Consider the following 57671-nt stretch of genomic DNA (forward strand, 5'->3'; position numbering starts at 1 on the left):
TCAAGCGCAACCTTTTTTTATTCAAAGCACAAATATGACTGAATACTCTACTTTATGCAGGAGTTAACATAAAAGACATTGCTCTTGTGTGGGCAGGCAGGGATCATAACCTTCCTTATTCGCTTAACTGAAAGGACAGTGGTGTGAGAGGACTGTTGAATCGTTTAGCACCTTTCTTTGTATTGCCTCTGGCTTTAGTAGGCATCGCGCTACTATTGCTGCAATGGCAACAGTGGCCGCAAGCGCTATTAGACATCATCAGTTTCTTACCCTGGCTGATAGGCTTAGCAGGCAGTGTGTTGAGTCTTGTTTATGACCGCATCAGGAACTTGTTTCTGATTGGAGTACTACTTTCAATTTATGCGCTGCTGATGCCCCACGTTGACTTTATCCTTTATCATAAAGGCATCAAGCCCAGCACTCAGCTTGTCTTTGTTCTACTCAGCTTATTAATGCCCGTGACCTTTTTGCTTTTTGCCATTTGGCGAGAACGCTTCCATGCCATACAAGATATTATCCTGCGACTGACCGCTGCTGGGTTATTGGTCTTAGTGATTTATGCTTTAGCGAGCAAGTATCCAGAACCTTTGCTCAATTTACTCACGGCCAACCTTTGGTCTCTTTCCCAATCCCCTTGGCTACCCCTGCCCCAACTCAGCATGCTCGCGTTTATGATCGCGTTCATTGGGCTAATGGTACAGTGCATCACGCACAATCAGCCGCACTATGCAGCACAGCTTGTAGCGATGACGGCTTTATTCTGGACGCTCCCTCATATTTTCAGTCAACCCGAAGCGCTTCCGCTAATGACGACGGCAGCCTTGACGATGCTCAGCACCGCGATCGTACACGAGTCTTTTCATATGGCTTTTTTAGATGAATTGACAGGGTTGCCTGGGCGTCGGGCACTTAATGAAAAGTTACAGCGTTTGGGACGCCGTTACACCTTGGCAATGACCGACGTGGATCACTTTAAAAAATTTAATGATACTTATGGTCATGATGTTGGCGATCAAGTCCTTCGCATGGTGGCCTCTCGCCTTAGTAGAGTCACCGGTGGGGGCAAGGCTTATCGCTATGGAGGGGAAGAGTTCACATTAGTATTTCCCGGCAAAACAGTAGAGCAATGCCTACCCCATCTAGAATCTGTCCGAGAGTCCATTGAACACTATGCCATGCGCCTTCGTGACAAAAAGCAACGCCCAGAGGATGATAAGGCCGGAAAAGAAAAACGTACCCAGCAGAAAAAAGCGAACTCATCCGGCACAGTATCGGTCACGATCAGTATTGGCGTATCAGAGCGCACAGAACGACTGAAAACACCTGAGGAAGTCATCAAGTCAGCTGACGAAGCTTTGTACGATGCCAAAGGCGCAGGTCGAAACTGCGTTGTGGCTTATAATCAGCCCTCTTCACATCGGCGATCGACAAAGTCCAAAAAACCTCCCAATACAACGGCCTAATCTGATGAGTGGACGTTTAATCATCACACCGTTTAACCCTGAGCAACTTTTTGGGCAAACCGTCAAACAGATGGCCTCGCTCAAGACCGGCTTCAACCTTCCACCACGTCAAATGCTCAGCTTAATTCGGCAAGGCCCCTCCCACTTGGTGATGGATGATGCTTTTTGGGCCTACTCACCGGCTTGGTTACGCCCTTTAAATAAAGCACCCTATACTGTCCCAATAGAGAACCTAGACACAAAACCGATGTATCGAGAAAGCTGGCCCTCACGTCCAGCGCTCCTACCGGTGACCGGCTACTACCAATGGCAACAATTGAGTCGACACAAGCTGCCTTATGCCGTGCGTATTCAACATAACCGCCCCTTTCTTTTAGCCGCAATATGGACTCGCTATCCAGTGGCGCCAGGCCGACATTACGACTCTTTTGCAATCATTAGTAAACCGGCACCTGACGCATTGAGCCACTTAAATTTACGTGCTCCGGCCTGTATTCATTCAGATCAAGCGTTAGCCTGGCTCTCGGAGCAAAGCGCGGAACAACGCCACCAGTTGCTTAAAGAAGCCGCAGTTGATCTCGAATACTACCCGGTTTCACCTTTGGTGAATGATCCCCACAATCAATCCGCTCGGGTGGCCATGCCTGTCGGTGAGCGCCATGCGATTAATCCGGCGTAACTTACTGACAGTGAACCCTAATCACAGATCAAGGTCAGACTGCACATTAACAAATCAGATGCATCAGGAGCTGACATGATCAAACATCACTGGCGTCACGGGCTGACTGCACTGGCGGCCACTCTCGGCCTTGCGGCTTGCAGCCTGACGCCATCGAATACTCAAACACAAGAGGCATCCATGCCATCAACGCAGGCGCCCGTCACAAGCCCGAATGATCAACGCCAGTATCAAAGCCTCATGCTTGATAATGGGCTTTCGGTTTTATTGATCAATGATCCTAATGCAGATAAAGCCGCTGCTGCCATGAATGTGAGTGCAGGCAGCCAGGATGAATCCGACCAGTTTCCAGGATTAGCCCACTATCTTGAACATATGCTGTTTTTAGGCACGGAAACTTATCCTGATGCCGATGCTTATCAACAGTTTGTGGCGGAAAACGGCGGCTCTCGCAATGCTTTTACCGCCAGTACGGATACCAACTATTATTTTGATATCGACCCACGAGCACTTGAGGGTGGGCTTGACCGTTTCTCACACTTTTTTATTGACCCACTTTTCACGCCCGACTACATGGCTCGGGAAGTCAACGCCGTCAACTCAGAGTATAGCTCTAAGCTACGCAATGACGGACGCCGACAACTGGCGGCCATCCGACAAGCGGTCAACCCCGCACATCCCTTTTCAAGATTCAGTGCCGGTAATAATGAAACCTTGCCAGTGAAGGATCCCAAACTTCGGGAAGCCATGCTGGATTTTTATCAAACACATTACCGCGCAGGGGCCATGCATCTTGTCGTTTATGGGCCCCAGTCAATAGATCAGTTGCAGCAGTGGGTCAAACAAGACTTCGCCGATATTCCTTCGGGGCAAGGGCAGCAAGCCAGCACGCCGACACTTTTCCGCGACCAAGATCTGCCCGCTGAACTCAGTATCAAACCGCTGAAACAGCTGTATCAACTCCAACTGTTATTTCCTATCCCAGACCCCATTCAGGATTATGCCACTCAACCTGTCAGCTACTTAGCGAACCTCATTGGTCATGAAGGGGAAGGCAGTATTCTAGCGTGGCTCAAACAAAAAGGATGGGCATCATCGCTCTCTGCAGGTAGCCAGTTTTCGACCCGTGACGAATCCATGTTTGGGATCAATATTGAGCTGACAGCTGAAGGCGATCAGCATATTGATGAGATAACAGCGGCGGTCTTTAAATATATTCAACTAATCCGTCAGCAGGGCATTGAGCAATGGCGCTATGAAGAGCAGGCCCAACTTGCCGCCCAGTCATTCCGTTTCATGGAACCCAGCGAACCCATTCAGGCGGTCAGCCAGCTCGCCATGCAGATGGCCCGGGTACCGATGAAAGACGTCGTACAAGCACCCTATATGTTCACCCAGTATCAGCCCGAGCGGATTCGCACCTACCTGAATCAGCTCACCCCTGAAAAACTGCTGCGGGTACATGTCAGCCCGAATGTTAAAACCGACGATATTGCGCCTTGGTTCCCTGCCGACTATCGCTTAACGCATGACACACTTGATCTACCCACGAGTCATGCCAACCTTGCCTTGCCGAAAGCCAACCCCTATGTCGCCGACGACTTATCACTAGTCGAACCAGGCACAGCCATGGCACCGAAGCAACTGAATGAAAAGCCTGGATTATCACTATGGCATGCCACTGATACCAGCTTTGCAGTCCCTAGAGCCCAAGTCTTTGTGAGCCTACAAAGCCCAGTGGCTTCAGAGAATTTAAAAAGCCGCGTGCTCTCCAACCTGTTGGCAGACTGGGTTATGGATGAGTTCAATGCCCCTGGCTACCCAGCACGCCTGGCCGGACTAGGCTACGATGCTTACCCGCACGCACGCGGCATCACGTTAACATTACGCGGATACAACCAGCGCCAGCCCATCTTGCTCAAGAATCTCTTAGAAGTACTCACACAAGATGAGATTAAGCCTGATCAGTTCGAGCGTATTAAACAACGTCAACTCCGCCAGCTCCGCAATGCGGCACAAGATCCACTGGCTCGCCAGATGATGCGTGCTTTAACCCCTGAGCTCATTGATCCTGCCTGGTCAGAAGCCGACAAGTACCATGCCCTTGAAGCGATTACTTTAGAGGACTTGAAAACTTATCGCCCTCAATTACTGGCCCAACTTCATATTCAAATGCTGGCCATGGGCAACCTTTCAACAGAGGATGCGCAACAACTGGCAACCCAAGTACGCCAATCGCTCAACCCAGCGTTAGCACAGTCCGATATCGAACCCCTAAAGCTCCGCCAAATTCCGACAGGCGCATGGCATCAAGCTGAACAACTTGATCATAATGACAAAGCGGTTTTACTGCACATTCAGGGACGCAACAACGCTCCGGCGGAAACTGCTCGTATGCTAATGTTGACTCACCTCCAGCAGGCTGACTTCTTCAACAGTTTACGTACTGAGCAACAACTAGGCTACGTCGTATTTGCTTCACCCTTCCCCGTATTGGATACCGCAGGCGCGCTTTACCTGGTTCAATCGCCGAGCACCGATGCCGCTGAAATTGCACGTAGAATCAGTGCCTTTATGGTCGAAGACCAAGTGCGGATTAATCAGCTCAATGAAGCAACCTTCAAGCGCTATAAAGAGAGCCTGCTAAATAACTTACTCAGAGAAGATCAACGCTTATCGGAAAGAGGGCAGCGCATGTGGCGGGCTGTCGCCATGGGCGATACGCACTTTGATCGGCGTGAGCGCATTGCCCAAGCACTTGAAGATCTGACATTATCTCAATTCCAGGCTTTTTATACTGATGTTCTGGCTAATCAACGCGGTAAACTCTGGCTCGGCACCCCCGTTAAAGATGTCGAAGGCTTACCAGGGCAACCCGCCACCCCCAAACTCTGGCCCATTCATAGCATTGACTCACCATGATGATGTGATGAGCTAACATCAATCCCTCCACCGCACTGATATAAGCGGTGGGGGGATAAACATAAAAGAGAAAGAGATAGGGCCAACAGAGAAACAAGAAACGGCGCATCAGAAAGCACCGTATCAGCCATTCAAACCTCAGATATTCAGACCTCAGCTAAAAAACCTCAGTAAAAACTGGGCGTCATTAAAACAAGCCTCAGTAAAACAGATGTGTCGGCACAATCGATTCAACATAAGCCTGCAGTTCCTGCATTAAAAAGAACTGTGACTCATCTAATTCGCCACTATGACCCAACTGCATTAAACGATTCTGTAAGCCCTCAAGGGTTAAGCTCGACAGTTGATCATCGTTCATACGCTGCCAACGCCACTCATCCCAGCGCTCACGCTCGTCACTCTCTAAAAACTCAGGCCAATTGCGCGCACGAAAGCGAAATAACATTTCTTCTAGGCGCTGATCTTGAAAGGGTAAAGCCAAAGTCGATAACAGTGCAGGATCACAGGCCCGAATCGCTGACATCTGCTGCCGATCATGTGATGAGAAGAAGCCGCCACCATAAATCATTAAGTCCGGGTCACCTTGATGGTCTTCCGCCGGGGGCTCGCTGAAAACAGCCTGAACACGCTCGACGAGATCAGGGACCGAGCGCAGTTGCTGCCAATGCTGCTCACAACGCGCACGATCAAGGCTCAGGCGTTCGGCCACATCGTCATCAACCGCTTTAACCGGCAAGAGTATGGGACAGCGGTTCACATGCACAACTTTCAGCGGCAATCGCTCCAGACCTTGCGCTTGCAATGAAGCATTATCGCTGAAAACTCGCTGACGCAACGCACTTTCATCCAAGTCTAACCATTGCTCCGGGGACTGAGCCAGATCATAGACAATGACCCCATTAGGGTTCGTTGGGTGCATCGCCAAAGGCATTACTAAGGTGGCACACCCCCGCCTAGCAGGCAGCATCCCCGAGACATGCAACAAGGGTTTATGCTGATCTAAATCGATCAGGCGTTTCACTGCTTGCTTGGATCGCAGCCCCAGCAAATGTTCAAACAAACGAGGCTGCCGAGCCTTTAACAACCGAGCAAGGGCGATTGTTGCCCGGACATCAGCCAAAGCATCGTGGGCTTGGCCATGTTCAATGCCATTCGCTTCAGTTAACTTTTCCAAACGGAAAGAAGGTGTACCATCTTCAGATTTTGGCCACACGATACCTTCTGGACGCAATGCATGAGTAGCCCTGACAATATCAATCAAATCCCAGCGGGAGTTACCATTTTGCCACTCACGCGCATAAGGATCGATGAAATTCCGATAGAAGAGATTGCGAGAAAACTCATCATCAAAACGAAGCGAGTTATAACCTAAAGTGCAAGTTCCTGGCTCCGCCATCGCCTGCTGGATACGTTCAGCAAACTCACTTTCACATAGACCTTGGCGATTAGCGTCTTGAGGTGTAATGCCCGTAACCAAAAGGGCTTCAGGGTGGGGAATATAGTCGTCAGCCTGACGACAGTAGAGCATGATCGGATCGCCAACTTCATTAAAGTTCGCATCCGTGCGAATTGCTGCGAACTGAACCGGCCGGTCACGACGCGGATCGGTTCCAAATGTTTCATAATCATGCCATAAAAAAGTACCCTGCACAGATGCACCCTCATCAATTCAATCGACGACTTTAACCTTCAACAGGCGAAGACTTCACATTGTAAAGGGCAACGTTTTTAAAGGGCAAAGTACATTGCGTAAGAGCCACCAAGATCAAGGCTCATCACGCTCAGGCAAAGTGACATTCAACTCTAATACTGAACAGGTATCTCGAGACTCAAGATGGACCTGCACCTGATCCTGCTCAACTTCAACATAGCGTCGAACAACGTCTAACAGCTCCTGCTGTAAGCGAGGTAAGAAGTCGGGCTGATCACGAAAACTGCGCTCATGTGCCAGAATAATTTTAAGGCGGTCACGTGCGACAGACGCAGTACTTTTGGGCTCTCGCTGAAAAAAATCCATGAACTTCATCACCTATCGGCCTCCGAACATACGGCTCAAGAAGCCCCGTTTCTCCATTTCCTTAAAACGCAGAGGCACCTCTTCTCCTTTTAAACGGCGCACTGCATCCATATACGCCTGCCCAGCATCAGATTGGTCATCATGCACCACGGGGACCCCTTGGTTAGATGCTTTCAGCACCGCTTCTGATTCAGGGATCAGTCCCAACAAAGGAACCGCTAATATATCCTGAACATCTTCCAAAGAAAGCATTTCACCAATATCAACTCGACGCGGGTCATAGCGCGTCACCAAAAGGTGTTCTGGAATTTTACGGCCTTCCTCTGCAGCACGAGTACGCGCCTGTAGCAACCCAATAATACGGTCAGAATCCCGAACAGAGGACACCTCAGGATTAGTCACGATCACAGCCGCATCAGCAAAATACATCGCCAATTGAGCACCACGCTCAATGCCCGCAGGAGAGTCACAAATAATAAAGTCGAACTCATCCTGCATCTCTGAAAGCACCTGTTCAACACCTTCAAGCGTCAGGGCTTCTTTGTCTCGAGTCTGAGAAGCGGGCAACACAAAGAGATTGTCACTTCGCTTATCACGGATCAGCGCTTGCTGGAGACTCGCCTCACCTTGAATGACATTGATCAGATCATAAACAACTCGTCGCTCGCACCCCATCACCAGATCAAGGTTGCGTAAGCCAACATCAAAGTCAATCAAAGCCGTTTTATGCCCTTGCAGCGCCAAGCCTGCACCGATGGAGGCACATGTAGTGGTCTTGCCAACGCCCCCCTTACCGGACGTAATGACGATAACAGTCGCCAAAATTTTGATCCTTATGTCAAACGTGATAAAAAAGCGGCCAATTGAGCCTCACAAGACTCATGCACACTCATCATATTAGATTTAACAGCATCCGCCATTTTATAGCGTGCTATACACCTAACGGATCAAGGCGCAAGCGGTCATCCTCAAGCCAAACTTGACACGCTTGCCCCAGTATATCTTCTGCAATCGCATCACTCGGGCGATAACGCCCCGCAATCGAGACCAGCTCGGCATGCAACGCCTGGCAAAAAATTCGCACAGAAGCATCGCCGCCAATACCGGCCAACGCGCGCCCCCGCAGAGCACCATAAATATGGATATTCCCGCTCGCTAACACTTCACTGCCGGCATTCACTGAACCGATAATCACCAGATCGCCAGATTCATGAACAAGTTGCTGGCCGCCTCGAACAGTACCAACATGCACTTTGGCACGATATTGCCGATCATCATTAGCTGCCGGCTTAGGACGTGAATCTCCAAGACATACCAGACCTAGACGACGAGCTTCTTTCTGTTGATGCTCACAGCCTCCACGAATCCCCATCAAGTGCAACGATAATTTTTCACACACTTGCTGCAAAGGCGCAAGCGGAGCGCTTTCAGGCAACTGACTGACTTCCAGAACAATCGGCGCTTGAGTCAACAGAGGGGCCTCAGACTCCAACCGGTGAGTTAACGCTTCTTCAATACGCACAGGATCTTCATCCGAAAGCTCAAGCAATGTGGCCGGAATGAAGGTACCTTTAACTTTCAACGGAATACTCACCAGCTTGAGTCTCGATTTATCTGACAGGTATGCCACAGTGGTCCCCCCTTAGTCTTATTAAGCACGCCCAACAAGACCAACAATATCGCGCCTAGTGGATACTGGAACACATCATCGCACAAGCCTATCCGAGAGTGCATTAAGCGCTTGTTAATCAGATGTAACTTTTTCAGTTTGGCAAAGCCTTGGACTTGCGGCAATGATGACACCAATCCGCCCCTTATGATCAAAGCGAATAATGCAATAGAACTCTAGCGCGGGCCTCATAAAACACGGATGTCAAAACACCGACGACATAGCGCTTAGTTCATTATCTGCTTATTCACGACCTTGGCGCCATCACAACAGTGTGGCACGATAAAAAGATGCTCCATCAAAATAAATACCCTGGCTGCCCACCTTGCGACTCAACACCTCAATTAATTGAAAACAGTACGCGATCAGATGAGATCATCCACACACGAGGTGTTAAGATAGGCAGCACAAACCGAAGCACTTGCCCTTGTGCGACTATTTGTAATGAAGAGAATTCCATATCCACTGCTTCAAAGCCCGGACTTCAAGGCCTCTGCAACATGACCTCGCTGCTGATTCGTTTAGCCCCGCGCTTGTTTAAACCTAGTTTAAGACATTCTGACCCCCGCATCCGCGAACTTGCGCTGATGCGTCTCAATCCAGAGCAAGAAAGTGAGCGGCGCCAACTGATTGAGTTTGTGACTCATGATGATAGTGTCGAACTGAAGCAGCGTGCGCTTCAACTGTTGCAAGATATCGACAGTCTCACTGAGCTATTAAACCTCTCGCTTGCAGAACCTCTGCACACAGCCTGTCGCAGCGCGCTGGTCGCTCAGTTGAGTGGCCAAACTGAGGACAGCCTCAAGCTTGAACAGCGACTCGATTATTTAGCCACACTCAAGGATGCACAAATCCTTAAGCAGCTAGTGCAAGAAGGTGATAATCAACGGCTCCGATTACAAGCTCTCGCCCAGCTGCCCGATGACGAAAACCTTCTGCTCGAAATCGCCATCCAAAATCGCATTGCAAAAGTGCGCCAAAGCGCCGCTCACCGCATCACCTCTGAAGCGGGTCTTGAGACACTGTTACAGCAAACCCGTAATGACAAACAAGTCCAGCGCCACGCTCGTGAACGCTTACAACGTTTACGCAGCGATGCTCAACAAAGAGAAGCCCACTATCAACGTGCCCAGTCTTTAATTGAGCAATTGGAACGCCATTTGCGCATTCCAATGGACAACTTATTCGCGCCGAAGTTGGAGCACCTGGAGCAAAGCTGGTCAGCCCTTAAAGCGGGTGTCACCGAAGCACAACACACTCAATTTCAACAGCTTTTACAGCAAGGCCAAAAACGCTGGGCTGATTACCAAACACAGCAACAAGCATTGGCCGCTCAGGCACGCCTTAAAGCTGAAACGTATCAACAGCAAAAAGACTTGGTTGAAGGCCTAGAGAACTCACTGAAAGCCTTTGCCATTGAGCTTCCTTTTCCCGAGATCAGCTTAGGTAACCTGACCAGCCAGCTTGATATTAGCCATCGACACTGGGAAACCCTGTGTGAACAGCAAGCCCCGGAACCTAAGACACAGAAGCGTTTTGACCTGGTTCAAAACCAACTGATGCAGCTAATAGAGGCCTGGCACCGTTATCATCAATGGAACACTCAATGGCAAGCACTACTTGAGCGCACAGACGACCAGCGCGCTGAGGACATTCAGACCCTCTTAAAAGAAATTCAATGGCCCTCTCATCTCGTCGCGCCCGAACCGTTACAGCGATTACAGGCAGACTATAGAGAACTTCGCTACCCGTTTGACCAATCGCAGCCTTCAAGCGCCGCGCTGGATGACGCTTTACCGGATCCCTTACCTGTTAGCCACTACGAGGCTCAGCTAGATTTACTTGAACAGCAACTTAACCAAGGACATATCAAGCCTGCCGGTAAGCTTTATCAACGACTTCAATCTCAGCTAGAAGAGCTACATTCTGCTCAGCGTCCTTCACAAGGTGCTCGACTGAGGCAACTCGGCGCTTTATTAGCTGAATATAAAGACTGGCAAGGCTTTGTCGCCGAACCACGCCGCGAAGCACTCTGTGAACATATGGAGCAACTGGCTGACGATGAGGCGATGGAGCCCCGAGCCAAGGCAGAAAAAATCAAACAACTCCAGAAAGAGTGGCGGGAGCTGGGTCAGGCCGCCAATAATAAATCGCTGTGGGATCGTTTCCACCAAGCCAGCGAGCGAGCTTACGCACCTTGCCAAGCACTATTTGCTGAAGAAGCCGCATTGCGACGGCATAATGAAGCTCAACGCGAAATCATTTGTGCTGAGTTAGAAGTACTGTCAGACGATGCCATTACACAGCTTCCTCACGAAGCGATTGAGCAACTGATTCAAGAAGCGCAAAAAGAATGGCGCCGCTTCAGTCCCATCAATCGTAATCAACGTAAAACTCTGGAGCAACGCTTTGAAGCCGCGCTTCAGCCCCTTAAAGCGCAGCAACGCCATACTCAAAACGAACGCTTAGCACAAAAAGAAGCACTCATTGAAGCGGCAGAAGCCTTGACCCAGGTCGAACGCTCGTTAGACGCGGCACAAGAAGCCAAGTCACTGCAACAACAATGGAAAACCATTGGGCTACTGCCTCGTCACGAAGAGCAACCATTATGGCAACGTTTTCGTAAAGCCTGTGACATCATTTTCGAGCGACGAGACCAAGCAAGAACGCAAAGAAAAGTGCAAGGCGAAGCTCAGTGGCAGCAGCTTCAAAAGCACTTAGTCGATGCTGAAGCAGCGCTGAACGATGGGCAGCTTCAACAAGCGCAACAATTGATCAGCAAAATTCAAATTGGCCGACATGTTCCCCAAGGGGAACGCAAAGCTTTTGAGCAACGACTAGACAAACTAAAGCAGCAGTGTCAGGCACAAGCCCTCGGACAGCAACGCCAGGCGCTTTGGCAACAATGGCAAGCCATGGCGGCAGAGCCACATACTGAAGCGGCTGAGGCGACAACTCAGGTCCAGGAAGAAGCAATTGATCAGCTGTGTCTTCACATGGCGATACTGGCCGAGCTCCCCCCTCGTGATGAGAGTGAAGCGAAAAAACGTCTGGCACTACAGGTCTCACGGTTGGCAGATAGTCAACAAGGCGACTTGCGTTCAGCGGATGAAGAGGCCCAGGATCTGCTTAATCAATGGCACGCACTGAAGCATCAGGCTAACCCAACACAGCGCCAGCACTTTGAGCAAGCGCTACAAGCATTCTGCCAAAACTCATAACATCATCACTCGTCATAGCAACAGAACCTCAAAAAACGGCAGCCCTTAGGCTGCCGTTTTTTTGACCAATTTAGAGTTAATGCTAAAACATCCAGTCAATGCTGAAACATCCGCATAAATACTGGAAGAGAGGTTAATGCATAAACTGTCCACCATTGATCGAGAGATTGCTCCCTGTAATGAAGCTAGCCTCTTCACCGGCTAAAAATACAACCGCTCGCGCGATATCTTCCGGCGTGCCAAAACGACCCACCGGAATTTGTTCACGGATTTGCTCACGAATGGGCTCGTCAATTTTCATAATCATATCGGTGGCGACGTAGCCAGGCGAAATACTATTGACCGTAATCCCTTTGCGTGCGACCTCCTGAGCTAAAGCTTTAGTAAAGCCATACATGCCCGCTTTAGCCGCCGAGTAGTTGGTCTGACCAAACTGGCCTTTTTCACCATTAATAGAGGAAATATTGATGATCCGCCCGTACCCCTCAGCCAACATACCGTCAAGACAAGCCTTCGACGTATTAAAGACTGAATCTAGGTTTGTCGATAGCACGTCATGCCACTGATCAACCCCCATTCGTTTTAAAGTACCATCGCGTGTAATGCCTGCATTATTCACTAACACCGCAACAGGCCCGAAACGTTCAACGATATCGGCATAGCTCTCACGAACAGAATCAAAATCACTGACATTAGCCTGGCTAATACCGAAATCGTAACCTTCCGCTTTTTGCTGTCCTTGCCAATCTCGCGCCTTGGATTCATTACTATAGCCAGCCACGACCTGAAACCCCTGGTCGTGAAGCGCCCGGCAAATACCTGTTCCAATGCCCCCGGTGCCACCGGTAACCCAAGCCACTTTACTCATATCCATATACTCCCTCTGCCTATTACGATACGTACAGATCGCACTACGATTGTTTAACGCGCCCGTACCCACTTGGATGAAAACCACCCAAAACCAAAAAAGTGTTTGACACCCCATCGTTCGACGCATAATATATGCGCCATCTGATGCGGGGTGGAGCAGCCTGGTAGCTCGTCGGGCTCATAACCCGAAGGTCGTCGGTTCAAATCCGGCCCCCGCTACCAAATTTCTAACGCCAGCTGAGTTTCTCAGCTGGCGTTTTTTTATGTCTTGTGACCAACCCAATTGCGCCCAACATAACAACAGGTGGCACATACACAGACAACTCATGAGCATGCCTCGTACATTCACCCAATAGGCCCTACCCATAACCGAATGATTGCCAATCGCTAAACAACCCACCACGACTGACACACCCGCAATCATTAAAATGCCCACCGATTGAGCTTCTTGGGCTTCAACACTCATGCTATTTTGATCTATCCCTGACATCCATTTATGCCTTTCATCCTTGATGGTGGCGCTGATTCAGCGAGGACAATGCTATTGGTGAAACCTAGCCTTAGTCTTAATGCCCGGAGCCTTGAGGCCCTCTTTCACACCCGACTCAAACTCACTTAATTCGAAACGCTTGCATACACACTAACGTTTGAACCTTCACCAACGTTTACGACACAAAGCCAACGCTCAGCCCTTCAATCATTGCAGCACCAATACCTAATATAAACATTAGTCGACAACAATCTAATATGCACTCTCGAATGAAAAGTTTTTTATCCGCCACAAGGGGATCACTCATAAAAGGAGAACTTAATTCTTACTCCGATCAGTTGTTTGATCCAAGCACCCAGCATTCTGAGATCTCTATCGCTGAACGCTCAAAGCGTTAAAATCTAATCCCCCCTTGATTCCCGGTTAAGCTACCCTCATCTCAAAGCAACAAGAGAGGACACCGTAGTATGCCGGTTACACTGTCCATGACCTTCTCCTGATGGCTAAGCACTTCTATAGAAGATAGTTAAAAGGTAGGAAACCAGGAAGGTAGACAGTTCAACAGGCATGAACGAGGATGAATAAGTCGAACTCGACCAGATAAACAGAGACTATTGATTCGATTTAATCAATCAAATTGAACTAACCAAAAAGATTCACTAGTCTTAACAGCGTCAAAGGTTAGTTCTCAATGCCTCACGGCACGATTTAACGCGCGGCTCTTGGCCTGATGTTTGAGAGCACCGCATCACCTACTGAGCAAATGGAGATCAACATGAGCGTATTGGTTACTCGTAAAGCACCGGATTTTGAAGCAGCCGCAGTATTAGGCGATGGCAGCATCGTCGACAACTTCAAACTGTCCGATACCAATGGTAAATATCGAGTCGTGTTCTTCTGGCCCATGGACTTCACTTTCGTATGTCCGTCAGAAATCATTGCTCACGACAACCGTATGGCTAAGTTCGAAGAACTCGGCGTAGAAGTGATTGGGGTCTCAGTTGATAACCAGTTCACTCACCATGCATGGCGTAAAACTGCCCGTGACGAAGGTGGTATTGGTGAAGTGAAATTCACTATGGTTGCTGACGTCAAACACGAGATCACTCGTGCATACGGTATTGAGCATCCTGATGCCGGCGTTGCCCTGCGCGCATCTTTCCTGATCGATAAAGACGGTGTCGTTCAGCATCAGCTCGTAAACAACCTGCCGCTGGGCCGTAATGTTGACGAAATGATTCGTCTGGTTGAAGCACTGCAATTCCACGAAGAGCACGGTGAAGTATGCCCAGCAGGTTGGGAAAAAGGCCAGAAAGGCATGCAGGCGAACCCAGAAGGTGTTGCCAGCTACTTAGCCGAATCTTCTGACAAGCTTTAATAGCGGGTTACCTTTGGTCTAGTGGAGCCTTATAGATCTAGCAAGAGACTTAGCTCTAGCAAAACACTTAAGTCTAGCGGGATACTTAAGCCACCACAGATCAAGACTAAGGGACTTCAAAGGGGTCGGCTCTGCCGGCCCCTTTGCTATATGGATCGTTTCGAGATGGCTCACAGTCATTGATCGCGCCCATGGCACTACTCATAAAGGCGCCATAGAACGATTTAATAATCCCTTATGGCGAAAAAAATGCTTAGCACACTCCAGGCCCACAGCATCAGGCGGTAAACTAAGCACTATCAAGCATCAGTAACGGATCACTGAGGTTACTGATCAACCGTAAAGCTGCCGAGGCCTCAGATAACGATTGACTGATCGCTCACCCCGGCTTAAGACACGCAAGAGGATGCACCATGAGTGAAACACGACATAGCCCGCTGATTATTCTGGGATCTGGTCCTGCAGGTTACAGCGCCGCTGTCTATGCTGCTCGCGCTAACCTCAAACCCTTACTGATCACCGGGATGCAAATGGGAGGCCAGCTCACCACCACCACAGAAGTGGATAATTGGCCAGGAGACCAGAATGGAGTGCAGGGGCCAGACCTCATGGAACGCATGCGTCAACATGCGGAACGTTTTGAAACTGAAATCCAGTTTGATCATATTCACACAGTCGACTTGAAAGCTCGCCCCTATATTCTCAAAGGAGATTCAGGCACCTATACCTGTGATGCGTTAATTATCGCGACCGGTGCTAGCGCCCAATACCTTGGACTGCCCAGTGAGGAGCAGTTTATGGGGAAAGGGGTTTCAGCCTGTGCAACTTGTGATGGTTTCTTCTATCGCAATCAAGACGTTGCTGTGATTGGCGGGGGGAATACTGCGGTTGAAGAGGCCCTCTACCTATCGAACATAGCCCGAAAAGTCACGTTGATCCACCGCCGTGACAGCCTCCGTGCTGAAAAGATTATGCAGGACAAACTGTTCGAAAAAGCCGAGAACGGCAATGTTGAAATCATTTGGAACCATACACTGTCAGAAGTCCTTGGTGATAATAGCGGTGTCACCGGGCTGCGCCTGAAAGCAACCCATTCGGACGAAACCCGTGACATTGCCACGATGGGCGTCTTTATTGCGATTGGGCATAAACCGAATACGGAGCTTTTCGAAGGCCAGCTTGAGATGGAAAATGGCTATATTGTGGTCAACTCCGGCTTACAAGGTAATGCAACTGCCACAAGTGCACCTGGGGTCTTTGCTGCTGGCGATGTGGCCGACCATGTTTATCGACAGGCTGTAACTTCGGCAGGAACCGGCTGTATGGCCGCGCTAGATGCGGAGCGCTATCTCGATAGCTTATCCAGTGACTGATTGCGTCGTGGGGCCCCTTGGGGCCCTCATCAGCGTTAAAGCTCGCCTCTATTATTTGACACCTTAAAATCCCAACCTTTAAGAATCAGATCTTAAACGGTTCAAGTTTTAAAACGAAAAACACGTTCATTTAATTGCATCGAGAGTACTTGCAACTGTTCCGCTGAAGCCGCCACTTCTTCAACACGTGTCATCGTCATACGGCTGTCTTTTTCAACCGTGTCCAAGCGTTCATTCAAGGCCTGGGCATGTAGATTTTGCTGCTCAGTCAGGTCAGCGCTATTTTGGGCAACGCCATAAAGATCTTCCACTGCAAGATCAATCTGCTGAAGCTGCTCATCTGAGCGACGAATCATTCCAATCCCATCTTCAGCGATAGTCCGGGCCTCCCCCATAGTCTGAGCAACATCATGGACAGACTGTCGCAGGACATCAATCTGCTGTTCAATATCCTGTGTCGCGGCACTCGTTCGTCCCGCTAGCGCTCTCACCTCATCAGCGACGACGGCAAAGCCACGCCCACTTTCGCCCGCCCGAGCAGCTTCAATCGCAGCATTCAATGCCAACAAATTTGTTTGCTCTGCCACGCCTTGGATCATATCGAGAATTTCGCCGATGTTATGTGCTTGATTCACCAACTGCTGTACTTGATCAGTGGCCTCGCTCACTTTCACCACCATTTGCGCCATGTCCTGGTGAACATGGCTCGACAACTCGGTTGTCGAGGCTGCGCTTTGCCGAATATCACCCACTCGGTGCAACGCATCGTGCATATGTCCTTGCATCTGAGACAACGCCACCATCATCACTTCATACACCTCATGGCTCGCCTGTAATGTATGGAGCTGTCGATCAGAGGCTTCGCGAGAAGCTTCACCCAAATGGGATAAGCGCTCTCCCGTCTGCCGAGTTTGCGATACAACCCCCTGCACATCCTGTATCAAGGCTTGCAAAGTGGCCAGAAAGCGATTGACATCACAAGCCATCATACCGAGCTCATGACGTTGATGCTCTGGTAACCGTTGGGTCAGATCACCTTCCCCCTCTGCTAACGTGGCTAAAGCGCCCCCTAAATGACGAATCGGTATCAGAACCCTCATGACAACAATCAGCATGAGCAATAACATCAACCCAAGACCACTGGCGATTTGAACCCAACTCAGACGCTGCAGCAGTAGAGCCACAGCATTTTCTGCATGCCTGGAGAGCACACCCGTTTGCGCCTGAGTTTGCTGATCCAGAATTTGAATACGTTGCTCAAGTAAGGCCAGTGTGTCATGACGATTATCATTGAGGCGCCGAGTGATCATGTGCGTCATATCATGTTCGAACCCTGCCAGTTCGGCTTTGAGCTGTTGATGCTGAATCAGCAGCTGGGCACGAGAAACCGCCATAATAAAAGTGCCAATCTGTGTACCCATAGGGCTAATAGGGGACTGAATGAGCAAGACATCATCACGATGTGATGCCGCGTTCATTACTCGATCAAATGAAGAGCGCCCTTCGCCTGAATCTAACATGGCTTTAATTTCAGGCTGGGTTCTATCCAGATAACGAGTCAGACGTTTCCCTTGTGCATCCAGAAAGAAAGCAAACAGGATACGTGGATTGGCTTGATGGGCCTGCTCCACTAACTTGGTTAAAGCTGGCGTATCACGATCCCAGATGGCTTTGGGTGATACTGACGCCAGCAAGCGAGCCTGTGATTCAGCCCCACTCACTAAGGCTTCCTCCAAAGCTTCAAGGCTGGAAGCATTCGCTTGATCAAGCCGCTGACCCAACCCCTGACCAAGGCGTTGCTGTAACCCCGCAGCAAGCGACTGCAGTTTATCGGTGATGTCTTGGGTTGTTTGATTCAAGGCTTGGCTGGATACCTGATGAAGCTGGGTGAGGCCGGCTAAAACGTCATCCGTGAGCACTCGGGTGCCGTGACGGACAACCCCCATAACGCTCAGCGTTTGAATCATAATAAGCCCAACCAACCCGACTAAAAGAGGCCTGAGTAAACGGCTCGAAAGCATTGATGACAACAGCATAAAAAAGTCCTCATCAGGAAGATGATGACTTAACGTTGCATCTTATATGCCAGCTTATCGTCAAACGGGTTAATTAGATTTATGTTGAGGTATTGTTTTGCCGATAATCAAGCAACCACCGCATAGGCGCGGCTAAGCCAGGCGCTTGATGTCGCCGAGCGGCAGCATAATGAAGATTGAAGACGTCAAAGTAATGACTGAGCACCTCGGAGGCCTGATGGTCACCACTGAGCATCAGTAAGCTCATCGCAGCTTCAGCTGTACACAAATGCGCTTCAGATGCAGGCTTTCTCAAGGCATAACGTATTTTCATTTCATGATGCAGAGGCAGTACAGGAATATCCGCTAAATAAGGGCTTTTACGGAAGATACGCCGCGCCTGACGCCAGGTGCCATCGAGTAAAATAAACACAGGAATGCGCTCACCGAGCGTGTTCAAATCCAATTCACGGACACGCGGTTTCACATCCTCTTGATCATCCGGAAAGATGATAAAAGGTTGATAACGGGGATCTTGTAAGAGCGCTAAAAGTTCAGCATCGGGAGCGGTGCGATACCAACCAAAGTAACGAGTGTCAGGCAATACATCGCCAATCAAACGCGCCGTATTGGTCGGCTTATAAGCCTCTTCAGGGTGCATAATGACCCAGAATTGGGCGTAACTCTGTGTCTCCACTCGATAAGCACAAATACATTGAGCCGCAGGTAAGCGACAAGCAGAACAGCGTATCGCAGCACTCCCGCGAGCCAGAAATGGCCGCGAATGAGCTTGAGCTCGTTTAGCTTCTTGGTCGGCCAATGCAATCGCACGAATCTGATGCTCAGCCGAAGATAGTTTCTGGTCAAACTCTTGAGAGGGTATCGCTGAATCGCACATATCAGGCTCACGCAAAAACGGGAGCCGCAGTCTACTGTGCTCAACGATAAACAGCCAGTCTCAGCATTGGCGTCGTGGTCGCCGCGCCCCCAATGCTGAACACCCGTTAGTCAATTTCAGACAATTGACGCTTCATCTGCTGACGGCGCCCCCAATAACCGGCCAAGAGACTCCCCGAAATATTATGCCAAACACTAAACAACACTCCTGGCAGGGCTGAACCAACGCCAAAAAGCTTAGCGGAAAGTGCTGCGGCCAAACCTGAGTTTTGCATGCCGACTTCAATGGCGATCGCCCGTGCATCATAAGGGGCCATCCCTAATAACCGAGACAACCGATATCCCAAAAATAATCCGATACTGTTATGTAGCATCACCGCAAGGATCAATGCGGAGCCCATCACCGCTAAACGTTGCTGGTTTAAGGCCACAACAATCCCAATAATCAAAACAATCGCCAACATGGACACGCACGCCAATACCACCTCATTTTCACTTACCCAACGATTAAATAAGCGGTTAAAAAGCATACCGAGCACAATCGGACCCAACACAATAGAGGCAATCGTCGTCATCATGCTCAGAAGCGGCACATCAACCGTATGCCCCACATATAAAGCCGTCAGGAGTGGTGTTGCCACGATAGAAGCCAACGTCGAGGTGAGTGTCATTGTCACGGACAAAGCGACATTAGCACCGGCCAACCACGCCATCACATTAGAGGCCGTTCCGCCTGCTGTCGCCCCGACAACGACCATGCCAATCAAGAGGTCATCCGGTAGATTCAACAACAATGCAACACCCCAAGCCGCCAAAGGCATAATCAAAAACTGTAGCCCAACCCCAACGGCAACACACATCGGTCGGCGTGCAACACGGACAAAATCTGCAGGGGTTAATGTTAACCCCATGCAAAACATGATCAATGATAACAGAGGAACAATCATATCCTTAGGGGCCAACAGCCATAACTGACTGCTCTCACCCTGCCAATGTCCCCAGCCAAGAAAAGACAGTACAGACTGAACGCTCCCCGATGTAATCAATAGCGGAGTCGTTAACAAGTGGGGTAGACCATAAGCTAAAGAGGCAAAGACAATTGCGAGCACAGGGAACCAGAGATGGAGTTTTTTCAGCATATTCATGGGCTGTTTTTATCCTTAACGATAGGGCGACCCCCTGCGGCTGATGACCCATATGAGATCACCGGGCTTGATGATCTCATTCCGTATCACATGGTCACCGCTTAAGTCTGTAAGACGTACGCTATAGTGTTCAGTTAAAAAGCGCTCAGTCAAAAAGCGTTCAACTAAAAAACCTTCATCGCCACAGTTCATCATGGTGCGCTGTCGCATGAAGCCCTAATGGAGGCATCACAAGCTGATCGCGCGTCAACCAGTAATCGGCCAAGTAAGTGACACCTTGAGTCGCGCTTTCCTGAAGATGCAAAATGCCCGCACTCGGCGTGATATCAGCAGGATCAACCCACAAGCGAGGCACTGAGGCAGGGGGGACTTCAACGAGCCAAGACGCCGGCTGAACCTGTAGAGAGGTCCCCACAACCAGTAAAAAATCAGCGTCTTTTACAACCGATTCCGCCACCTCATACATCGGCACGCTCTCGCCGAACCAAACAATATCGGGCCGTAATTGATGCCCGTCACTACACTGATCACCCCATTGAAGATCCTGACCATTCAGCTGATAAACCCGCTCAGGAGCCCCCGTTGACCGAGCTTTATCCAGCTCGCCATGCAAGTGAATCACCCGTGTTGATCCCGCCCGCTCATGTAAATCATCTACATTCTGAGTGACGATGCTGACTTGAAACGTCGACTCCAACGCGGCTAATGCACGATGAGCAGCATTGGGCTGGGCCTGATGGGCTTGGCGGCGGCGCTCATTATAAAAACGAAGTACAGTCTTAGGGTCACGCGCCCAAGCCTCAGGCGTGGCCACATCCTGAATCCGGTGATTCTCCCAAAGGCCATCTTCAGCACGAAACGTTTTCAGCCCACTCTCAGCGCTGATCCCGGCGCCGGTCAATACAACCAGATGGCGCCCCTTCATTGCCTCTGATGATGGCATCCATGATGTTTTGGACATGCCCTTCTCCCGTCAAATGAGCAGGCCCTGATTCTACTGTGCCCAATGGTGAAGTCATACCATCTAACGCCCATCTGATGATCTAAGGCAGGCGTCATATCACGCAATTTTAGACATTTCATCAAAGCGCCTTTTACGACGATAAGGGTAAACATCTAGAACCTGCCCTTGGCTTAAGCGTGATTGCATGACTTGCCAATATTCTGCATCGAATAAATTCCCATGAAGTTCAGTAAACAATTGACGCATGGCGATATCGCTGAATAAAAAAACCGGGAACTCTTCTGGAAAAACATCGTGCGGGCCTACCGAATACCAAGGCTCGCTCGCCATTTCATCTTCAGGGAAGCGCGGAGGGGGAATTTTTCTAAAGTTCATATCAGTGAGATAACTGATTTCATCATAATCATAAAAGACAACTCGGCCATGGCGTGTTACACCAAAGTTCTTAAGCAACATATCGCCAGGAAAGATGTTAGCCGCCGCCATTTGTTTAATGGCATTGCCATAATCATTGATGACTGCTCGGGACTCCTCTTCATCTGCAGAATCCAAGTATAGGTTCAAGGGCGTCATTCGCCGTTCGGTCCAGACATGCCGAATAATGACAAAGTCCTCAACAACCGAAACACAAGAAGGGGCCACTTCCAGTAATTCACGCAAGCATTCGGGCTCAAACTTCTCAACAGGAAAGCGAAAGTTGGAAAACTCTTGGGTATCGGCCATGCGGCCAACGCGATCATGCCGTTTCACTAGTCGATACTTTTCTTCGACCGTTTCTTTATTGACCTCTTTTGGCGGCGCAAAATGATCTTTAATCATTTTAAAGACGACATTAAACCCAGGTAGCGTAATCACACTCATGACCATACCGCGGATACCCGGAGCCATGATGAAACGATCTTCTGTATCGGCTAGATGATTTAATAAATCCCGATAAAATTCCGTTTTGCCATGCTTATAAAAACCAATTGAAGCATAAAGTTCAGCCAAACGTTTGCCCGGCATCAACTCATGCAAAAAATCCACGAACTCAGCCGGAACGGGCACATCCACCATAAAGTACGAGCGGGTAAATGAGAAAATAATCGAGACTTCATCTTCTTCAGTAATCAGGGTATCCACATAAATACCCCCCCCCTCTCGATGAAGAAGCGGAAGCACGAAGGGGAAGACTTCCGTATCGGTCATCAGACGCCCAACTAAATAAGCCCCTTTATTGCGATAGAACACTGACTCTAATAATTCAATACAAATATGAGGATTATAAAACAAATGATCCGGCAATTGCGTGTGTAAGTAATGCACGATATACGCTAGATCTCGGTTGAGATCCTCATAAGGCACATCAAAAGCATAATCCTGTAAGATTCGGCCCATCATTCCTGGCAAATCCAGGCCGTGCTGGCGAGAGAGCGGATGGTATCGTCGAGTTAAATTGATACGTGATACCCGGCGAGGCTGGCAGCGTGTGGAGTGTACAAACATCCCGGCATCGGCAATACCATCATGGCCAAAAACATGACAATAAATCGAATTAAACCAAGTTTCGGCCAACTCATCATCCAAGCGATGTTCAATCGCTGCAATATAAGCACTTTTCACTAAAGGCCAGTGGTTAACATCCTGTAAATAGCAAGGGGCGACCTGAGCATGAAGTGCGGCCACGACTTGAGCGACTTTGATCTCATACAAATCAATACGATCAGCAGAAGCTTGCTGAGCCGCTTGCCAGCGAGCCTGCTCAAAACGTTCCTGGGCATCCTCCGTAATTTGCCTGAAACGAAATCGATAATCATCAAAACCATTGAGGATCAACTGAGCAATTTGCTGCACAGGGGAGCGCAATTCTGCGCGGGGATTGGACATCACCTTAAACCTCTCTCTCGTGCATGAACTCAATCGCAAGCACATCCGTTACAAGAGCAGCTTAGTGTGATTTTTGCGCCGCAGCACTACAACTTTAACCTTAGATCACGCGTGTATAGTACATCAGGCGCAATGATCAAAGGTTAATGCAGAGTTGCCAAAGTGGCTGACCACTTAAATGATATTTACGCTCAAAAGGCGTTAAAGGGGATGCCGCCAATTGTGTTTCAGGCAGACGAGAGAGCTCAACAGGCGAATGCCCCATGAACTCAAGAACCAGAGCCATTTCTTCAAGGTATAACAGCCAATTGCTACGGCTTTCCAAGCGCCCGCCTAAAGTCAGCATCGAGGGAAAAACAGGATGCCCATGCCAACGCAGTTTCACTTGAGAGGCCTTGGGATAAGGATTGGGATACAACACATACTGACGCTCAGGCTGCCAACCCGCTTGCTCAGCCAAACGCCAGAAGTCGACCAAGTCTGCACGTACCAGCAGTGCATTCTCAGGTAAAGTGCCTAACCGTCGTGATAAGCGATCTTCTGAACGGTCAACGCCTATCACTAAGTGCTCAGGAAATTGCAGCGCCAGCTGACGTGTACTCACACCAACACCACAGCCCGCATCGAGGATCAGAGGCGCTTGCGGCCTCTGCTGACGCCACTGGCTTGCATGCTCAAAAGCGGCCTGATTAAAAGCCGCAATCGGTTTGCGAAAAGGGTGCTGCTGATGACGCTTCACAATATCCAGCAAGCGCTCATGAGGCCCCTGCTGATTGCTCTGAATCGAGCGAGAATCACCGACAACTGAAGAACGATCCATACCTTATGACTGCGCCTGACTGGTCAACCACTGTGACAACGAATCAGCTAATCGTTTCAAGCCAGGATCCAGTACCGACTCAACACCTTCTAGCTGGGGCAAATCTCCGCCCAGTACCAGCTGATGCCCTGCAGACACCTGAACCTGGCGACGATCATCAATGTATTGCGTTTGAATTTGAGCCTTGAAATCAGCGAAAGATTGCATCATCCGACTCCGGAACATATTGATCGATTTCGGCGGTTTTTCTTGACCTGATAGCGGCGATGCGTTGTCTTTTTCTGCCGATCCCTCCACGGACTGATCATCCTGGAGGTCAGTTTGTGAATCATTGCTTTCCGGCGGCGCCCCTACTGTGGCTTGAGCTACCACTGTAGCTTGAGCCACCACTTTAGGCTGAGGCTGAGGATGAATCACTTGAGCCCCTTCAGGCGGTGTCATACCATCCCCCGCCCGGGGAGACCAAAGATAATAAGCTAATAGGCCTTCTCGAGGCTGAACGGCTGCTTGCCCCTGCAAAACAGTGACATCTTCACGATCGTTTTCAGCCCGCACCAGTAAATGCGCACGATCAATACTCACAATCACGCGAGGCGTCATCATCTGATAAGTCTGATGCGGTGTCGGGGCATCCAACAACACGGCGCCTTTTTGAACCTCCATCGCCTGTGCCGAACGTAGAACAACCACACTACCCGCAGCCACAATAGCCCTTTGATCCTGGTGATGAATCCGAGCACGACTGTTATCGGAGACATGAACTTGATCACCCGCACAGAGATTTCTTGGCAAATGAGTCGGGACTTTAGGGAAAGGGCTATCTGACAGCTGAACACGCACTTGACCATCGACACTATCAAGCACCGCCACAGGGGACTCACATTCTGACAGTTTTGACTCCGGCGCAGCTTGAACCACTGCAAAGGGCATAACGATAAGTGCCAGCAGATGCGCCACAGCAACCAGTCGAGGGCCCGTAAATAAAGCAGTATCAGAGGAAGAAAGCTTCACCACATGCGCAACTTGAGGGCTCGAATCTGCATAAAGGCGTCTCAATTTATGTTGAACTCCAAGTTGGAGACTGGCCAAAAAAGACACTACACATTCAAGCATGGGACCTTCCATCAGTCACAAATCAATACGCACAATATATCGAGCGAGCCTTTGCACAAAAGGTTGTCGAACCGAGACAGTCAGCAACATAACGAGGAGATTAAGCTAGAACATTGTAGCCTAGCGACGCCCCTTAGCGATGTACATTGGCGCACAGTATAACCACATGCTTGGAACAGGGGCAGAGGTGAGTGACTTTTTCCTGACACAGACCGAAAAAACATCGCCTACTGAGGTAACAATTCAATTCATGATAACGGCCAGCTATCGCCGTGACGGGCCCATCAGAATATCTCATATCCATTCCAATGATCAGCCATCATTCAGTAAGCGTAGGGGATCCACATGAATAGGATATCGGCATGAATGGAAAACCAACACTAAAAAGCCTCTCATTAAAGTATTAAGTGAGAGACTCAAATAGCTCAACAAACTGTTGGGTCAGCTTATGTTTCGGCACCAAGTCGATCAAAGGCCGGCATACTTGATGAGATTCCCGCATTTTCACTGAGCTACTTAACGCCACGGGCAATACGGGGTGCCCCTCTGCGCGCAAAGCTTCAATCAGCTCACGCGGTAAGCGGGCCTGTGCTTGAAACTGGTTCACAACGATGCCTTCGACTTCTAGATCACGATTATGATCAGCCCTTAACTCATCAATCGAAGTTGTCAGATTCAAAAGTGCCTGACGAGAAAAAGCATCACAGTCAAAAGGAATCAAGCAGCGATAGGCTGCAATCAGTGCGGAGCGAGAAAAGAAATTTAAGGCGGGCGGCGTATCAATCCAAATAGAAGGAAAAGTGTCCTCCAAAACTTCAAGCATCTCTTTTAATTTATAAATTTTATAGCGTGATTCCAGCTTGGATTCCAAACTCTCCAGATCCGGATGAGCAGGCAGTACATAGAGATTCTCAAAAGGGGTCTTATGCACTAGATCGAGGGGGGACTGCCGACCATTACTCAGTGACAACGTTTGCTCAAAGAAATCCCACAGCGTAGGGCTCAGCGCACCAACCGGCTGCCCCAACAAGTAATGGCTGCTATTCCCCTGAGGGTCAAGATCAACCACCAACGTGGGCGTTCCTTTAGCTGCCGCAATTGCCGCCAAATTACATGTGATACTCGATTTTCCAACGCCACCTTTTTGATTGAACACCACCCGACGCATAGCCATCTCCCTTATGAGCACGAAGCGTAAATGCTGCACTGCAAGATCCAGTCTAAGCGATCCCAGGAACAAAGCTCAACATATCTTCAACCAAGCCTGAGCGTTAAAGCGATCTGACGTTCAGAGCCCAATGACACAACACACGGGCTCTGAACCCCATCCCCCTCAACAGATGATTAGAACGTCAGAGCAGCACTCACAGACACACTGCTTTGATCATCATCTGCAAACCAATAATGATAAGCCGCATTCAGTCGAACGCCAGATGACAGGTTCACAAAGTAACCCAGTTGACCTCTAACCGACTCATCTTCCATTTTATAGCCCCCAAAAGTCAGGGTATCCGCTTGGCCTCCATAGCTTTGCTGGCTAAAGCTAACGTCTGTCGCTTCACGCTGTAATGGCTTGAGCCATGCAATATCGGCAATCACGCCATGCTGCCCTGACTGGCGAAATCCAAGCCCCACTTCACCTAGCCACGCTTCATTATCGAAATCTTCATAATCAAGGCTGGTCGACGTGAGCTGATCCTCTTTGAACCCATCAACACGACTCTTGAGATACTTAACGCCCACATAAGGCATCAATCGATCACCTTGGTCTGACACCAAGTTCATTTTGATTCTTAATGCCGCCCCTAAGCTTTCGGCATCGGTTGAGCCTGTTTCAGTGCGACGACTCACACCCAACGCCAAACGTCTCGCGCTATCAACATCTTGCTGACCATAATTCAACTGACCTTCAAGCGCGAAGATAGACCAACGGTATTGCCCGCCAAGATGCAGAGTTTGTCCTTCAATATCATAATCAGATCCCGAGTTTTTCAGATCAAGATCCGCATTCTGATGAGACAGGGCCGCCGTCAAAGTGACAGTATCTGAGTATTGATATAGTGCCCCGATCATCAAATGATCATCATCGCTCTCAGCTCGGGCATTTGCATATCCATCACCGGTATTGACGGTTTGCTTGGCGCCTCGGGCAAAAAGCTGCCAATCTCCAGTCGATAGAGAGCGTCCCATCTCAAGCTCATCATAGAGCGCCCCTTGATCATGGCTCAGGATTTGCTGATTGAAGTAAGTCAACAAAGAAAGCTCATCGCTGGCAGTGAAGAAAGAGTAAGCTTGATCCGCTAACACTTGCTGCGCTCGAGCAGTGGGGTGGACACCATCATAGAAAAGGAGTTGATCTGGGTCTGCCGTCGCTTGAGTCACCCCAAAGTCCGTCGACGTCTGGCAACTGCCATCGCGACCATCAAAACAGACATTGCCCAGTTGCTCACCGGCCGAGAACATATCGGGTGTCGCAAAGCCAAATCGAGCGGGATCGGCTTTCACTTCATCAAACAAACGATTCGTATCCAGGCGTAAAATCTGTAGCCGGGGATTCAACGTCGCCAACCCCTGGCCTAAAGCCGCATTAAACACCTGCACTAAGGGCTTAGCGGCCGCTAAGGCAGGAGATCCCGCAGCAGCGGGGGTCTGGCTGACATCTGGCAGATCTGAGACAACTAATGTCTCAGCACCGGCATCAGCAAGCGCTTTAGCGCCCAGCACTAGACGGCCTGCCGATTCTTGGGCGGAGTTCACACCAGTAATGACCCCATTAAAGAAATCGTTGCCACCACCATTCAAATAATAAAGTGCATCGGGGTCAGCCTTTGGTGAAGAGACCAAATAACCATCACGCTGTCTTAAAATCGTACCGTCTGGCGCAGCCACCACAGAACCACCAGGCTCACGAATAGACCTTAATATCTGAGCAGTGGTATAGCCGCCAGTGGCATAGTCGGTCCCATCCTCCAACCCCACCGCTTGCCGAACAGGCGAAGTCGAAGGAAATAAATCACCGAGCCCTAGCTGCCGCGCCAAACGCTGGGTCGCGACTTCCGCATAAGGTCCAGAGAAGTCCGCTCCCGTTCGGTTAGTAAAACGCTTTCCGCTTAGAAAGTTCGGATCGGAACGATCAGTCCCATCAGGAAATTGGCCGGCATCACTCAAACTATCTCCAAAAACAATTAAATGAGAAAAGTCCGCAGACTGAGCTTGCCAAGAGCAGCTCAATAACAGGCCGACGACCAGTGGTTTCAGAGGCAATGACATAGTGACTCCTGTCGCACTTATTGTTGTTTAGATCTTCACTATAGGATGATTTTGACCGAAACCGGCATCCCTCCTTGGGATGATTTAGGGGCAAAGCCATTGAAGGCATCCCTCCAATCACACCACATCTCGGATCTGTTACGACTTCACTCACTCCGGGTAACACCCCCTTTCGGCTCGAGTAAAACCGCTCGCAAGAGCGATAGGCAATCGTTCTCAAGCATTGAATAGTGAATAACACCCAAGTTGCTTTCCCAGTGAATATTGCCAATGACAAAGGATTCACTCATGGCTCAAACATTAAGCCCAAGGTTGATCAACCCAACGCCATCAGCGCACAATCCCCCCCTGCTGATCAAGGACCTATTAACGTCAGGCGTGCGAATGGCAGGCGAGAATCCCATTGTTTATCGCGACCTATGCCAACATAGCTATGCCACGTTTCAACAGCGTGTTCATCAATTAGCTCATATGTTGAGTCAGCAGGGCGTCAAAGCAGGCGATGTCGTTGCTGTACTGGACTGGGACAGTCATCGTTACTTGGAGTGCTTTTTTGCGATTCCGATGCTCGGCGCCATTTTGCATACAGTCAATGTTCGGCTATCGCCGGAACAGATTCACTACACCATGGCGCATGCAGAAGACCAGTACTTACTCGTCCATGATGATTTTTTACCCTTGATAAGCCAGTTAATTGGACGCCTACCCGATATCAAAAGCGTCATACTCTGTACCGACCAGGGATTCTGCACCGACCCGATGATAAGCCGGAATTCCGATTCAGCCTTTTCACCACCACAGGCTTTGGCTCATGTATGGCGCGGAGAATATGAAACGTTACTCAGTGAACAGTCGACCCACTATGAGTTTGCTGAATTTGATGAAAATGCCATCGCCACGCTGTTCTACACCACCGGCACCACCGGCAACCCTAAAGGCGTTTGCTTCAGCCACCGCCAACTCGTACTCCACACCTTAACGGAAGCCTCAACACTCCAACAGAAAGGCATGGAAATGCTGGACCGGGACAAGGTCTACATGCCGATCACACCGATGTTTCACGTGCATGCCTGGGGCATCCCCTACACCGCGACGCTATTGGGCTGCAAGCAGGTTTACCCAGGGCGCTATGAGCCCGAAACACTGGTCGAATTGCTGGTTACGGAGCAAGTCGATTTTTCTCACTGTGTGCCCACACTCCTGAATATGGTGTTGGAACACCCTCGTGTCAGCGGCGACGGAGAAACGGTTGATCTCTCGAATTGGAAAGTCCTCATCGGGGGGTCTGCTTTACCCCAAGGGCTGGCACGAAAAGCACATTCACTGGGGATTGATGTTCGAAGCGCCTACGGCATGTCTGAAACCTGCCCACTGCTCACAGCCGCTATTCTGCCCGCGCATATTGAACAGGCCACATTTGAAGAACAGCTGCCCTGGCGTTGTCGCACGGGCCTCGCCGTACCCTTGGTCAACCTTGAAATACTGGACGTCGATGGCCAACCGCTCCCCCATGATGACGAAAGCATCGGTGAAGTCTGTGTGCGGGCGCCCTGGTTGACACAAACCTATTTTAAAGAAGAGGCCCGTAGCGAAGCACTCTGGGAAGGGGGCTGGCTGCATACAGGAGATGTCGGCACGCTTGATGAAACCGGTGTGCTCCAGGTGCGGGATCGTATGAAAGATGTCATTAAGACCGGCGGTGAGTGGGTTTCATCGCTCGAACTGGAGAACCTCATCAGCCTGCACCCGGGCGTTGCCGAAGTCGCCGTCATCGGCATCCCCGATCCGCAATGGGGAGAGCGTCCTGTTGCACTCGTTATGGCGGCAGAAGCTCAATCACCCGTCAGCGCTTCCAGTTTACGTCAACATTTAAAACAATTTGTCGATGAAGGTCGACTGACCAAATGGGCACTCCCCAATCAATACCAAATTGTTACTGAAATACCCAAAACAAGTGTCGGTAAATTAGATAAAAAACGTATCCGCGCCTTGATTAACGAATCTGGATTGAATGAGGAAAATTTTCTATCTAGCCGCTAAATTATCTTAATATCATACGTTTGATTGATATCTATGCGCATCAGCAAGCGCCATGATAGATCGGTAAAATGGCAAGTCGATAGACTCTGGCGATGATTCCCTCTTTTGACGGATGTCCAGCCCGAAAAGGATTTGCCATAGTTGAAAAGGATGGCGTTAACGTAAGATGTCAGAACAGCCAAACAAGTGACTCATTGAGCAGTCTCGGACCCTGTTCACATCGCGCGACTGATCGCCAATAGTCAACAGATAACAATAACTTGAGGTGGACCATGGAGCAGAATACACGGTTGAAGCACTTGCCGCCCTTGAGCGCGCTAGCCCTCGCGATAGCGACAATGCCTTATGCTCAAGCTGCCGAATTCAGTGCCGGCGGTTTTGATGTGCGCATCGACTCCAGCGCCTCCATCGGCGCCAGCTGGCGTGTGGAAGAGCGTAATGATGATTATGTTGCAGCAGGCACGCTGAACGCCTCAGGCCATTCAGTGAAAGGGGGACCTGCTGCGCTGGGAGGAGATCAAACCTATCCGGGCCAACAAACCAATAACACGGATGATGGTAACCAAAACTTTGATAAGGGTGACTTAACCTCACTGATTTTTAAAGGTAGCCATGATTTCAACATCACCCACCGGTCCTACCCCAACATGGGAGCTAAAGTCGGGTTCCGCTACTGGTATGACGGAGCGCTAGATGGCCTTGATGGCCCTACCGATGGCGGCCAAGCCAACCACTGGCGTGATACCGATAGTTTTGATGATGCCAAAAGCGGCATTGAAGTGATGGATGCCTACTTGTGGAGCGATATTGATATTGGCGGGCGCTTGGGCCAAGTCAAAGTAGGTCGACATGTACTGAACTGGGGGGAGAGTACATTTATTCAGGGTGGCCTGAATGTAATCAACCCCGTTGACGTCTCTGCGCTACGTAAGCCCGGGGCAGAATTAAAAGAAGGCCTGCTCCCTGTAGGCTTGGTCTCGGGTTCACTCTCATTAGATGAAGCCGGCAACTGGAACTTAGGTGCTTTCTATCAATTTGAACGTGCCGAAGTCCGACCCGATGCTTGCGGCACCTACTTCTCGAACAATGACTTTGTGTCAGATGGCTGTGGGCCGGTCTATTTCACCGGTTCAACTTATCCCGAAAACCTCAACGGATTCACCTTCTCAGGCACGCCTTATGAGTACCTCGCCACGGCTGACCGAGCAGGCACAAAGCATGCCTCAAGCACCGGGTCTTTTGGGGTCAATCTCAAGTGGTATGCCGAAGCACTTAATGGCACTGAGTTTGGGCTCTATTATTTGAACTATCATAGCCGCCTGCCCTATATCGGTGGTTATATTGGTGAAAACTCTACCAATGGCGCTGCTGCTGCAGGCTTGTTAGCCAACAACCCCACAGGGTTTAGTCGTGAAGAACAATCACGTTACCGGGTCAACTACCCCGAAAACATTGACCTGTTCGGCTTCACCTTCAGCACACTGCTACCCACCGGAACGGCTTGGTCAGGCGAATTCAGTTATCGCCCCAATATGCCGATTCAGGTCAACGCCAACGATATCCTGGTCCGCGGCGCACCCACAGCGCTCTTTACTCAACAAGCCGCTGCCGCAGTAGGGGCTCAGCTGGTGCAGGCAGGTCTGACGCCCGGTAGTGCCGCTTACAACCAACAACTCGCTGCTGGCGTTGCGAATGCCACCGCGAACATGGGCTCTCGTCCGCTACCCAGCGATGTGGCTGCATTAGAATCAGGCCGTTGGGATAAAGGCTATCGCGAGTTCCCGGTCAGCCAATTGCAGATGACCTTCATCCATGACTTCAACCAAACCTTGGGCGCCGACAACCTGCGTCTAATTGGAGAAGTCGGCATGACCTATGTAGACGACCTGCCGGACATTTCCGAAATGCGCTTTGGGCGCTCCTCGATTTACGGTTCCTATGGGGGCAGCAACGACGGTTATGTCACCGACTTTTCTTGGGGCTATCGATTGGTTGGCCAGCTGGAATACAACAATGCGCTGATTGGCGGGCTGACGCTAAAACCGACCTTATCCTGGAGTCATGACGTAGAAGGTTACGGGCCTGAGCCCGGTAGTCAGTTCTATGAAGGCCGCCAGATCATTGGTTTTGCCATGAACGCAGAATATCTCAACACTTATACGGCCAGCTTAAGTTACACCGACTACCTGGATACCGACTACTGGGATCTAGATGATCGCGACTTTATATCACTGAGCCTGGGCATGAATTACTAACCTCCGCACTTGATTCAATATACGCCCATATATTCAGGCCCGGAACGATCAACCGGGCTACGGGATGCAGACAAAGGATGACGACATGAACCGACATCGATTCCAACGCCACCTACTGGCTTCTTCACTGCTCGCGCTCGGGCTCATGGGAAGCGCGGCCCATGCGGCGGTTCCTGCCGATGAAGCGGCCAAATTAGGTCAAAGCTTGACCCCGATGGGGGCAGAAAAAGCGGGCAATGCTGACGGCACTATTCCGGCCTGGAATGGCGGCCTGACAGAAGGACAAGGCGACTTCAAAACGGGCTATCACAACCCTTTTGCTGATGAAAAACCATTATTTGTGATCACGGCTGAGAATCTTGAGCAGTACAAGGACAAGCTTTCTCCAGGACAACTGGCGCTATTCAAAAAATATCCTGATAGCTTCAAGATGCCAGTTTACCCTTCACACCGCACCGCTGCTTATCCGCAACAGGTGTATGACACCGCCAAAGCCAATGCCACGACAGCTGAACTCGAAGATGGCGGCAATGGGGTCACTCATTTTAAAGATTACACGCCCTTTCCGATCCCCAAAACAGGGGTAGAACTGGTCTGGAACCACTCAACACGTTACCGGGGCAACTCTGCAGAGCGAGAAGTCACGCTAGCGACACCACTGGCTGACGGTACCTATACACCTGTCACCATGGAGGAGCAATTCAAGTTTGTGGCTGACCCGGAAGAGAACTCGTTGTTTTACTTCTTGCAATCAGTCACAGCGCCTTCACGCTTGGCAGGGACAGTGCTACTTGTACAAGAAACCATGAACCAAGTAAAAGAACCGCGCCGTGCCTGGATTTATAACGCCGGTCAACGTCGTGTGCGTCGTGCCCCCCAAGTCGCCTATGATGGCCCAGGTACCGCAGCCGATGGCCAGCGCACCTCCGACGGCCTGGACTTATTCAATGGTTCGCCGGATCGCTATAACTGGAAGCTCATAGGTAAGCGGGAGATGTACATCCCCTATAACAGCTATGCACTGCTGGATACCCATAAATCACTTGATGACATCATCAAACCCGGACACCTGAACTCAGACCTGACTCGTTATGAGCTGCATCGTGTGTGGGTTGTAGAAGGGACATTGAAAGAAGGTCAGCGCCATATTTATGCTAAACGCGTCATGTACTTCGATGAAGATACCTATCAGTTGGCCGCTGTAGACCACTATGATGGCCGAGGCAACCTCTGGCGTGTCGCAGAAGGCCATATGGCTCAATTCTACGATGTGAAAATTCCTTGGTATGCGGCAGAAACCATTTATGATTTGGTCAATGGTCGCTACATCGTATCGGGCCTCATTGTCGACACGAAAGGCTATAACTTCGACTTTGATGCAGGCAAAGCGCACTATACTCCAGCCGCCTTACGCCGTATGGGAAGCCGTTAATACCGCCACCTTAAACCGTTGCCAACATAGCACTCAGTTGCAAAGCGCTCGGTATTTCATATCGAGCGCTTTTTCATGAAAAGCAAGAGACATACAGTTGCGCTTAAAAAGAGAATCGCTAAGATGCAGCCTTTCTAAGCCTATCTTATCTGAACCCGATAGTGCTCCTTGGCGACCGACGATTAATGGCCCCTAATGACAATACCAACCTCCCCTTCAAAGGGTATCACCCGCCAGCAATTACGCCGCTGGATCAGCTTTACTGGTACTGGGGTTCTCTCCGTGGGCGTCCATTTTGCTTTAATGGCAGGGCTGATTCGACTAGGCGTAGACCCCATCATTGCCACCGCCTCAGGCGCTTTCGCTGGCGCACTGGTGAATTACGTTCTGCACTATCACGTCACCTTTCAAGCCAGCGCCGGACATACCCGTAATTTACCGATTTTTGCCATTACGGCACTGGCAGGCTGGACGCTCAATAATCTAATGTTTGCAGGCCTGCATCATCAGCTGGCATTAGCCGTCATTCCCGCTCAGGGCATCACCTCGATCACGATTGCGCTGATGAATTATGGCCTATACAAATGGGTCGTCTTTCGCTAACCCACCGCAAAAAAACGACCCAGGCCACGACAAAACATCAGGCATGAACACGATCATCCTGTGCATAAATGGCAGTGTGCACCCGACCTTGTTCATCCCGCCAGGCACGATACATCCCCGGTGTATTGAAGACCAACTCAGGCTGGCCCGAGGCACTCACGGCAATCACACCGCCCATTCCCCCCATGGGCTTTAATTCCTCAAAGACCACCTCGTCACAGGCTTGTTTTAAATGACGACCCGCATGACGAATGCGAGCCGCAATATCATGGGCCACAGCCGTTCGAATAAAATATTCGCCATGGCCAGTTGCTGAAATCGCCGCATCTCGATCATCAGCCCAAGTACCGGCGCCAATCAACGGGGTGTCGCCAACGCGAGAATAACGTTTATTCGTGATCCCTCCGGTCGATGTCGCCGCCGCAACATGCCCTTTTGCATCACGAGCCACGGCACCTACTGTGCCAAACTTTTGTCCTGGCTTTAAAGAAGAGGTGGTCATTTCTTTTTGCCCTGGCTCTAACGTCGCTGCAGCCCCCGCCTCACGATTTTGAGCCCATTGATCACGGCGCAATGAGGTATCAAACCAATCATTTGCAACCTGTGGCAATGCTTGATCAGCCAAAAATTCATCAGCACCCGCACCCGCGAGCATGACATGTTCACTATGCTGCATGACCGCCCGAGCGCCTCGTATCGGGTTACGAATAAAGTGGGCCCCTGCAATCGCACCAGCATCACGATCAGCCCCTGACATAATCGCGGCATCAAGTTCATGGTGGCCGCTATCAGTAAAAACAGCCCCTTTCCCGGCGTTGAACCAAGGGCATTCCTCTAACGCGATAACACTGGCTTCGACGGCATCCAGACTGCTACCGCCACGATCTAGGATAACCAGGCCCGCAGCTAAAGCATCGGCAAGGGCCTGATGAACTTCATCCTCTTTCTCTGGACTCAAAAGACCTGGAGTCAGTACGCCCGCCCCACCGTGAATCGCAATTGCAACGGCCGATTTACTCATCCTGCTGTTACTCCATGGTTAATAATCTGGTTCAAAAACTGCTGGGTTCGAGGTGACTCTGGCTGACTGAAAAACTGCTCAGGTGGCGCCTGTTCTACGATTTCCCCCTGATCCATAAACACCACGCGATCGGCCACTTTGCGTGCAAACCCCATTTCATGGGTCACACATAGCATCGTCATGCCTTCGGCAGCGAGATCCACCATGACCTCCAGTACCTCAGCAATCATTTCTGGGTCTAGTGCCGAGGTAGGCTCGTCAAACAACATGATTTTGGGTCGCATACACAGCGCGCGAGCAATGGCAATACGTTGCTGTTGCCCACCGGATAACTGGCCTGGGTATTTATTGGCATGCTCACGCATCTTGACGCGCTCAAGAAGCTTCAAGGCATATGCCATCGCTTCAGATTCTGCAATGCCTAGGTTAGCGGTCTGTGGCAAAGTGCAATTTTTCAGCACACTCAGGTGGGGAAAGAGATTGAAGTGCTGGAAACACATCCCCACTTCACGACGAATTTGTCTTAGGCGTTTAGGGTGATCATCCAGTAATTGGCCGAGTACCACGATATCGCCTTCCTGGTGTTGCTCCAGCTGATTGACACAGCGAATCAGTGTGGATTTACCCGAACCGGAAGGTCCGCAAATGACAATCCGCTCGCCCGTTTTCACTTCCAGAGATACGTTTTTCAGCGCATGGAAGTGGCCATACCATTTATTCAAAGCGTCGATGCGCACCGCTACTGGCGCATCTGCGTCGACAGAACGCGGTTCATTCACAGTATTCATCAGCGGCTCTTTTCCAGTTGTTTTTCAAGGTGACGCGCATAACGCGACAGCGCAAAGCAGATGACAAAGAAGAACATGGCCAGGAACAAATACACCTCATGCTCAAGACCAATCCACTCCGGGGCCGAGGTTGTACTCATCGCAATCCCGACGACATCCAGTACACCCACAACGACCACGAGTGTCGTTTCTTTAAACAAACCAATAAATTGAGTCAGCAAAGGGGGAATGGTGTTACGTAACACTTGCGGCAGAATGATCACGCTCATGGTTTTCCAATAAGAGAATCCCAGTGCTTTAGCCGCCTCGTATTGACCTTTGGCCATACCTTGGAGCCCACCGCGGATAGTTTCGGCCATATACGCTGCCGTAAACATCACCAGCACAATCAACACTCGAGCGAGAATATCGATGGTCACGCCTTCAGGGAGAAACAACTGCACCATCAACGACGCCATAAATAACAACGTAATCACGGGCACTGAACGGACCAATTCGATATACAACACACACAGCAGCTTGATAGCAGGCTTTTTGGAGCGTCGACCGAGCGCCAACAAAATGCCCATAGGCAAGGCAAACAGCATCCCAATAACGCCGAGAAAGACAGTCACCAGAATCCCAGCAAACTGAGTTGACGATACCGAGGACAGCCCTAGACCGCCTTTGAGCAACCACCACATCACGAAGGGTAAGAGCATCATGTAACCCAGAACCCAGCGTCGATCGATGCGTTTGAAATACAGCAGCGGGATAATGGCACCGGCCAGCACAAACGCTAAATTGACGCGCCAGGTTTCGGTATCGGGATAAAAGCCATAAACAAACAGGTCGATCCGGTTCACGACCGGCAACCAACAGGCCCCACCCCCCACACAATCTGCTTTGCTACTACCGACAAAAGTGGCTGAAAAAATTAGCCAGTCCAACACCTTAGGCACACTCCAAAGCAACAATCCTAGAGTGGCCAACGTCAGTATACTTTGCAGCAAATTAGGGAAAAGCTGCTTGTGCACCCAACGCAAGGCGGGGTGAGGACGACGGGAAGCAGATAAAGACGACATCCCTAGCTCCTTAATATGAAGGCGCGCTTTAATGCGTGCGTAAGCCAATACGATGGTTATAGAAATTCATCAGCAATGAAGTCACTAGGCTGAACACACAATAAGTCGCCATCACCAGCGCAATACATTCAATCGCCTGACCGGTTTGATTCAAGGTGGTCCCACCTGTTGCCGAAACCAGTTCCATATAACCGACGACGACCCCAAGCGAAGAGTTTTTGATGATATTCAGATAAGTACTGGTCACCTGCGGAATCATCGGATAAATAGCCTGGGGGACAATCAACTGAAACATGGTTCGCGTTTCACTAAACCCCAGTGCCCGCGAAGCTTCATACTGACCACGCGGTACCGATTGAATCGCCCCTCGGACAATCTCGGCAATATAGCTGGCGCTATAAAAAGATAAGGCCATCCACAATGCCATCAGCTCTGGGGTTAACGTGATTCCGCCCCGAAAACCAAATCCTTTCGCCTCTGGCAATTCCCACTGCCACTGGGCATCACTCACGGCATACACCAGCAACGGCAGCAAGACAGCTCCGACTAACAGCGCCGGCCAAAGTGGTGGACCGAACCCTTTCCAGGGCAAGCGGGTCCGATAACGCGACATCAACCAGCCACCCAAAATAATGCCCAGTAAGCTCCACAGCAGCGCCCAACCGACAAGGCCGCCTTGAGATGCCCATGGCACGGTCAGCCCACGATTACTCAGAAAACCAACACCGAACACATCGATGGCATCACGGACTCGGGGCATCGCCAACATCAGGCCATACCACCAAATCAAGTGGACGATTAAAGGCACATTACGCAAAAACTCCACCGCCAAGTAACTCATGCGGTTTAAAAGCCAATTATCAGATACCCTTAAAACACCCAGTATCACGCCCAATAATGTCGCCAAAGCAATGCTCAGAACGGACACCAACAAGGTGTTCAGTAATCCCACCCAGTAAGCCCGCAGATAAGTATCATCGGGGGTGTAATCAATCAGGCTGAAGCTAATCGCATAGCCGGCTCTTTGATCCAGGAAATCAAACCCCGAGGCAATGCCCAAAGCACTGAGGTTGGCACTGGCGTTTTGAATCAACCAATAAAACAGCGCAGCAACTAACGCCAGCACAAGGGCTTGCTGCAAGACACTAGACCAGCGCACTGAAGTCAGAGGGGAAGTCCTCATAAAGCGTTACTCAAAGTCGAACGACAAGAAGCAAGGCACTTCCGGAATCACTCAAACCGGAAGGCCTCAGTAAACTTGATGAATCAATTAACGAATGAGTCAATCCGCGAATGAGTCAGCGCGATTAACGAATCGGTGCGGGGTAAAGAAGACCCTGATCGTTCCAAAGGCGGTTTAAACCCCGTTCAAAGCGCAACGGTGTATTCGGCCCGACATTGCGGTTAAAGATCTCTTCGTAGTTGCCTACTTGAGAGATTGCTTGATAGGCCCAGTCGTTGCTCAAGCCAAATCGCTCACCGATGCGCCCGTCAGTTCCCAGTAACCGCGCGATATTGGCATTATCCGTTTTCGCCTTCATCTGCTCAGCATTGTCTGAGGTCACCCCCAGCTCTTCGGCTGTCATCAGCGCAAACGCCGTCCAAGTCACAATATCGCGCCAGCGGGCATCACCTTGTGGTACATAAGCCCCCAAGGGTTCTTTAGAAATTGTTTCAGGTAACAGTGTAAAAGCCTGAGGATCTTCGAATTGAGTGCGGCGTGAAGCCAAGCCACTCATATCATTGGTGATCGCATCACAACGACCATGCTGAAAGGCGTTATAAAGCTCCGTACTTTTTTCAATCACAACCGTACGATAAGAGAGCCCACGACGACTGAAATAGTCTTCCAAGTTCTGTTCTGAGGTCGTGCCAGGCGATAGACAGAACACAGCACCATCGAGTTCTTCGATAGAGGAGACACCAAAATCCGCATGTGTCATCACACCTTGGCCGTCATAAAACCAGGGCGTTGTAAAATCAGCCCCTAGATTAGCATCACGCGAGGCGGTCCAAGTGGTTGCACGAGAAAGCACATCAATTTCGCCGGAAGCCAACGCAGTAAACCGGTTTTTAGCCGTTGTCACTACAAACTCAACTTTTTGAGCATCTCCCAGTACCGCTGCGGCCACACCTCGGCATAAGTCCACATCCATCCCCGACCACTGGCCATCATCATTCACATAGGAGAACCCCGCTTTGTCACTACTGACACCACAGCGCAACATATCGCGAGATTGAACTGCTGCCAGTACGCTACCTTCAGTCGTTGCCGCTTGAGCCGAAAAGCTGCTCATTGCGCCTGTCAACACACAAGCAACCAGCATCATTTTATTATGTTTACGCATTTCGATCTGTCCTGTTCGTCATGGTTTCATTATTGGAATTGGATGCACATGATTAAGCACACGCTGCGCCACTGACGCATGGCGGTGTTATGGCTCTACCTTAAGGAGGCAAGCCGTTAGGCACCACTTTTGATTGATCCTATAATCGGCATCACCCATCCAATATTCGAATAACCTTATTTATCAGCTCGTTTAAAAACCGGCACAATGCATCGGTCTATAACCAATATCGGCTTATCAAAACAAGGGCTCACTATGGATATCCGCTGGTATGCAGACTTTCTAGCATTAGCTGAGACAGGCAAGTTCACGGCAGCGGCCCGACTAAGAGGGTGCTCCCAATCCACGTTAAGTCGACGGATTAAATTACTGGAAGATCATCTAGGCACTCATTTGCTGGATCGACGAGGCACTCCCATCAGACTGACCGCCGCAGGAGAATCCTTACGCCCAACGGCGGCCGAGTTGGTTCGGCTTTCACAAGAATGTGAGCAAAGTGTCAAAGTAGTCGATCGCCCGCTCACTTTTGCCTCTTTGCATACCCTGGCCTGCAACTTCTTTCCCGATTGGATCTCACAGTATTCGACACTGGATCAACCGCTGTTTACTCGCATTGATACCGGCCATAAAAGCACTGAAAACTACTATATGTCGCTTATGTCAGGGCGGAGTGATTTCATCTTGTTCTATCGTGACGAGGAGTCTGAACGCTACTTTGTGCGCGACGATTTTGAAGTCATGACATTAGGGCAGGATGAGCTTTACTGGGTCGGCACCCCGGCATTAGCTGGATGGTGCCAACATACTCAAGAGCCTATTCCATGGCTCACCTATGCCCGGTCAGCTCAACTGCATGAAATGTCTCGCGAACAGGTCAGCCGCCACCCGGAAGCGCATCGTTTAAAACGTGTTTTTGAAGCCACAGTATCAGAAGCTTTAAAACCAATGGTCGCACGTGGGCATGGTATCGCCTGCATGCCTCACAGCATGATTGCACCATTGATTGAAAGCGGTCAGTTGGTACGCCTTTATCCTGAGATGCCGGCGCAGCATCTAGATATCATTCTCGTACGCTGGTTAGGCAACCCTAAATCAGCCACACATGATTTCTGGCAACACCTTCAATCGTTCTCTTGAGCGTTGAAACGCTAGAAAACGAGCTCAACATGACCTCCCCCCATATAAGCTCTAGCAAACTCGATTAAAGTCTAAGATGGAAGGCTTGACAGCCCCCATTAAAACAATCGTTTAATAGCAGCCAAGATCAATTCACTTCAAGGCCTGATGCGGCATCGAAAAAATAGGCCAATGACATCAGCCAATCACATCAATAGGCGAGTGAATTCAGACATATGCCTGAAGAAACCGCTCCAAGACCCCATTCATCGCCGCTGTTGCCGATGAAACTATACCGTCCACCGCCGCCTGTTGGGGCAGTGGTCAGATCGCGTTTGCTCGAATTAATGGACCAAGCGACGCAACAACGTCTCACCCTTCTTCAAGCCCCCGCAGGGAGTGGCAAAACTGTTTTGCTATCCCAGTGGTGCAACCAACGAGAGAGCGCCCAACCGCATCATCCTGAGACAAGTCAGCGCCATCACGCAGCAGGAAGTAGCCACGCCGTCATCGCTTGGCAAGCTGTAGATGAGCGAGATAATGATCTCAACCGTTTTCTAACGTATCTCGTGGCCGCCTTTCAGAAAGCCTGCCGAGCAACCGGTCAAGGGGAGATTGGGCTAGATGCCCAAGAGCAACTACAAGCGCATCAAGCTCATCAACCTTTATCATTTGAACTGGTGCTATCCCCTTTGCTGGACGAGCTGGCACAGTTGCGTGGCCCCGTTTATTGGGTACTGGATGATGCTCATGAACTCACCCATAAAGCCGTTCTTAAATGCTTAAGCTTTCTACTCGAAGCGTTGCCTCCGAATGTACACCTGCTATGGGCAACACGAACACACCTTAATATTGGTTTAGCCCGTTGGCGAGCGCAGGGGACCTTAACGCTACTTGATGCCGATCAACTCGCCCTGACGGCGACAGAGATCGGCGCTGTCGCCCAGGCGTTACAATTACCTTTAGATAGCGCAGCGTGCCGCCACCTTCATCAACTGACGGCGGGATGGGCCATTGGTGTCCGCCTATTGGCGCTGGCCTGCGAATCCCAGCCTGAACGCGTCTGGCAGCAAAATGGCCGTCATCCCTTCGTGGCTGATTTTCTCGGCACTGAAGTTCTCACCCCCCTGACCGAGCAGCAGCGCCTCTTACTCAAAACAGCCGCTTACCTAGAACACTTTAATGCCCCATTACTCGACCACCTTCACCAAACAAGCAACAGCGCGAAGGCACTACAGTCGCTTGTTGAGCAAGGTCTATTTCTGATTCCCCAAGACCCTTCACAGCAATGGTTTCGGCTACACCCCCTGTTTCGTGATCTGCTGGCTCAGGAAACCGACACTGAGGCACAAGAAATTCACCAAAGGTCCAGCCAATGGTTTGCACAAAAAGGATATTGGGTCCAAGCGATTGATCATGCGTTGCAGGCCCAACAACCCCATCAGGCCGCAGCATGGATTGAACAACTCGGTCATGGTTTATTAGAAACCCTGGATGCCGCCCCTTTACTCCGCTGGAAAGCAGAACTTCCTGATGAAGTCATTCAGAGCACTCCACGCCTCACCTTAATTTATGCCTGGGGGCTCACCTGGACAGGCCAATTAGACGCCGCCGAACGACTGATACAGGCCAATATGGCCTTATCTGGTCCCCCTCAAGGTCCACGAACAATTGACCAGACAGAAGCCTTATTGGTCATGGCCTGGGTTGAACAGGGGCGAGGCCATTTAATCAAAGCTCGTGAAGCAGCACTGCAACTCTATCCGTTGATCCCCTCAGAGCAGCCCGCTCTGCAGGTGCAAGCCCTCACGCTGATCACTCAGTCCTATCTCACTCAACACAACCTCAAAGCCGCCCGCGGTTATAATCGTGAGGCTCAAGCCATTGCTCAACGCCAGCAAAACTCGCGGCTAGAACAACAAGCTTTATTTGATTTAGCCCGCATAGAACTTGGCAAAGGCCATCTCAACCGCTGTCACCAAGTGATTGATCAGGCGCTGGAACTCAGTTCACAGAAAACAACATCAATAGGACGCCTATTAATGCTCAAGGCGATGGTCAACTTATCGCAGGGGCACTTTGAACGTATTGAACAAGATCTTGTGCCTGGCATGGCCATTGCGCGTGAGACTAGAGATCTCCACCTGCTCAGTGGCTTAATCATTGACTCTATGCGCCGACGCGAAGAAGGCCATTTAGAAGCCGCGTTTGAAGCTTTGGCTGAAGCTGAGCGGCTCATGCATATTTGGGATGTACCTCAGATCTACTATCTGAGTTGGCTCACCGCGCTGAAGGCTCGCTTATGGCTGGATCAACATAAAACCGATCTCGCTTTAAGCTGGCTGGCGCAATTACAACAACTATTCGAACGTCATTCAGATAGGCAACCCATCGCACTTTTACCGCAGCAGCGCCACTATGTGGAACTCTTTTTGTGTCGCGCTTTGCTCGCTGCCGACGAGACACCGACCGCCATTAAACGTCTGGAGCAGCTGTGTGAACAAGGTAAGGAATACCCGACTTCGATCCTGTATGCACAAGTATTACTGACACAGGCCTATCACCGGATAGGACGTCTGGACGCCGCCGACCAGACGCTCAAGCAAGCCTTAAGAGCAGCCGCCTCCGAGTCGGCTCAGCTTCCTTTTATCAGCGCTGATCACTCAATCCTAACGCGACTCCACCTCGTTCCGGATACTCACCCCAGCCACGCATTTGCTCAAACATTGATCAGCCAGTACCTCACCCTGCAAGGTCATATACAGCGCTTTGACCCGTCTACCCCGGCGACCCCCCTCTCTAGTCGCGAACATTGTGTGCTTGAACTGGTCGCTGAAGGGCTATCCAATCAAGAAATTGGCGAAAGACTCTTCATTTCGCTACACACCGTCAAAACTCATTTACGTAATATTCTGCAAAAATTAGATGTGCGCTCTCGAACCCAAGCCGTTTCACGTGCACGCGCCCTTCAATGGCTTTAACGGCAAGGGGTAAAAGCTTCGACGCGAAGACGAGGTTGAGCTCAACGGAAGATAAAGCACTGACATCTTAGCCAACGTCTGCATCAACGTCATCAGCGGCATTGCTCGCGATGAGATTCATGGATTTTTGAGATGAATCACACCAACATTGATCGGGTGCGCTACATAGCCATAGGGCGAGAGTCAGTGCTAAGATAGCGGTCATTTTTCGGCGAGGATCACCGACATGCACAACACTTTGTGTACCATGATGTGATCCGCCAGTGGTGCCTTGTCACCCATCTCGAACATAGGCTCTGTCGAGCACATATTTTGGCGCATGGACTGCTCAAAATCGCAACTGACAGATCGTAAAGAGCTTGCAAAACCAGCAGAAGGGGTTTGCCTTGTCCCAGTTACCCGTCATCATCGGCATGGGTGGTATCAATGCCGCCGGCCGTACATCAGGCCACCATGCTTTTCGCCGAATAGTGCTGGATGCACTACCCGAGCATGAGCGCCAGCAAACTCTGTTAGCACTAGCCAGCCTCACTGGACGAGGGCAGCGGGCACAGGATGGCAGCTGGTGTAATGCTGCCGGCGAATCTCTCAGCCCCAGTGCACTGATTGCACAGGAAGCCACACGGCTTCGCAATGAATCGCTTATTCGTCGTATCCACCCAGACTGGTTCGACGTCAATGCCATGCCCGCGGCTAAGGTGCTTAAAGCTCAGGCCGGCGAAGCGCCCATTCGATTTAAACTACGCCAACGCCAACTGCCTCAACCGCTCCCCGATGGCTGGCAATGTCGAGACCTCGGCCTAGGTGATGTGGAAGTCAGTATCACCGGCGGCTTAGAGATGACCGTTCCAGCGCCACGAGAAGCTTTAGTACAAGCTGCAGGCATGCTCCCCACGGGGTTCGATCCAGGCGCTTGGTATCGTAGTGTGCACCATCCTCGTGGCCTTAAGATGACAGTCTTTGGTGCTTCCGATCTTCTAGGACAAAGTGGCCTGCCCTGGGCAGAAATCAGCCGCCATGTTCATCCAGATCAAGTGGCTGTCTTCGCAAGTAACTCTATTGGCCAGATGGATCAGGAAGGCTGGGGAGGCTTGATGCAGTCATTACTGACCGGCAAGCGGGCCACCTCAAAGCAAATGCCCCTGGGTTACGCACAGATGGTGGCCGATTTCATGAATGCCTATGTCATCGGCAATGTCGGCCAAACCAGCGGACTGCTGGGCGCTTGTGCCACTTTCCTTTACAACCTACAAGCCGCAACACAAGCGATTCGCAGTGGACAAACGCGAGTGGCGATTGTCGGGACTGCCGATGCACCGATCACGCCAGAAGTGATCGAAGGCTTTCGTACAATGGGGGCTTTGGCTGATGATGCTAGCCTTCGCGCACTTGATCAGCTCGATAAGCTCAGTGATGACGATTATCGCCGCGCGTGCCGTCCCTTTGCCCAGAACTGCGGTTTTACAATGGGGGAATCGTCTCAGTTCCTGATGCTTGTTGATGATCACTTGGCCGTGGAACTGGGTGCGCAGATTTTGGGTTCAGTGCCTGACGTCTTTGTGAACGCAGATGGATTCAAGCGCTCGATCTCCGCGCCAGGCATTGGCAACTATCTCACCCTGTCTAAAGCAGCCGCACTGGGACGAGCGATTGTCGGCGATGATGCGCTCCGCCATCGTAGCTTTGTCCACGCCCATGGCACCAGCACCCCGAAAAACCGTACGACTGAATCCCACGTCCTGAATGAAGTCGCCAAAGCTTTTGGTATTGAGTCTTGGCCGATTTCTGCGGTCAAAGCCTTTGTCGGCCATTCGCAAGGGTCTGCTGGGGGCGATCAGATGATGGCAGCACTGGGGACCTGGGCCACCGGTATTCGGCCCGGTATCAGCACTGTCGAGACCTTCGCCGAAGATCTTTATGACTCCAATTTGAACTTAAGTAATCAACACCAAGTGGGTCAACCAGACGACTTTGAACTGAGCCTGCTCAATGCCAAAGGCTTTGGGGGGAATAATGCCACCGCGTTGGTACTGTCCCCACAGGTCACTCAACGGATGCTGGCCAAGCGTCATGGTCAGCAAGCTATGCGTAATCATGCGCAGGCATCAGAGGCGGTGCTGGAACGCTCCCAGGCCCATGATAATGCGGCCATGGCACGTCAATTTGATGTGACCTATCACTTTGGTGAGCAAGTTCTGGAAGGGCCAGAGCTAACCATCACGCAGGATGAATTGACGATTCCAGGCTACGATAAACCCGTATCACTGGCGCTGAAATCGCCCTTTACCGATATGCAATGAAAAGGTGCCGATTGAGCCCTGATCACTCACACATCGACTCAAGCACTATTGTGGAATAATTTTTATCGTCAAGAGGCTGACAAGATCGGCCCTTGACGCCACAATGTCAGAGAATGGCATTTCGAATCGAATACCAGCCAAGGCGGCAACAAGCCTAACTGGACATAGCGCTGCACAGAACGGAGCCTAAAGCAATGAATCTCGATCTGTTGAATCAACTGGAACAGAAAGTTCAGACGGCCGTCGAGTCCATGGAAGTGATGAAGCGGGAATTGGAATCACTGCGTGCAGACAAGGCAACGCTGAGTGAAGAAAATGAAGCGCTGAAAGCTGAGCGAGCCACCTGGGAAGACCGTTTGAGTGAGTTGCTGGATAAGTTCAGTGGCTTTGAAAACCTAAGCAGTGCCTCAGCGTCAACTCATGAAAGCACCGGAGCTGTCACCTTAGATGACGACACCCTAGATGCTGAAGCAGACGAACTCCTCGCACTAGCGACAGAGGATGACGAACTGAACGAAGCAGACGGGCAAGTAAGCTTTGAAGAAGACGTGTCACGACTGGTGGACACGGCTGAACAAGACAACACCGAGCAAGAAAGCGCTGAAGCAGCCGCACTGGCCTTCACTGAAGCCGACGATAGTGAACTGTCTGAAGATATCTTCCAAATGGAAGAAGAAGACCCTCATTCGGCTTCTCTCGCCTCCATGATTTCTGAGGACACCCAGGAAGAAGACAACAGCTCTTCAGACCCTCAAACACCGCAACCCGGTGGCAGCCACTGGCAAATTAACTGAGTGCTAGAGACACCCAGCCATTGCCGAGCTTAAGCTGCAAACAGTACATTGGGCAGTAGTCTCATTGTGAGGCTACTGTCAGTAGAGCGCTATCGCTGAGTTTAGTCAGGCCATGAGTTTAGCTCAGGTCATGGGGTGAATTCAGATCGTGCGACATCAACAACGCATCTTCAAAATCATCAGCCTGCAACGGCTGCCCCGGCAAAGCTTCACGTAACGGATAATACCCCTTGCGACGACCATCCAGCACAAAACCTGCGCGCTCATACAAATGAATCGCACGCGTATTGGATGCACGGACTTCCAGCACCAATCGTTCACAATGCTGCTGACGGGCCTGATCTAATACCCAGGCCAATAAACGGCGCCCTTCCCCCCGTCCTTGTAGAGCAGGCGCGACCAAGATTTGGTTCAACTCTAACCAATCCCCCGCCTGCCCGAGTGCGCACAAAGCAACCAGAGCATCACCTTCATAACGCCCCCAGCAATCATCAGTCTGCAATGTTTGTTGCCAACGAATCTCAGACCAGGGCAAAGACTCTGCCCGTTCAGACAGCACCAACACTGCAGCCAGATCAGCCTCGTTTAAACGCTGCCAGGGAATCGACATCATGCCTCCATAACCACTTCATTCGCGGCAAATGCCGCACTCAATCCCTGCTGGGCATGCTGCCACAGCTGAGCTTTCGCATCAGGGGAACTCAATAACTCGGATAAAGAAGGACCACTGAAACAAGGGCGTCCCAGCCGATCCTGATCTAGCAGCCGACCCAGACGCTCACCAAACGCCATCACACCTGGCGGTTCAAAAGGTGAAAACTGAGGGCCGGTTAAGTAGGCGGTTAAGGCATCAGCTAACTCACGCTGATCACCTCGCAATACCGGCACGCCTTCCACAGGCCAACTGAGTGTGTATTGCGCCACCAGCCCAATGCGCTGAGGATGTAATGCTCGCGCAATGGCAGACAGTAAGGTTAATCGCTGGGGATCATGGGCTAACCCTGGCTGATCAAGCTCGACCACCCACAGCCAGCGATTATTCATCGCCCACACCTCGACCGCCATGGGCCTCACTTCTTCGACGGTCTCTACGGCCGGTTCATGGCCATCCTCAGGGGCTACAGCGAGGCGGGAATGATCTTGCACATCATCCGTTGATGGCGGCGTATTCTGAAAATCCTCAGCGGCAGAGACAGTTTCCGTATGCTCAGGTGATACGAATACCCCCGCGGCCGCCATCGCCGCTTCGGCTCCATGTCGAGACTCAGCTTCAGGCACCGGCCAATCACAACGCATACTAGGCTGTGCGGCGGGCAACTGATAACGCGGCACCCACCACCGCGTTCCCATCGCACTGAGCACTGCATAGCGCTCAACTTGGCTTAACATGACAGCGATGTTATACCCCTTCCGACTGAGGATGCGTTCGCTCGGCCCGGCTTTGCAAAGCATTCAGCGCATTGATATAGGCTTTGGCTGAAGCAATCACAATATCAGTGTCGGCGCCCAAGCCATTCACGATCCGGCCGCCTCGCTGTAAACGGACAGTCACTTCACCTTGAGAATCGGTTCCCGAGGTAATGGCATTGACGGAATACAGCTCCAACTCAGCGCCGCTAGCAACCTGCTGTTCAATGGCTTTAAACACCGCATCGACCGGGCCCGACCCTGCAGATTGTCCAGAAACCTCGTGCCCCTCAACACTCATCACAACTTGGGCCACAGGGGTTTCACCTGTTCGTGAAGCCACGTCCACAGTGACCAAACGATAATGGTCGGCTTGCGCAGCAGCACGCGTATCGGTGACCAACGCCTGCAGATCCTCATCAAAAATTTCGTGTTTTTTATCGGCCAACTGCTTAAACAACGTAAAGGCTTCTAAGAGTTCTTGCTCTGAAGCGAAGTTGATTCCAAGCTCTTCCAAACGTGCCCGGAAAGCGTTCCGCCCCGAATGTTTTCCCAACACAATGGCATTCGTTTGCCAGCCGACATCTTCGGCACTCATGATCTCATAGGTCTCACGATGCTTGAGAATGCCGTCCTGGTGAATACCGGACTCATGGGCAAACGCATTCTTACCCACAATCGCTTTATTCGGCTGCACCGCAAACCCCGTCACATTCGAAACCAAGCGAGAGGTTGGCACAATGTGGCGTGTATCAATACGCGTCTCAACGGCCAATTGATCCTGGCGTGTTCGCACGGCCATCACAATTTCTTCTAATGCGGCATTCCCTGCCCGCTCGCCGAGCCCATTAATCGTACACTCCACCTGACGCGCACCTTGCTGCACAGCCGCTAAAGAGTTGGCAACGGCCAACCCTAAATCATTGTGGCAATGCACTGAGAAAATCGCCTGATCACTATTGGGTACACGTTCAATCAATTGACGAATCAAGTCACCAAACTGATCAGGAATCGCATAGCCCACGGTATCAGGAATATTAATCGTCCGCGCCCCAGCTTGAATGGCCGCCTCAACAATCCGGCATAAGAAATCTAGTTCAGAACGTCCCGCATCTTCACAGGAAAACTCGACATCAGCCACGAGGTTTCGAGCTTTAGTCACGGCACGAACAGCCTGCTCGACGACTTGATCGGGGCTCATCTGCAGTTTGTACTGCATATGGATTGGACTGGTCGCAATAAAGGTATGAATACGGCCCTGTTCCGCCGGTGCTAACGCCTCTGCTGCGCGTTCAATATCCTTATCCAGAGCGCGTGAAAGAGAGCAAATCGTACTGTCTTTCACTGCTTCGGCGACGGCTTTAACCGATTCAAAATCCCCCTGGCTGGCCATGGCAAAGCCGGCTTCAATGACATCCACTTGCATTTTCTCTAACATTTTTGCAATGCGGACTTTCTCATCCTGGGTCATCGAAGCGCCCGGGCTTTGCTCACCATCCCGCAAAGTCGTGTCAAAAATGACCAAAGGCGACTTGGGCTCAGCAGTTCTACTCATGGGACTCTCCTCGGGGTCGATGATAACCCCATTATGGGTCATCACAGTCAGGTTATAAGTGTGATTTTACCAACGACCATCTAAGAAGATCACCTGCTATTGTCATATGTAGACATCATTTCCCCTATCCGTTACTTATGGCTTCTTCCTGCCAAGCTTAGATCGGTTGACGCTTCAAGAGCCGATACCCGCCTTGCACCCATCCCGCTAACCAGCATGATCCAAAGGTGAGTAATCCGATACTCAAGCCCCACACCCAGGTAATCTCTAAATGAGATCCGGCCAGATAAAGCCCCCAACTCAAGGCCACGCAAGTCACCAACGCCAGCACGAATACTAACCAAGCCGCACTGAGTTGCACTAAACGGCGACAGTGAGAGTAGGCTTGCGGGCTGACATGATGCTTAAACCCGGTAATCCAGACCCAGCAAATCAAAGGCGCAAAAAAAAGCAAAGGCCCCAACAACTGGAGGCCATAAGCCAGCAATAAATAACGCCATTCTCGGTGACTCAAGCACGCGCTCCTCGCAGGGCTCGAACACGAGCTTCCAGCTCAGCGGCAGAGACCTGATCAGGCGGCACAGGCTCACCCACATTCACATCCACACGCGACCAAAGCCGACGCGGTGTTTTCGCAAAAGCTCGGCCTCGTTCTCTTGAGAACCAAGACCCCCACAATCCGGACAATGCCATAGGGATAACCGGTACCGGCGATGTTTTCACAATACGCTCTAAACCACGCCGAAACGTTTGTATTTCGCCATCAGGCGTTAGCCGTCCTTCTGGAAAAATAAAGACCAACTCCCCTTGATCTAGTGCGTCAGCCACTCGCGAGAATGCTTCTTGGAAGTTACGACGATCGACCCGCTCAGAACTGATCGGAACCGTACCACAAATCTCAAACAACCATTTGAGCGCGGGGGTGTCATGAATCTCTTTATCAATAATAAAGCGCAACGGCCGCTGACAGGCCCCCATGAGTAAAACGGCATCCATGTAGCTGACATGATTCGCCACCACTAACGCGGGGCCGGTATCGGGAATATGGCTCAGCCCATGATGGCGTACCCGGTAGATGCCATGAGAAATCAGGAAGGCCAGAAATCGAAGGAAGGGATCACGTAAACGTCTCACACTGGCCAACATGATCGGCACGGCGGTCAACGCAAAAATCAAATAAAACTGAGGTAATGACAACTGCAACACACTCAGCAGCAGAATACCCATGGCCGTACTGATGACCATGAATAATGAATTGAGTACATTTAATGCCGCGATGACCTGAGCCCGGCGCGTCTCAGGAGTATGCCGCTGCACATAACTATAAAGCGGTATGATAAAGAGTCCACCGGCAATCCCTGACAGCGCCAGCCACAGCATGAACCAACGCGCTTCTGGAATATCCCAAAAATCGACCAAAGTTCGCGCCAATTCAGGCGCAGGTTCAGCAGCGATCACTTGAGCCATGGCATAAAGGCCATAACCGAATACGGCGACACCCAAGGCCCCCAGCGGCACCATCCCCAACTCAATACGCCCACGTGACCAGCGATCACACAGCATCGCGCCAGTAGCCACCCCTAAGGAAAATAACGTCAACAGCAAAGTGCCCACCGTTTGATTCGCCGCCAGCACTTCACGCGTAAAGTTCGGGAACTGTGTTAAATAGCCAATCCCCAAAAACCAGAACCAGCTAATGGCCATAATGGCCCAAAAGACACCGGCATCTTGTTTCGATGCAGCTAAGACCTTACGAGTCTGAGTGACGGGGTTCCAATCAATCGTCAAAGCCGGATCACTCGCAGGCGCCTGAGGAACACCTTGAGCCGCCAAGCGACCCAATAGCGCAATCACCAGGATACAAAGCGCCGCCCAGTACGTGGGTTGTGCTGACAAGAGACCGCCAGCGATTGTCCCGAGTAGGATCGCGACGAAGGTCCCCATCCCAACCCAGGCATTACCACTGACCAGTTCCTCTTCTGCCAAGTGCTGAGGCAACAACGCATACTTAACCGGCCCAAATAAAGCCGACTGCGCCCCCATCAGTCCGACCAGTGCAATCAACCCCCACCAGAACTCGGCCACAAAGGCGAGCGCAGCCAACAGCATAATCACCACTTCCAACGCTTTAATACGCCGAATCAAGCGTGATTTTTCATATTTATCCGCCAGCTGCCCTGCCCAACCGGACATCAGGAAAAAGGGCAAAATAAATAACCCAGCAGCCAAGTTCATGACAATATTGATATCCACATTCAAAGCATCAACCGCCTTGAATGTCAGCATAAACATCAACGCATTACGGAATACATTGTCATTAAAGGCACCGAGTGCCTGAGTCATAAAATAAGGGCCGAAACGACGCTGTTTCAGTAAAGCGAGTCCTCTCACGGGCGCTCCATCTTGTCACGGGTAAAAGCGGATACTAACCCACACATTGCGTCACGTCCTGCGTCACCAAAGCAATACAGTCTTCGTCTTCTTTAAAAGACAGGCCTCTTATCAGGCATAGGCCAGATAGTGCACCCGATCACCTTCATCAAACTGCTGGTGAGGTGGCAAAATAGCCAACGCATTCCCCTCGGCAACGGCACTGAGAACACCAGAACTTTGCGAAGCACAAGGCGTGAGCCAATAGTCACCATCGGCCCAATGGCCTTGCACCCGGAGATACTCCTGACGAGCACGTGTTTGCCATTGTCCAGCCAAGCGTGCAGTGCCTTGTCGAGCGTGATAATCCTGCCCCACACAATGAGCCAAAATGGGCGCCAGATAAACTTGCGTGCCCACAAACACCGACACCGGATTCCCCGGCAACCCTAATACCGGCACAGATTTTGAACCCGCAGGTGCCGTAGACTGAATATGACCAAAAGCAACAGGCTTACCGGGTTTAATGGCCACTTTCCACACCGATAACTCGCCCCGTTGTTCTATCGCAGGCTTCACATGGTCTTCTTCACCCACCGAAACGCCACCGGTCGTCACAATCAGGTCGGCCTCGGCTGCCGCCAGATCTAAAGCCTCAAGCGTCGCTGACAGGGTATCCTCCACCGTGTCGATCACCCAAGCCTCATGCCCCATGCGCTCAATCAGGCCCGCCAACATAAATTGGTTAGAGTTATAGATCTGGCCTGGCGCCAAGGGCTGCCCCGGTAAGACCAATTCATCCCCCGTGCACAGCACCGCCACTTTTAAACGTCTCACCACCGGGACTTGGGCCACCCCAACACTGGCCAGAACACCAAGATGCCAGGGCGCCAAGACAGTCCCTGCCGACACAACGGTTTGTCCTGAGTGAATATCCTGCCCCTGAGCCCGTATGTTTTGCCCCTGACGGACCTCAGACTGGGAGGGCAACAGCACCTGCTCAGACGCCAATGATGTGACCGCTTCCTGCATGATCACTGTATCCGCACCAGGGGGAATTTCAGCACCGGTAAAAATGCGCGCACAGGTACCGACACTTAATGGCTGTGGCCCCTGGCCGGCAACAATACGCTGCGAAATCGCTAACGGCGTTGCCTGCTGTGGTGCTAGATCAGACCAAGCCACAGCATAACCATCCATGGCACTATTCGCGGCAGGTGGCACATCACACTCGGCCTGAACCGATTCCGACAAAGTACGATTCAAGGCCTGCGCCAAAGCACAAGGCTCAGGCCGGATATCAGGCATCAACGATGCCAACATCTGATCAAGTGCCATTTCAGGCGTAATTAATCCGGCGGGCAAGTCACAATGATTACTGGCCATGGTTTTGTACTCCATGACGTAAAATACCGACGAAATTACATGGCTTGTGCGTGCTATCCAGTTGTTCCAACAGAATCTGATCCCAAGCCGTTCGGCACGCTCCTGTCGAGCCAGGCAGGCAAAAAATGGCGGTTCGGTTGGCCAGCCCCCCTAAAGCCCGAGACTGAACCGTTGACGAGCCAATTTCAGCCCAAGACAGTTGACGGAACAATTCACCAAAACCTTCAATTTCAGTATCCAGCAACGGGCGAATCGCTTCAGGCGTGGAGTCACGGCCGGAAAACCCCGTCCCGCCGGTCGCCAGAATCACCTGAATTTCAGGGTCAGCAATCCAGCGACTCACCACGGCTCTCATCTGATAAATATCATCAGGGATCAGCGCTCGGTCCAATAATTGATGCCCCGCCGCTTCCAGCCGCTCGACTAATGTATCCCCTGAGCGGTCTTCAGCCAAAGTTCGGGTATCCGACAAGGTCAGTACTGCAATATTCAATGCATCAGCCATCATGACACCCCTTGAATCTGCGCTGCTTCACGCTTAGCCGCTTGACGGGCCTCGAAAGCCGCTTGCTGTTCGGCAGTGGCCGGCTGTTGATAGCGTGTCTTCCATTCGTTGTAAGGCATGCCGTAAACATATTCACGGGCCGCTTCATAATCGAGTGGAACCGCTCGCTCTTCAGCTGCGGCCACCATCCACTTGGATAAACAGTTCCGGCAGAAATCAGCCAGAATCATCAAATCAATATTCTGGACTTCCTTATGGGTATCCAAGTGGGCCAACAAACGACGAAAAGCCGCCGCTTCAAGCTCTGTACGCGTTTGGGTATCCAACTCTTTCATCTTCAATCTCTCCATCAAAGGGACGAAGTCATGCCTCTCAAGCGACCGCTCCCGAGAGGGGTGAACAACGCTTTTGATCTATCCTACCAGAGGCGAATAATACGAGGGAAAGACATCACTCGACATCTCGGCTCATGACTGTGCATTATATTGAAAAAATGTAGAAGATAAGATACAGACAGAAGCCACGATACTGACCCGATTTAGACCCAAGGAGTGCTTCATGACCACCCCTCGCCCGATGAATATCGGGATACTCGTTACCGGTATTCCACCAGAATCACTCAGAGAAACATACCCCAGTTACGCGGGCATGTTTGTCGATCTACTGGCTCCTTTTATGCCGCAGACTCGGTTCAGAGTTTATGATGTACAAGCGAACCAATGGCCGAAAAGCCCTCAAGACTGTGATGGCTGGATCATCACCGGCTCAAAAAGCGGGGTTTATGAAGACCTTCCCTGGATGCGCCAACTCCAGGCCTTAATCCGAGACATTGCGGATAGCGATCAGCGGCTGGTCGGCATTTGCTTTGGCCACCAAATCATGGCGGCCGCCTTGGGGGCAACCGTTGAAAAATACTCCGGAGGTTGGGGGATAGGCCGACATCATTATGCAATGAAAAAGCCCCAACAGCTTCACCTGGAACGCTCTTTTCTGGGAGAAGATCAACCCGATGATCTCGTTCTGAATGCCATGCATCAGGATCAGGTCATGAGCTGTCCGCCTGGCGCTCAAGTCCTCGCAAGCTCAGACTTCTGTCCGTACGCCGCATTAGTCTACGAACAAGGGATGCTCAGTTTTCAGCCCCATCCCGAGTTTTCCATAGACTATGAGCGAGATCTGCTGCAAGACCGACAAGGCATCACCATTGAGCCAGAACAAGCTCAAACGGCCATCGCCGGATTAACGGCGCAAGCACGCATAGATAATCCCCTTGTCGGCCGCTGGATCGCGCGCTTTCTTCAGGGGTTATAACCACGATTCTGAGTCAAACATCCCAGCGATGGCGACATCACTTCTGTACAGCGGCCATGGCTGGGCGCCACAACTCCACGCGATTGCGTCCTTTATTTTTCGCCTCATACAACGCCGTATCCGCTTGGGCCAATAAACGCTCGTAGCTGGGAGCGGCGAGACTATCACTGACACCAAAACTAGCGGTTATCCATAGATCACGGGGTAAAGAAGGATGCGGCCCTTTCTCTAACGCCACTCTTAGCTGATCACAATAAGCTCGTGCCTGCATCATGGTCATATCTGGGAACATCAGCGTAAACTCTTCTCCCCCCCAACGAGCCACACGACAGGAAGGAGGTGCGACCCGCCGTAATACATCGGCGACAGCACAAATCGCCTTATCCCCCACGAGGTGAGACCACTGATCGTTAATACGCTTGAAATGATCAATATCAATAATCGCCAGCGCTAACGCCTTCTGAGCATTTAAGGACTCTTGAAAACATCCCTCCAACTCTTCATCAAAGGCTCGCCGATTAGGGAGTCCAGTCAGCTGATCCTCTCGCGCCTGCTGCTCGAAGGCTTCAGCCTGCTCACGCAAGGCATGAGTCTGACGAGCGACCTGCTCGCGTAGCAACACAGCATTATGTTCGAGCTGACGCACTCTCCAGCGCCAGAAGGCAACGAACATCAGAAGTATCAACAACCCCGTGAGCACCTGAACACTGCGCCTTTCCCATAAATAAGGCCGAATGGTGAAGTTGACCCGGGCCTCCGTATCATGCCACTGGCCATAAGGATAACGAGCACTGACCCGGAAGGTATAGTGACCCGGGGCCAAATTCGTGTATTCCGCAATATTCTGTGTACCACGATCGACCCAGTTACGGTCAAACCCCTCGAGCCAAGTGCGATACTCAATACGCTGTGGCATAACATAGCCCAGCCCAGCATAACTAAAGCTAATGCGTCGCTCATTCGGGGGCAATTGAATCCCCTGCACCCACCCCTGGGAAACACCTTCTACCGCGATGTCTTCGATGACGACAGGTAAACGGGTTTCACCAAAACGCGATAGCATCTGGGGCTGTACCGAGACAACACCACTCGCAGTCGCAAACCAAACGCGCCCATCTGGGGTCAGTGTCGCTGCGGGGTTAGACCCACCGTTGGCCTGAGAGCTGGTCATGCCATCGCGCTCACCATAACGCTCAACCTCCAGTCGTTGCTTTTGACCATCGGCCACCGCCATCGCTTGATCATAGTCCACATGAATAATGCCGCGGTTAGATGAAAGCCAAAACCCCTCAGAGGTATCCCGCACCACCTGGAAAATTTTATCGACCGGTAATCCTGCTCGACGCCCAATCAAGCCTAACTGACCATCACTCATTCGATAGCGGATTAAACCGCGATCGGAAGCAATCCAGGCATAATCAGATTCAAGATAAAAACCAAAGGCGTATTCGGCATGATCCTCTCCACTCAAATCCAGGGCATGTAAATCCCCACCTGGCGTCATGATCACAACCCCTTGTGCAGTGCCGACCCATAACCGCCCTAGAAGGTCCCAGGCTAAAGCCATGACAAAGTTACTGGGCAATCCATCCGCCAGCGTATAAGTCTTTTTAAGCTGATTCCCTTGCCAGTACTGCAATCCTCGGGTTGTTCCAATCCAGATCCCATCAGGTTGCTGATTATCTGCCAGCATGACACGGACTTCATTACTCGCCAGCCCTTGTTTGCGACTTAAAAAAGGCGTGAAAGCACCATTCTGCCAACGCAGTACACCTTGAGTATAAGTGCCCACCAATAGACTATGTTGAGGTCCGTTCATCAGACTCAAAATCGAAGGGCCGCTCTGCTCCTCCTGATGCCAAGATCTTACTTGATGCCCAATAAGGTGTGATAAACCGTTACTCGTCCCTAACCAAACACTCCCATCGGCTTGACCCAGTACGCTGCGAACATAGTCACCTGCAATGCGTTGTCGGCGAGTCCAACTGGTAAAAGGCGCCGCCCTAAACCTCGCCAAGCCGCCGTTAGTCCCCACCCAGATACTACCTTCACGGTCCTCCAACAGCGATAACACACGACTATTCATCAATGCATCATAAACATTCAGATACTCGAGGTGGCCCTTGCTAAGCCTCATCACGCCATGACGCATAGTGCCAATCCATAAATCACCCTGTCGATCTTCCAATAAGCGCGTCACTGTCATACTAGAGAGGTCAGGGT

Annotated in this window: 43 protein-coding genes and 1 tRNA gene (1 of these 44 running past the window's edge); 16 read left to right on the plus strand and 28 right to left on the minus strand. The window is 50.9% G+C overall.

From position 1 onward, the window contains the following. Positions 1-143: 143 nt before the first annotated feature. From BFW38_RS14015 to BFW38_RS14025, 3 genes are all read left to right on the plus strand, one after another. Positions 144-1463 (plus strand): GGDEF domain-containing protein, encoded by a 1320-nt coding sequence (locus tag BFW38_RS14015; RefSeq protein WP_068999465.1) that lies wholly within the window; start codon positions 144-146, stop codon positions 1461-1463. A gap of 4 nt (positions 1464-1467) precedes the next feature. Further along, positions 1468-2142: an SOS response-associated peptidase gene (locus BFW38_RS14020; RefSeq protein ID WP_068999466.1), complete on the plus strand. Its 675-nt coding sequence runs from the start codon at positions 1468-1470 to the stop codon at positions 2140-2142. Between the two features lie 75 nt (positions 2143-2217). Next, positions 2218-5064 carry an insulinase family protein gene (locus BFW38_RS14025; RefSeq protein WP_068999467.1) on the plus strand — a complete coding sequence of 949 codons (2847 nt, stop codon included), beginning with the start codon at positions 2218-2220 and terminating at the stop codon, positions 5062-5064. Between the two features lie 199 nt (positions 5065-5263). Here BFW38_RS14025 and sbcB read toward each other — a convergent pair whose 3' ends face one another. From sbcB to minC, 4 genes are all read right to left on the minus strand, one after another. Continuing rightward, positions 5264-6715, minus strand: a complete 1452-nt coding sequence (sbcB, locus tag BFW38_RS14030) for an exodeoxyribonuclease I (protein ID WP_139116637.1) — start codon at positions 6713-6715, stop codon at positions 5264-5266. Positions 6716-6829: 114 nt separating this feature from the next. Continuing rightward, the gene (gene minE / locus BFW38_RS14035) at positions 6830-7090 is read right to left on the minus strand and encodes a cell division topological specificity factor MinE (protein WP_068999469.1); all 261 of its coding nucleotides are present in this window, start codon (positions 7088-7090) and stop codon (positions 6830-6832) included. Positions 7091-7093: 3 nt separating this feature from the next. Then, the gene (gene minD, locus BFW38_RS14040) at positions 7094-7903 is read right to left on the minus strand and encodes a septum site-determining protein MinD (protein WP_068999470.1); all 810 of its coding nucleotides are present in this window, start codon (positions 7901-7903) and stop codon (positions 7094-7096) included. Between the two features lie 109 nt (positions 7904-8012). After that, positions 8013-8711, minus strand: a complete 699-nt coding sequence (gene minC, locus BFW38_RS14045; RefSeq protein ID WP_084004671.1) for a septum site-determining protein MinC — start codon at positions 8709-8711, stop codon at positions 8013-8015. A gap of 539 nt (positions 8712-9250) precedes the next feature. Here minC and BFW38_RS14050 point away from each other — a divergent pair. After that, on the plus strand, positions 9251-11971 hold the full coding sequence (locus BFW38_RS14050) for a DUF349 domain-containing protein (protein ID WP_068999471.1): 2721 nt from the start codon (positions 9251-9253) through the stop codon (positions 11969-11971). A gap of 133 nt (positions 11972-12104) precedes the next feature. Here the strand turns inward: BFW38_RS14050 and phbB are convergent, their stop codons facing one another. After that, positions 12105-12839: an acetoacetyl-CoA reductase gene (phbB, locus tag BFW38_RS14055; RefSeq protein WP_218186429.1), complete on the minus strand. Its 735-nt coding sequence runs from the start codon at positions 12837-12839 to the stop codon at positions 12105-12107. A 147-nt stretch (positions 12840-12986) separates the two neighbouring features. Between phbB and BFW38_RS14060 the strand changes: the two genes are divergently transcribed. From BFW38_RS14060 to trxB, 3 genes are all read left to right on the plus strand, one after another. Then, positions 12987-13063: transfer RNA gene (locus BFW38_RS14060), tRNA-Met, on the plus strand. Between the two features lie 1043 nt (positions 13064-14106). Further along, positions 14107-14709, plus strand: coding sequence for a peroxiredoxin (locus tag BFW38_RS14065; RefSeq protein WP_068999473.1), 603 nt, complete (start codon positions 14107-14109; stop codon positions 14707-14709). 413 nt (positions 14710-15122) lie between these two features. Beyond that, positions 15123-16082: a thioredoxin-disulfide reductase gene (trxB, locus tag BFW38_RS14070; RefSeq protein ID WP_068999474.1), complete on the plus strand. Its 960-nt coding sequence runs from the start codon at positions 15123-15125 to the stop codon at positions 16080-16082. Between the two features lie 101 nt (positions 16083-16183). On the opposite strand, the gene BFW38_RS14075 is transcribed toward trxB, so the two are convergent. From BFW38_RS14075 to BFW38_RS14120, 9 genes are all read right to left on the minus strand, one after another. After that, the gene (locus tag BFW38_RS14075) at positions 16184-18118 is read right to left on the minus strand and encodes a methyl-accepting chemotaxis protein (RefSeq protein ID WP_068999475.1); all 1935 of its coding nucleotides are present in this window, start codon (positions 18116-18118) and stop codon (positions 16184-16186) included. A 79-nt stretch (positions 18119-18197) separates the two neighbouring features. Further along, on the minus strand, positions 18198-18995 hold the full coding sequence (locus BFW38_RS14080) for a tRNA-uridine aminocarboxypropyltransferase (RefSeq protein ID WP_084004673.1): 798 nt from the start codon (positions 18993-18995) through the stop codon (positions 18198-18200). Between the two features lie 106 nt (positions 18996-19101). Continuing rightward, the gene (locus BFW38_RS14085; RefSeq protein WP_245686165.1) at positions 19102-20139 is read right to left on the minus strand and encodes a bile acid:sodium symporter family protein; all 1038 of its coding nucleotides are present in this window, start codon (positions 20137-20139) and stop codon (positions 19102-19104) included. A gap of 175 nt (positions 20140-20314) precedes the next feature. Further along, on the minus strand, positions 20315-21100 hold the full coding sequence (locus BFW38_RS14095) for an SIR2 family NAD-dependent protein deacylase (protein WP_245686166.1): 786 nt from the start codon (positions 21098-21100) through the stop codon (positions 20315-20317). Positions 21101-21199: 99 nt separating this feature from the next. Next, positions 21200-22969, minus strand: a complete 1770-nt coding sequence (gene aceK / locus BFW38_RS14100) for a bifunctional isocitrate dehydrogenase kinase/phosphatase (protein ID WP_068999477.1) — start codon at positions 22967-22969, stop codon at positions 21200-21202. Positions 22970-23105: 136 nt separating this feature from the next. Beyond that, entirely contained in the window at positions 23106-23789 is a 684-nt protein-coding gene (gene trmB, locus BFW38_RS14105) for a tRNA (guanine(46)-N(7))-methyltransferase TrmB (RefSeq protein WP_068999478.1), read from the minus strand. Positions 23790-23792: 3 nt separating this feature from the next. Next, positions 23793-24902 carry a FecR family protein gene (locus BFW38_RS14110; protein ID WP_139116638.1) on the minus strand — a complete coding sequence of 370 codons (1110 nt, stop codon included), beginning with the start codon at positions 24900-24902 and terminating at the stop codon, positions 23793-23795. Positions 24903-25305: 403 nt separating this feature from the next. Then, on the minus strand, positions 25306-26070 hold the full coding sequence (locus tag BFW38_RS14115) for a ParA family protein (RefSeq protein ID WP_068999480.1): 765 nt from the start codon (positions 26068-26070) through the stop codon (positions 25306-25308). Positions 26071-26246: 176 nt separating this feature from the next. Then, complete coding sequence (locus tag BFW38_RS14120; RefSeq protein ID WP_068999481.1) at positions 26247-28172, minus strand: autotransporter domain-containing protein; 1926 nt, start codon at positions 28170-28172, stop codon at positions 26247-26249. Positions 28173-28460: 288 nt separating this feature from the next. On the opposite strand from BFW38_RS14120, the gene BFW38_RS14125 reads away from it, so the two are divergent. From BFW38_RS14125 to BFW38_RS14140, 4 genes are all read left to right on the plus strand, one after another. Continuing rightward, the gene (locus tag BFW38_RS14125) at positions 28461-30212 is read left to right on the plus strand and encodes a fatty acid--CoA ligase (RefSeq protein ID WP_068999482.1); all 1752 of its coding nucleotides are present in this window, start codon (positions 28461-28463) and stop codon (positions 30210-30212) included. Between the two features lie 272 nt (positions 30213-30484). Further along, positions 30485-32467: a DUF1302 domain-containing protein gene (locus BFW38_RS14130; RefSeq protein WP_068999483.1), complete on the plus strand. Its 1983-nt coding sequence runs from the start codon at positions 30485-30487 to the stop codon at positions 32465-32467. A gap of 85 nt (positions 32468-32552) precedes the next feature. Beyond that, a complete protein-coding gene (locus BFW38_RS14135) occupies positions 32553-33899 on the plus strand; it encodes a DUF1329 domain-containing protein (RefSeq protein WP_068999484.1) in 1347 nt (448 codons plus the stop codon). Between the two features lie 195 nt (positions 33900-34094). After that, positions 34095-34502: a GtrA family protein gene (locus BFW38_RS14140; RefSeq protein ID WP_068999485.1), complete on the plus strand. Its 408-nt coding sequence runs from the start codon at positions 34095-34097 to the stop codon at positions 34500-34502. A 37-nt stretch (positions 34503-34539) separates the two neighbouring features. On the opposite strand, the gene BFW38_RS14145 is transcribed toward BFW38_RS14140, so the two are convergent. From BFW38_RS14145 to BFW38_RS14165, 5 genes are all read right to left on the minus strand, one after another. Continuing rightward, positions 34540-35523 carry an isoaspartyl peptidase/L-asparaginase family protein gene (locus BFW38_RS14145; RefSeq protein ID WP_068999486.1) on the minus strand — a complete coding sequence of 328 codons (984 nt, stop codon included), beginning with the start codon at positions 35521-35523 and terminating at the stop codon, positions 34540-34542. Further along, positions 35520-36311, minus strand: coding sequence for an amino acid ABC transporter ATP-binding protein (locus BFW38_RS14150; RefSeq protein WP_084004674.1), 792 nt, complete (start codon positions 36309-36311; stop codon positions 35520-35522). The genes BFW38_RS14145 and BFW38_RS14150 overlap by 4 nt, the downstream gene beginning before the upstream one ends. Continuing rightward, on the minus strand, positions 36311-37375 hold the full coding sequence (locus BFW38_RS14155; protein WP_068999487.1) for an amino acid ABC transporter permease: 1065 nt from the start codon (positions 37373-37375) through the stop codon (positions 36311-36313). Before BFW38_RS14155 ends, BFW38_RS14150 begins: the two co-directional genes overlap by 1 nt. 28 nt (positions 37376-37403) lie before the next feature. Continuing rightward, positions 37404-38558: an amino acid ABC transporter permease gene (locus tag BFW38_RS14160; protein WP_068999488.1), complete on the minus strand. Its 1155-nt coding sequence runs from the start codon at positions 38556-38558 to the stop codon at positions 37404-37406. Positions 38559-38682: 124 nt separating this feature from the next. Further along, positions 38683-39723 (minus strand): amino acid ABC transporter substrate-binding protein, encoded by a 1041-nt coding sequence (locus tag BFW38_RS14165; RefSeq protein WP_068999489.1) that lies wholly within the window; start codon positions 39721-39723, stop codon positions 38683-38685. A 255-nt stretch (positions 39724-39978) separates the two neighbouring features. Between BFW38_RS14165 and BFW38_RS14170 the strand changes: the two genes are divergently transcribed. The 4 genes from BFW38_RS14170 (at position 39979) to BFW38_RS14185 (ending at position 46914) form a co-directional block, all read left to right on the plus strand. After that, a complete protein-coding gene (locus tag BFW38_RS14170; protein WP_068999490.1) occupies positions 39979-40860 on the plus strand; it encodes a LysR family transcriptional regulator in 882 nt (293 codons plus the stop codon). A gap of 215 nt (positions 40861-41075) precedes the next feature. Beyond that, positions 41076-43820: a LuxR C-terminal-related transcriptional regulator gene (locus BFW38_RS14175; protein ID WP_068999491.1), complete on the plus strand. Its 2745-nt coding sequence runs from the start codon at positions 41076-41078 to the stop codon at positions 43818-43820. Between the two features lie 386 nt (positions 43821-44206). Beyond that, the gene (locus BFW38_RS14180) at positions 44207-46120 is read left to right on the plus strand and encodes a beta-ketoacyl synthase (RefSeq protein ID WP_069000500.1); all 1914 of its coding nucleotides are present in this window, start codon (positions 44207-44209) and stop codon (positions 46118-46120) included. 194 nt (positions 46121-46314) lie between these two features. Continuing rightward, positions 46315-46914 carry a cell division protein ZapB gene (locus BFW38_RS14185; RefSeq protein ID WP_068999492.1) on the plus strand — a complete coding sequence of 200 codons (600 nt, stop codon included), beginning with the start codon at positions 46315-46317 and terminating at the stop codon, positions 46912-46914. Positions 46915-47032: 118 nt separating this feature from the next. Here BFW38_RS14185 and BFW38_RS14190 read toward each other — a convergent pair whose 3' ends face one another. The 8 genes from BFW38_RS14190 to BFW38_RS14225 all read right to left on the minus strand — a co-directional run bounded on the left by BFW38_RS14190 (position 47033) and on the right by BFW38_RS14225 (position 54472). Continuing rightward, positions 47033-47524 (minus strand): GNAT family N-acetyltransferase, encoded by a 492-nt coding sequence (locus BFW38_RS14190; protein WP_245686167.1) that lies wholly within the window; start codon positions 47522-47524, stop codon positions 47033-47035. Next, positions 47524-48303, minus strand: a complete 780-nt coding sequence (locus tag BFW38_RS14195) for a hypothetical protein (protein WP_068999493.1) — start codon at positions 48301-48303, stop codon at positions 47524-47526. Before BFW38_RS14195 ends, BFW38_RS14190 begins: the two co-directional genes overlap by 1 nt. Before the next feature lie 10 nt (positions 48304-48313). Next, positions 48314-49876: a 2-isopropylmalate synthase gene (locus tag BFW38_RS14200; RefSeq protein WP_068999494.1), complete on the minus strand. Its 1563-nt coding sequence runs from the start codon at positions 49874-49876 to the stop codon at positions 48314-48316. Between the two features lie 157 nt (positions 49877-50033). Continuing rightward, the gene (locus BFW38_RS14205) at positions 50034-50390 is read right to left on the minus strand and encodes a hypothetical protein (RefSeq protein WP_068999495.1); all 357 of its coding nucleotides are present in this window, start codon (positions 50388-50390) and stop codon (positions 50034-50036) included. Beyond that, positions 50387-52267 (minus strand): MFS transporter, encoded by a 1881-nt coding sequence (locus BFW38_RS14210; protein WP_218186430.1) that lies wholly within the window; start codon positions 52265-52267, stop codon positions 50387-50389. The genes BFW38_RS14205 and BFW38_RS14210 overlap by 4 nt, the downstream gene beginning before the upstream one ends. Before the next feature lie 111 nt (positions 52268-52378). Then, positions 52379-53632, minus strand: a complete 1254-nt coding sequence (locus BFW38_RS14215) for a molybdopterin molybdotransferase MoeA (RefSeq protein WP_068999496.1) — start codon at positions 53630-53632, stop codon at positions 52379-52381. Continuing rightward, a complete protein-coding gene (gene moaB / locus BFW38_RS14220; protein WP_425427918.1) occupies positions 53622-54140 on the minus strand; it encodes a molybdenum cofactor biosynthesis protein B in 519 nt (172 codons plus the stop codon). The genes BFW38_RS14215 and moaB overlap by 11 nt, the downstream gene beginning before the upstream one ends. Continuing rightward, entirely contained in the window at positions 54137-54472 is a 336-nt protein-coding gene (locus tag BFW38_RS14225) for a DUF1244 domain-containing protein (RefSeq protein ID WP_068999498.1), read from the minus strand. Before BFW38_RS14225 ends, moaB begins: the two co-directional genes overlap by 4 nt. A 223-nt stretch (positions 54473-54695) precedes the next feature. On the opposite strand from BFW38_RS14225, the gene BFW38_RS14230 reads away from it, so the two are divergent. Next, entirely contained in the window at positions 54696-55448 is a 753-nt protein-coding gene (locus BFW38_RS14230; protein ID WP_245686168.1) for a type 1 glutamine amidotransferase, read from the plus strand. Between the two features lie 37 nt (positions 55449-55485). Here the strand turns inward: BFW38_RS14230 and BFW38_RS14235 are convergent, their stop codons facing one another. Then, positions 55486-57671: the 3' portion of a ligand-binding sensor domain-containing diguanylate cyclase gene (locus BFW38_RS14235; RefSeq protein ID WP_068999499.1), read on the minus strand. Its footprint extends 733 nt past the window's final position; 2186 of the gene's 2919 nt are visible here — the last part of the coding sequence; its start codon lies beyond the right edge, outside the window; it ends in the stop codon at positions 55486-55488.

This window comes from Terasakiispira papahanaumokuakeensis (assembly GCF_001709345.1).
GTDB classification, from domain to species: domain Bacteria; phylum Pseudomonadota; class Gammaproteobacteria; order Pseudomonadales; family Halomonadaceae; genus Terasakiispira; species Terasakiispira papahanaumokuakeensis.

What these genes read in the sequence shown, in the direction of transcription:
- BFW38_RS14020 (WP_068999466.1), top strand. Translation starts at nt 1,468, where the DNA reads ATGAGTGGACGTTTAATCATCACACCGTTTAACCCTGAGCAACTTTTT.
- BFW38_RS14025 (WP_068999467.1), top strand. Translation starts at nt 2,218, where the DNA reads ATGATCAAACATCACTGGCGTCACGGGCTGACTGCACTGGCGGCCACT.
- minE (WP_068999469.1), bottom strand. Translation starts at nt 7,090, where the DNA reads ATGAAGTTCATGGATTTTTTTCAGCGAGAGCCCAAAAGTACTGCGTCT.
- BFW38_RS14050 (WP_068999471.1), top strand. Translation starts at nt 9,251, where the DNA reads ATGACCTCGCTGCTGATTCGTTTAGCCCCGCGCTTGTTTAAACCTAGT.
- phbB (WP_218186429.1), bottom strand. Translation starts at nt 12,839, where the DNA reads ATGAGTAAAGTGGCTTGGGTTACCGGTGGCACCGGGGGCATTGGAACA.
- BFW38_RS14065 (WP_068999473.1), top strand. Translation starts at nt 14,107, where the DNA reads ATGAGCGTATTGGTTACTCGTAAAGCACCGGATTTTGAAGCAGCCGCA.
- trxB (WP_068999474.1), top strand. Translation starts at nt 15,123, where the DNA reads ATGAGTGAAACACGACATAGCCCGCTGATTATTCTGGGATCTGGTCCT.
- BFW38_RS14075 (WP_068999475.1), bottom strand. Translation starts at nt 18,118, where the DNA reads ATGCTGTTGTCATCAATGCTTTCGAGCCGTTTACTCAGGCCTCTTTTA.
- BFW38_RS14080 (WP_084004673.1), bottom strand. Translation starts at nt 18,995, where the DNA reads ATGTGCGATTCAGCGATACCCTCTCAAGAGTTTGACCAGAAACTATCT.
- BFW38_RS14085 (WP_245686165.1), bottom strand. Translation starts at nt 20,139, where the DNA reads ATGAATATGCTGAAAAAACTCCATCTCTGGTTCCCTGTGCTCGCAATT.
- BFW38_RS14095 (WP_245686166.1), bottom strand. Translation starts at nt 21,100, where the DNA reads ATGTCCAAAACATCATGGATGCCATCATCAGAGGCAATGAAGGGGCGC.
- aceK (WP_068999477.1), bottom strand. Translation starts at nt 22,969, where the DNA reads ATGTCCAATCCCCGCGCAGAATTGCGCTCCCCTGTGCAGCAAATTGCT.
- trmB (WP_068999478.1), bottom strand. Translation starts at nt 23,789, where the DNA reads ATGGATCGTTCTTCAGTTGTCGGTGATTCTCGCTCGATTCAGAGCAAT.
- BFW38_RS14110 (WP_139116638.1), bottom strand. Translation starts at nt 24,902, where the DNA reads ATGCTTGAATGTGTAGTGTCTTTTTTGGCCAGTCTCCAACTTGGAGTT.
- BFW38_RS14115 (WP_068999480.1), bottom strand. Translation starts at nt 26,070, where the DNA reads ATGCGTCGGGTGGTGTTCAATCAAAAAGGTGGCGTTGGAAAATCGAGT.
- BFW38_RS14120 (WP_068999481.1), bottom strand. Translation starts at nt 28,172, where the DNA reads ATGTCATTGCCTCTGAAACCACTGGTCGTCGGCCTGTTATTGAGCTGC.
- BFW38_RS14125 (WP_068999482.1), top strand. Translation starts at nt 28,461, where the DNA reads ATGGCTCAAACATTAAGCCCAAGGTTGATCAACCCAACGCCATCAGCG.
- BFW38_RS14130 (WP_068999483.1), top strand. Translation starts at nt 30,485, where the DNA reads ATGGAGCAGAATACACGGTTGAAGCACTTGCCGCCCTTGAGCGCGCTA.
- BFW38_RS14135 (WP_068999484.1), top strand. Translation starts at nt 32,553, where the DNA reads ATGAACCGACATCGATTCCAACGCCACCTACTGGCTTCTTCACTGCTC.
- BFW38_RS14140 (WP_068999485.1), top strand. Translation starts at nt 34,095, where the DNA reads ATGACAATACCAACCTCCCCTTCAAAGGGTATCACCCGCCAGCAATTA.
- BFW38_RS14145 (WP_068999486.1), bottom strand. Translation starts at nt 35,523, where the DNA reads ATGAGTAAATCGGCCGTTGCAATTGCGATTCACGGTGGGGCGGGCGTA.
- BFW38_RS14150 (WP_084004674.1), bottom strand. Translation starts at nt 36,311, where the DNA reads ATGAATACTGTGAATGAACCGCGTTCTGTCGACGCAGATGCGCCAGTA.
- BFW38_RS14155 (WP_068999487.1), bottom strand. Translation starts at nt 37,375, where the DNA reads ATGTCGTCTTTATCTGCTTCCCGTCGTCCTCACCCCGCCTTGCGTTGG.
- BFW38_RS14160 (WP_068999488.1), bottom strand. Translation starts at nt 38,558, where the DNA reads ATGAGGACTTCCCCTCTGACTTCAGTGCGCTGGTCTAGTGTCTTGCAG.
- BFW38_RS14165 (WP_068999489.1), bottom strand. Translation starts at nt 39,723, where the DNA reads ATGCGTAAACATAATAAAATGATGCTGGTTGCTTGTGTGTTGACAGGC.
- BFW38_RS14170 (WP_068999490.1), top strand. Translation starts at nt 39,979, where the DNA reads ATGGATATCCGCTGGTATGCAGACTTTCTAGCATTAGCTGAGACAGGC.
- BFW38_RS14175 (WP_068999491.1), top strand. Translation starts at nt 41,076, where the DNA reads ATGCCTGAAGAAACCGCTCCAAGACCCCATTCATCGCCGCTGTTGCCG.
- BFW38_RS14185 (WP_068999492.1), top strand. Translation starts at nt 46,315, where the DNA reads ATGAATCTCGATCTGTTGAATCAACTGGAACAGAAAGTTCAGACGGCC.
- BFW38_RS14190 (WP_245686167.1), bottom strand. Translation starts at nt 47,524, where the DNA reads ATGTCGATTCCCTGGCAGCGTTTAAACGAGGCTGATCTGGCTGCAGTG.
- BFW38_RS14195 (WP_068999493.1), bottom strand. Translation starts at nt 48,303, where the DNA reads ATGTTAAGCCAAGTTGAGCGCTATGCAGTGCTCAGTGCGATGGGAACG.
- BFW38_RS14200 (WP_068999494.1), bottom strand. Translation starts at nt 49,876, where the DNA reads ATGAGTAGAACTGCTGAGCCCAAGTCGCCTTTGGTCATTTTTGACACG.
- BFW38_RS14215 (WP_068999496.1), bottom strand. Translation starts at nt 53,632, where the DNA reads ATGGCCAGTAATCATTGTGACTTGCCCGCCGGATTAATTACGCCTGAA.
- moaB (WP_425427918.1), bottom strand. Translation starts at nt 54,140, where the DNA reads ATGATGGCTGATGCATTGAATATTGCAGTACTGACCTTGTCGGATACC.
- BFW38_RS14225 (WP_068999498.1), bottom strand. Translation starts at nt 54,472, where the DNA reads ATGAAAGAGTTGGATACCCAAACGCGTACAGAGCTTGAAGCGGCGGCT.
- BFW38_RS14230 (WP_245686168.1), top strand. Translation starts at nt 54,696, where the DNA reads ATGACCACCCCTCGCCCGATGAATATCGGGATACTCGTTACCGGTATT.